The organism is Mycolicibacter icosiumassiliensis, assembly GCF_900078685.2.
GTDB classification, from domain to species: domain Bacteria; phylum Actinomycetota; class Actinomycetes; order Mycobacteriales; family Mycobacteriaceae; genus Mycobacterium; species Mycobacterium icosiumassiliensis.
Genome location: NZ_LT546166.1, coordinates 1190016 through 1247326 on the forward strand (window position 1 = coordinate 1190016; position 57311 = coordinate 1247326).

General features: G+C 67.1%; 51 protein-coding genes and 10 pseudogenes (2 of these 61 cut by a window edge). 36 read left to right on the forward strand and 25 right to left on the reverse strand.

All coding sequences use genetic code 11. The features are described 5' to 3' along the window. Window positions 1-2, forward strand: partial view of an aconitate hydratase AcnA gene (gene acnA / locus BN4346_RS29415; protein ID WP_067969621.1) — a 2-nt sliver only. It extends 2797 nt beyond the left edge of the window; a 2-nt sliver of its 2799-nt coding sequence is all that appears in the window; the start codon falls outside the window, past its left edge; only part of the stop codon is in view: it crosses the left edge, with 2 bases visible at window positions 1-2. Window positions 3-38: 36 nt separating this feature from the next. Next, window positions 39-1088 carry a tellurite resistance/C4-dicarboxylate transporter family protein gene (locus tag BN4346_RS29420; RefSeq protein ID WP_407695125.1) on the forward strand — a complete coding sequence of 350 codons (1050 nt, stop codon included), beginning with the start codon at window positions 39-41 and terminating at the stop codon, window positions 1086-1088. On the opposite strand, the gene BN4346_RS29425 is transcribed toward BN4346_RS29420, so the two are convergent. Further along, a complete protein-coding gene (locus BN4346_RS29425) occupies window positions 1085-1438 on the reverse strand; it encodes a hypothetical protein (RefSeq protein ID WP_407695061.1) in 354 nt (117 codons plus the stop codon). The two genes, BN4346_RS29420 and BN4346_RS29425, sit on opposite strands and share 4 nt — an antisense overlap. A 229-nt stretch (window positions 1439-1667) precedes the next feature. Between BN4346_RS29425 and BN4346_RS29430 the strand changes: the two genes are divergently transcribed. Continuing rightward, on the forward strand, window positions 1668-1895 hold the full coding sequence (locus BN4346_RS29430) for a hypothetical protein (protein WP_067969625.1): 228 nt from the start codon (window positions 1668-1670) through the stop codon (window positions 1893-1895). Window positions 1896-1989: 94 nt separating this feature from the next. On the opposite strand, the pseudogene BN4346_RS29435 reads toward BN4346_RS29430, so the two are convergent. Further along, window positions 1990-2127 (reverse strand): annotated as a pseudogene (locus tag BN4346_RS29435) (IS110 family transposase); the annotation flags it as partial. A gap of 92 nt (window positions 2128-2219) precedes the next feature. Further along, a pseudogene (locus BN4346_RS29440) lies at window positions 2220-2573 on the reverse strand (Dyp-type peroxidase domain-containing protein); the annotation flags it as partial. Here BN4346_RS29440 and BN4346_RS29445 point away from each other — a divergent pair. The 9 genes and pseudogenes from BN4346_RS29445 to purM all read left to right on the forward strand — a co-directional run bounded on the left by BN4346_RS29445 (window position 2572) and on the right by purM (window position 12564). Further along, on the forward strand, window positions 2572-3822 hold the full coding sequence (locus tag BN4346_RS29445; RefSeq protein ID WP_067969634.1) for a M18 family aminopeptidase: 1251 nt from the start codon (window positions 2572-2574) through the stop codon (window positions 3820-3822). The pseudogene BN4346_RS29440 and the gene BN4346_RS29445 overlap by 2 nt on opposite strands. Before the next feature lie 22 nt (window positions 3823-3844). Then, window positions 3845-6139 (forward strand): phosphoribosylformylglycinamidine synthase subunit PurL, encoded by a 2295-nt coding sequence (gene purL / locus BN4346_RS29450; RefSeq protein WP_067969636.1) that lies wholly within the window; start codon window positions 3845-3847, stop codon window positions 6137-6139. A 12-nt stretch (window positions 6140-6151) separates the two neighbouring features. Then, complete coding sequence (locus tag BN4346_RS29455) at window positions 6152-7852, forward strand: alpha/beta hydrolase (RefSeq protein WP_407695062.1); 1701 nt, start codon at window positions 6152-6154, stop codon at window positions 7850-7852. A 17-nt stretch (window positions 7853-7869) separates the two neighbouring features. Further along, window positions 7870-8736: an alpha/beta fold hydrolase gene (locus BN4346_RS29460; protein WP_067969639.1), complete on the forward strand. Its 867-nt coding sequence runs from the start codon at window positions 7870-7872 to the stop codon at window positions 8734-8736. A gap of 3 nt (window positions 8737-8739) precedes the next feature. Beyond that, window positions 8740-9144 (forward strand): sterol carrier family protein, encoded by a 405-nt coding sequence (locus tag BN4346_RS29465; RefSeq protein WP_067969642.1) that lies wholly within the window; start codon window positions 8740-8742, stop codon window positions 9142-9144. 51 nt (window positions 9145-9195) lie between these two features. Further along, window positions 9196-10713: an amidophosphoribosyltransferase gene (purF, locus tag BN4346_RS29470; RefSeq protein ID WP_067969645.1), complete on the forward strand. Its 1518-nt coding sequence runs from the start codon at window positions 9196-9198 to the stop codon at window positions 10711-10713. Between the two features lie 3 nt (window positions 10714-10716). Continuing rightward, the gene (locus BN4346_RS29475; protein ID WP_078058482.1) at window positions 10717-11223 is read left to right on the forward strand and encodes a MarR family winged helix-turn-helix transcriptional regulator; all 507 of its coding nucleotides are present in this window, start codon (window positions 10717-10719) and stop codon (window positions 11221-11223) included. 54 nt (window positions 11224-11277) lie between these two features. Further along, window positions 11278-11421, forward strand: a pseudogene (locus tag BN4346_RS29480) (acyl-CoA dehydrogenase family protein); the annotation flags it as partial. Between the two features lie 57 nt (window positions 11422-11478). Further along, window positions 11479-12564: a phosphoribosylformylglycinamidine cyclo-ligase gene (purM, locus tag BN4346_RS29485; RefSeq protein ID WP_067969648.1), complete on the forward strand. Its 1086-nt coding sequence runs from the start codon at window positions 11479-11481 to the stop codon at window positions 12562-12564. Window positions 12565-12624: 60 nt separating this feature from the next. Here the strand turns inward: purM and BN4346_RS29490 are convergent, their stop codons facing one another. Then, entirely contained in the window at window positions 12625-12792 is a 168-nt protein-coding gene (locus BN4346_RS29490) for a DUF3073 domain-containing protein (RefSeq protein WP_078058483.1), read from the reverse strand. Window positions 12793-12928: 136 nt separating this feature from the next. Further along, a complete protein-coding gene (ygfZ, locus tag BN4346_RS29495) occupies window positions 12929-14008 on the reverse strand; it encodes a CAF17-like 4Fe-4S cluster assembly/insertion protein YgfZ (protein WP_067969651.1) in 1080 nt (359 codons plus the stop codon). 35 nt (window positions 14009-14043) lie between these two features. Here ygfZ and BN4346_RS29500 point away from each other — a divergent pair. Continuing rightward, a pseudogene (locus BN4346_RS29500) lies at window positions 14044-14864 on the forward strand (aminodeoxychorismate lyase). A 12-nt stretch (window positions 14865-14876) separates the two neighbouring features. Here the strand turns inward: BN4346_RS29500 and BN4346_RS29505 are convergent. From BN4346_RS29505 to lmeA, 7 genes are all read right to left on the reverse strand, one after another. Then, window positions 14877-15554, reverse strand: coding sequence for an FABP family protein (locus BN4346_RS29505; protein ID WP_067969654.1), 678 nt, complete (start codon window positions 15552-15554; stop codon window positions 14877-14879). Between the two features lie 117 nt (window positions 15555-15671). Then, window positions 15672-15974 (reverse strand): DUF1416 domain-containing protein, encoded by a 303-nt coding sequence (locus BN4346_RS29515; RefSeq protein WP_067969657.1) that lies wholly within the window; start codon window positions 15972-15974, stop codon window positions 15672-15674. A 1-nt stretch (window position 15975) separates the two neighbouring features. Further along, window positions 15976-16809, reverse strand: a complete 834-nt coding sequence (locus tag BN4346_RS29520; RefSeq protein ID WP_067969660.1) for a sulfurtransferase — start codon at window positions 16807-16809, stop codon at window positions 15976-15978. A gap of 41 nt (window positions 16810-16850) precedes the next feature. Further along, window positions 16851-17300: a DUF4395 domain-containing protein gene (locus tag BN4346_RS29525; protein ID WP_208863217.1), complete on the reverse strand. Its 450-nt coding sequence runs from the start codon at window positions 17298-17300 to the stop codon at window positions 16851-16853. An 88-nt stretch (window positions 17301-17388) separates the two neighbouring features. Further along, on the reverse strand, window positions 17389-17478 hold the full coding sequence (locus BN4346_RS49845; RefSeq protein WP_407695063.1) for an Ms5788A family Cys-rich leader peptide: 90 nt from the start codon (window positions 17476-17478) through the stop codon (window positions 17389-17391). A gap of 29 nt (window positions 17479-17507) precedes the next feature. Beyond that, window positions 17508-17933 carry a thioredoxin family protein gene (locus tag BN4346_RS29530; protein WP_067969665.1) on the reverse strand — a complete coding sequence of 142 codons (426 nt, stop codon included), beginning with the start codon at window positions 17931-17933 and terminating at the stop codon, window positions 17508-17510. Further along, complete coding sequence (lmeA, locus tag BN4346_RS29535; RefSeq protein ID WP_208863218.1) at window positions 17930-18721, reverse strand: mannan chain length control protein LmeA; 792 nt, start codon at window positions 18719-18721, stop codon at window positions 17930-17932. The genes BN4346_RS29530 and lmeA overlap by 4 nt, the downstream gene beginning before the upstream one ends. A gap of 60 nt (window positions 18722-18781) precedes the next feature. Here lmeA and BN4346_RS29540 point away from each other — a divergent pair, with 60 nt between their 5' ends. The 10 genes and pseudogenes from BN4346_RS29540 to BN4346_RS29585 all read left to right on the forward strand — a co-directional run bounded on the left by BN4346_RS29540 (window position 18782) and on the right by BN4346_RS29585 (window position 28953). After that, window positions 18782-19552 (forward strand): winged helix-turn-helix transcriptional regulator, encoded by a 771-nt coding sequence (locus tag BN4346_RS29540; RefSeq protein ID WP_067969674.1) that lies wholly within the window; start codon window positions 18782-18784, stop codon window positions 19550-19552. Continuing rightward, window positions 19549-20457, forward strand: coding sequence for a mycothiol synthase (mshD, locus tag BN4346_RS29545; RefSeq protein ID WP_067969677.1), 909 nt, complete (start codon window positions 19549-19551; stop codon window positions 20455-20457). The genes BN4346_RS29540 and mshD overlap by 4 nt, the downstream gene beginning before the upstream one ends. Before the next feature lie 111 nt (window positions 20458-20568). After that, window positions 20569-21687 carry a phosphate ABC transporter substrate-binding protein PstS gene (gene pstS, locus BN4346_RS29550; protein ID WP_067969680.1) on the forward strand — a complete coding sequence of 373 codons (1119 nt, stop codon included), beginning with the start codon at window positions 20569-20571 and terminating at the stop codon, window positions 21685-21687. A 49-nt stretch (window positions 21688-21736) separates the two neighbouring features. Beyond that, window positions 21737-22717, forward strand: a complete 981-nt coding sequence (gene pstC, locus BN4346_RS29555; protein ID WP_407695064.1) for a phosphate ABC transporter permease subunit PstC — start codon at window positions 21737-21739, stop codon at window positions 22715-22717. Further along, entirely contained in the window at window positions 22714-23628 is a 915-nt protein-coding gene (gene pstA / locus BN4346_RS29560) for a phosphate ABC transporter permease PstA (protein ID WP_067969687.1), read from the forward strand. The genes pstC (BN4346_RS29555) and pstA overlap by 4 nt, the downstream gene beginning before the upstream one ends. Window positions 23629-23681: 53 nt before the next feature. Next, complete coding sequence (gene pstB / locus BN4346_RS29565; RefSeq protein WP_067969692.1) at window positions 23682-24458, forward strand: phosphate ABC transporter ATP-binding protein PstB; 777 nt, start codon at window positions 23682-23684, stop codon at window positions 24456-24458. 165 nt (window positions 24459-24623) lie between these two features. After that, window positions 24624-25397, forward strand: coding sequence for a phosphate ABC transporter ATP-binding protein PstB (gene pstB, locus BN4346_RS29570; protein WP_067969695.1), 774 nt, complete (start codon window positions 24624-24626; stop codon window positions 25395-25397). Next, a pseudogene (locus BN4346_RS29575) lies at window positions 25337-25660 on the forward strand (phosphate ABC transporter ATP-binding protein); the annotation flags it as partial. The gene pstB (BN4346_RS29570) and the pseudogene BN4346_RS29575, both read left to right, overlap by 61 nt. Window positions 25661-25718: 58 nt before the next feature. Next, complete coding sequence (pstS, locus tag BN4346_RS29580) at window positions 25719-26825, forward strand: phosphate ABC transporter substrate-binding protein PstS (protein WP_067969698.1); 1107 nt, start codon at window positions 25719-25721, stop codon at window positions 26823-26825. A gap of 109 nt (window positions 26826-26934) precedes the next feature. Beyond that, window positions 26935-28953, forward strand: a complete 2019-nt coding sequence (locus tag BN4346_RS29585; RefSeq protein ID WP_067969700.1) for a serine/threonine-protein kinase PknD — start codon at window positions 26935-26937, stop codon at window positions 28951-28953. Window positions 28954-29119: 166 nt separating this feature from the next. On the opposite strand, the gene BN4346_RS47570 is transcribed toward BN4346_RS29585, so the two are convergent. The 3 genes and pseudogenes from BN4346_RS47570 to pstS (BN4346_RS29600) all read right to left on the reverse strand — a co-directional run bounded on the left by BN4346_RS47570 (window position 29120) and on the right by pstS (BN4346_RS29600) (window position 31233). Next, on the reverse strand, window positions 29120-29281 hold the full coding sequence (locus BN4346_RS47570; RefSeq protein WP_154677553.1) for a hypothetical protein: 162 nt from the start codon (window positions 29279-29281) through the stop codon (window positions 29120-29122). Window positions 29282-29352: 71 nt separating this feature from the next. Continuing rightward, window positions 29353-30054, reverse strand: a pseudogene (gene pstC, locus BN4346_RS29595) (phosphate ABC transporter permease subunit PstC); the annotation flags it as partial. 26 nt (window positions 30055-30080) lie between these two features. Continuing rightward, a pseudogene (gene pstS / locus BN4346_RS29600) lies at window positions 30081-31233 on the reverse strand (phosphate ABC transporter substrate-binding protein PstS). Window positions 31234-31472: 239 nt separating this feature from the next. On the opposite strand from pstS (BN4346_RS29600), the pseudogene hrpA reads away from it, so the two are divergent. After that, window positions 31473-35367 (forward strand): annotated as a pseudogene (gene hrpA / locus BN4346_RS29605) (ATP-dependent RNA helicase HrpA). On the opposite strand, the gene phoU reads toward hrpA, so the two are convergent. The 5 genes from phoU to BN4346_RS29630 form a co-directional block, all read right to left on the reverse strand. Beyond that, on the reverse strand, window positions 35356-36024 hold the full coding sequence (phoU, locus tag BN4346_RS29610) for a phosphate signaling complex protein PhoU (protein WP_067969702.1): 669 nt from the start codon (window positions 36022-36024) through the stop codon (window positions 35356-35358). The pseudogene hrpA and the gene phoU sit on opposite strands and share 12 nt — an antisense overlap. Before the next feature lie 55 nt (window positions 36025-36079). Continuing rightward, the gene (locus BN4346_RS29615; protein ID WP_078058485.1) at window positions 36080-38392 is read right to left on the reverse strand and encodes an LCP family protein; all 2313 of its coding nucleotides are present in this window, start codon (window positions 38390-38392) and stop codon (window positions 36080-36082) included. A 183-nt stretch (window positions 38393-38575) separates the two neighbouring features. After that, on the reverse strand, window positions 38576-39745 hold the full coding sequence (gene dusB / locus BN4346_RS29620; protein WP_268811491.1) for a tRNA dihydrouridine synthase DusB: 1170 nt from the start codon (window positions 39743-39745) through the stop codon (window positions 38576-38578). Then, window positions 39733-40734, reverse strand: a complete 1002-nt coding sequence (locus BN4346_RS29625) for an acyl-ACP desaturase (RefSeq protein WP_067969705.1) — start codon at window positions 40732-40734, stop codon at window positions 39733-39735. The genes dusB and BN4346_RS29625 overlap by 13 nt, the downstream gene beginning before the upstream one ends. A 109-nt stretch (window positions 40735-40843) precedes the next feature. Continuing rightward, the gene (locus BN4346_RS29630; protein WP_067969708.1) at window positions 40844-41428 is read right to left on the reverse strand and encodes a TetR/AcrR family transcriptional regulator; all 585 of its coding nucleotides are present in this window, start codon (window positions 41426-41428) and stop codon (window positions 40844-40846) included. A 101-nt stretch (window positions 41429-41529) separates the two neighbouring features. On the opposite strand from BN4346_RS29630, the gene BN4346_RS29635 reads away from it, so the two are divergent. Then, window positions 41530-42900, forward strand: a complete 1371-nt coding sequence (locus BN4346_RS29635) for an aldehyde dehydrogenase family protein (protein WP_067969711.1) — start codon at window positions 41530-41532, stop codon at window positions 42898-42900. A 52-nt stretch (window positions 42901-42952) separates the two neighbouring features. Here the strand turns inward: BN4346_RS29635 and BN4346_RS29640 are convergent, their stop codons facing one another. Further along, on the reverse strand, window positions 42953-43708 hold the full coding sequence (locus tag BN4346_RS29640) for a TetR/AcrR family transcriptional regulator (protein WP_067969714.1): 756 nt from the start codon (window positions 43706-43708) through the stop codon (window positions 42953-42955). 210 nt (window positions 43709-43918) lie between these two features. On the opposite strand from BN4346_RS29640, the gene BN4346_RS29645 reads away from it, so the two are divergent. From BN4346_RS29645 to BN4346_RS29655, 3 genes and pseudogenes are all read left to right on the forward strand, one after another. Next, a complete protein-coding gene (locus tag BN4346_RS29645) occupies window positions 43919-44833 on the forward strand; it encodes an IclR family transcriptional regulator (protein WP_067969716.1) in 915 nt (304 codons plus the stop codon). Further along, the gene (locus BN4346_RS29650; protein ID WP_067969719.1) at window positions 44830-47049 is read left to right on the forward strand and encodes an acyl-CoA dehydrogenase; all 2220 of its coding nucleotides are present in this window, start codon (window positions 44830-44832) and stop codon (window positions 47047-47049) included. The genes BN4346_RS29645 and BN4346_RS29650 overlap by 4 nt, the downstream gene beginning before the upstream one ends. Before the next feature lie 16 nt (window positions 47050-47065). After that, window positions 47066-47233: pseudogene (locus BN4346_RS29655) on the forward strand (thiolase family protein); the annotation flags it as partial. On the opposite strand, the pseudogene BN4346_RS29660 reads toward BN4346_RS29655, so the two are convergent. The 3 genes and pseudogenes from BN4346_RS29660 to mftR all read right to left on the reverse strand — a co-directional run. Continuing rightward, window positions 47229-47534 (reverse strand): annotated as a pseudogene (locus tag BN4346_RS29660) (AMP-binding enzyme); the annotation flags it as partial. The pseudogenes BN4346_RS29655 and BN4346_RS29660 overlap by 5 nt on opposite strands. Before the next feature lie 17 nt (window positions 47535-47551). Then, the gene (locus tag BN4346_RS29665) at window positions 47552-48601 is read right to left on the reverse strand and encodes a DUF2332 domain-containing protein (protein WP_407695126.1); all 1050 of its coding nucleotides are present in this window, start codon (window positions 48599-48601) and stop codon (window positions 47552-47554) included. Between the two features lie 19 nt (window positions 48602-48620). Then, window positions 48621-49208: a mycofactocin system transcriptional regulator gene (gene mftR, locus BN4346_RS29670; RefSeq protein ID WP_208863277.1), complete on the reverse strand. Its 588-nt coding sequence runs from the start codon at window positions 49206-49208 to the stop codon at window positions 48621-48623. Between the two features lie 113 nt (window positions 49209-49321). On the opposite strand from mftR, the gene mftA reads away from it, so the two are divergent. From mftA to mftG, 7 genes are all read left to right on the forward strand, one after another. Then, window positions 49322-49447 carry a mycofactocin precursor MftA gene (mftA, locus tag BN4346_RS29675; protein ID WP_067969729.1) on the forward strand — a complete coding sequence of 42 codons (126 nt, stop codon included), beginning with the start codon at window positions 49322-49324 and terminating at the stop codon, window positions 49445-49447. A gap of 2 nt (window positions 49448-49449) precedes the next feature. Then, window positions 49450-49755 carry a mycofactocin biosynthesis chaperone MftB gene (gene mftB / locus BN4346_RS29680; RefSeq protein ID WP_067969733.1) on the forward strand — a complete coding sequence of 102 codons (306 nt, stop codon included), beginning with the start codon at window positions 49450-49452 and terminating at the stop codon, window positions 49753-49755. Further along, window positions 49752-50933, forward strand: coding sequence for a mycofactocin radical SAM maturase (gene mftC, locus BN4346_RS29685; RefSeq protein ID WP_067969736.1), 1182 nt, complete (start codon window positions 49752-49754; stop codon window positions 50931-50933). The genes mftB and mftC overlap by 4 nt, the downstream gene beginning before the upstream one ends. Window positions 50934-50935: 2 nt before the next feature. Continuing rightward, window positions 50936-52126, forward strand: coding sequence for a pre-mycofactocin synthase MftD (gene mftD, locus BN4346_RS29690; protein WP_067969740.1), 1191 nt, complete (start codon window positions 50936-50938; stop codon window positions 52124-52126). A gap of 195 nt (window positions 52127-52321) precedes the next feature. Continuing rightward, window positions 52322-53068 (forward strand): mycofactocin biosynthesis peptidyl-dipeptidase MftE, encoded by a 747-nt coding sequence (gene mftE, locus BN4346_RS29695; protein ID WP_067969743.1) that lies wholly within the window; start codon window positions 52322-52324, stop codon window positions 53066-53068. After that, the gene (gene mftF / locus BN4346_RS29700) at window positions 53065-54477 is read left to right on the forward strand and encodes a mycofactocin biosynthesis glycosyltransferase MftF (RefSeq protein ID WP_067969745.1); all 1413 of its coding nucleotides are present in this window, start codon (window positions 53065-53067) and stop codon (window positions 54475-54477) included. Before mftE ends, mftF begins: the two co-directional genes overlap by 4 nt. Window positions 54478-54483: 6 nt before the next feature. Further along, entirely contained in the window at window positions 54484-55932 is a 1449-nt protein-coding gene (gene mftG / locus BN4346_RS29705) for a mycofactocin dehydrogenase MftG (RefSeq protein WP_067969748.1), read from the forward strand. Here the strand turns inward: mftG and BN4346_RS29710 are convergent. Next, on the reverse strand, window positions 55914-57167 hold the full coding sequence (locus BN4346_RS29710) for a cytochrome P450 (RefSeq protein ID WP_067969751.1): 1254 nt from the start codon (window positions 57165-57167) through the stop codon (window positions 55914-55916). The two genes, mftG and BN4346_RS29710, sit on opposite strands and share 19 nt — an antisense overlap. A gap of 113 nt (window positions 57168-57280) precedes the next feature. Here BN4346_RS29710 and BN4346_RS29715 point away from each other — a divergent pair, with 113 nt between their 5' ends. Further along, on the forward strand, window positions 57281-57311 hold the beginning of the coding sequence (locus tag BN4346_RS29715; protein WP_067969754.1) for a carboxylesterase/lipase family protein. Its footprint extends 1622 nt past the window's final position; 31 of the gene's 1653 nt are visible here — the first part of the coding sequence; the start codon lies at window positions 57281-57283; the stop codon falls past the right edge of the window.

The window sequence follows — 57311 nt, forward strand, 5'->3', positions numbered from 1 at the left end:
AATCCGCCCGCGAAGGCCAAAGTGAACCGGTGGACTTAGTGACGGCGGTGCAGCCGACCGGGACTCGCGAGGCGGTGCGGACCCTCAACCCGGGCTACTTCGCTCTGGTCATGGCCAGCGGCATGGTGTCGACGGCGATGTATCACCAGAACGCCAACCGGCTGTCGGTGCTGCTGCTGTGGGTAACGGTGGTGTCCTACCTGGTGCTGATCGCCGTCTCCGCGGTGCGCGTCATCGCTTTTCGTCACGAGTTCCTGGCCGATCTCTACGATTCCGGCCGCGCGTTCGGGCTGTTCACGTTTGTGGCGGCGACCAACGTGCTGGGAACCCGGCTGGTCATCGACGGGCACACCAGTGTCGCAGCCGGGCTGCTGGCGGTCGGCACGCTGGCCTGGCTGGTGCTGGGCTATCTGATTCCGTGGACCGCGGTGCTGGGCACCGCAGAGCGGCCGGTGGTGCGCCGGGCCAACGGCACCTGGTTCATCTGGGTAGTGGCCAGCCAGTCCATCGCGGTGTTGGCCGCGGTGCTTGAGGTGGAGGTATCCCAGCCGTGGCGCCAAAGCCTGGCACTGCTCGCGGTGGTGTCCTGGTCGATCGGAGTGTTCCTCTACGGCGCCGCCGGAATCTTCGTCGCATTGCGGCTGCTGCTCTACCCGCTGCTCCCCGAAGATCTGGTTCCGCAGTACTGGGTGGCGATGGGCGCCACCGCGATCACTGTGCTGGCAGGTGCCCGCATCGTCGAGATGGCCGAGGCGCCGATGGTCAACGCCACCCGCGGCCTGATCGCCGGAACGTCGGTCATGTTCTGGGCGTTCGGCACCTGGCTGATCCCGCCGTTGATCGCTGCCGGAGTGTGGCGCCATGTCGTACATCGCATTTCACTGCGCTATGAAGCGCCCTGGTGGAGTGTGATCTTCCCGCTGGGCATGTACGGGGTGGGCAGTCACTACCTGGGGCAGGCCGACCATCTGCCGATCGTCTACTACATCGGATCGGTCGAGAGCTGGATCGCGTTGGCCGCCTGGACTATTACGTTCGTTCTCATGCTGCACCACCTGATCCATACTCTGGGTCCAGGGCCTCGCTAAAACGGGGGTGGGTCGTTGGCGGCGGTGATGCGTCTGGCGTGTTCGGCGGCGGCGGCCTCGATCGCCGCGGCGGCGATGCGTTCCTGGTTGTGGTTGCGTTCCAGCCAGATCCGGTAGGCCCGATCCTGAGCGCGGGTCCGCCGGCGGGTGGGCATCATTGCGCCGCGGTTGCCGGTCGGTGACCACGCAGGCAGATCTAGCTCACCGGTGGGGGTGGCTAACTGCGGGAAATACAGGGCACCGCCGGGTTTGGTGACATAAGTGTGCCCGGTGGGCGCGGTCCAGATCACCGTGCCGTCGGGTTCTTGACGGTCCCGCCACCCAGTGGGCCCGACCCAAAAAGTCTTCAAAAGATGATGCAAGCGGCACAGCAACTTCAGATTGCTCGCAAGTCCGTAATCTACCCCCACGCGGTCCGGGATAAACCGGGTGCATGATGGTGTGGCGACCAGCGGCTATAGCGTTGCAGCACAGGTGATTTCACGTATCGAACCTATAGAAGCAGGTGGGGATCGTCGCCCAAATTTTCTCTGGAATCTCGAACCGTATCCAGGCGCGATCTGATAGCGTCGGCGAACTATGATGGCCTTGGTTTACCGGCAGCTTGGAACGTTTTTCCAACAGATCGCCACTTGGGCTCGATCTTTGGCGCAACAGTTCCAGAAACTGAGTATCGACGATAGCGCTCAACTGGTCGACATCAACAGTCCCGGCTTCAGCACCGAAGTCCCGGATGGTGTGACCTATGTCCACGTCAAGATGTGCGGCGGCGGCACCGGTGGCGTATCTACGACGCCTGGAGTTTAGACATTTGCTTTAAGGACTCGGGTTTGAATCGGAGGTGGTGTTGCGGGCCGAGGTCGTCGAGCATCTACTCACCACCTCCTCGTGCCTGCCCCCAGTAGTAGCGGGTGGGTTGGTGGCGGCGCAGGCGAACGACCAGGATGACGTGCAGGGCTCGATTGCCGCCCCTGTTGAGTCGGTGTCGGACGGCTCTGCCGCTGACAGGCTTCCAGGGGGGGGGGCTGACTCCGCAGAGTTTCACTGACAAATTGGGGGCTTAGCATGCGGTCCGGGATAAACCCGGTGCCCGATGGTGTGGTGATCAGCGGTTATAGCACAATAGCCGACGATGTGGAACAGCACATCGCCCGGGGTGGCCGGGGCGGTGTGGTGGGGACCGGTCAACTCGACGAAGGGATGTAACTCGGCTGGGCGGGGCCCGGCGAACAGTCGGTCCCAGGCATCCGAGCCGATCGAGGTCACCAGCGAGAGCTGTTTGGTCGGATCGCGGAAGCTGATCGCCGACGCCATTCCGGGCAGGTCCGGCAAGGCGTCGTGCACCTGGGGCTCTGCGCCCTCATCAATGGTCACGACCAGAAAAATGGCTGCACAGGTCAGGGGAGTGGTGACGGGCTGAACGGACGGCACGGTATCGACCCTAACGCCCCCATCGGCGTCAGGATGCGAAAGACTTGAGCCCATGGCGGCCAACGCAACCGGACTATGCAAGTTCATCGACGCCTCACCCTCGCCGTTCCACGCCTGCGCAACCGTGGCGCAGCGGCTGCGAACCGCCGGCTACATCGAGCTGTCCGAGACCGATCGATGGCCAGCCACGCCCGGGCGGTACTTCACCGTCCGGGCCGGTTCACTGATTGCATGGAATAGTCCGGAGCACGGCGGCCACACCCCGTTCCGGATCATCGGCGCACACACCGACAGCCCGAACCTGCGGGTCAAACAACATCCGGCCCGTGAGGTCGCCGGTTGGCAGCTGGTGGCCCTGGCGCCCTACGGCGGCGCCTGGCTGAACTCCTGGCTGGACCGTGACCTGGGTATCAGCGGTCGGCTGTCGGTCCGTGACGGCTCCCACCACCTGGTCCGTATCGACGAGCCGATCCTGCGGGTGCCGCAGCTGGCCATCCACCTGGCCGAGGACCGCGCCGCGGTCAAGCTGGACCCGCAAAGCCACATCAACGCGGTCTGGGGAGACGGGCGGTCGCCGGACTTCCTCGGATACGTGGCGCAGCGCGCCGGCGTGGAACTGCGCGACGTGCTGGGGTTCGACCTGATGACCCACGACCTGGCGCCGTCGGCGGTGACCGGGCTGGGCAACGAGTTCGTCAGCGCGCCGCGGTTGGACAACCAGGCCAGCTGCTACGCCGGGCTGGAAGCTCTGATCGCGGCCAAGGCCGGCCGCCACCTGCCGGTGCTGGTGCTGTTCGACCACGAAGAGGTCGGGTCGACGTCGGATCACGGCGCCCAGTCCGATCTGTTGATCACCGTCCTGGAGCGGATCACGCTGGCCGCCGGTGGTGACCGTGAGGACTTCCTGCGCCGGCTGACCGCCTCCACGCTGGCCTCGGCGGACATGGCGCACGCCACCCACCCGAACTACCCGGACCGTCACGAACCGGGCCATCAGATCGCGGTCAACGCCGGCCCGGTGCTCAAGGTGCAGCCCAACCTGCGCTACGCCACCGACGGGCGCACCGCCGCCACCTTCGCGCTGGCCTGCGACCAGGCGGGGGTGGCATTGCAGCGCTACGAGCACCGGGCCGACCTGCCCTGCGGGTCGACCATCGGCCCGATGAGCGCCGCGCGCACCGGGATCCCCACCGTGGACGTGGGCGCCCCGCAGCTGGCCATGCATTCGGCGCGCGAACTCATGGGCGCGCGCGACGTGGCCTCCTACGCGGCAGCTCTGACGGCATTCCTGGCGCCGGACTGAGCCGAAATCGGTGCCATAGACTGTGCGCGTGACGCCCCCGACCACGCTGGACACCGTCGAACACGCCGCCGCAACGCCCGAGCATCCGCAACCGTTCGCCGAGTTGGGTCTCAAGGACGACGAGTACCAGCGCATCCGTGACATCCTGGGCCGCCGCCCCACCGACGCCGAGCTGGCCATGTACTCGGTGATGTGGAGCGAGCACTGCTCCTACAAGTCCTCCAAGGTGCACCTGCGCTATTTCGGTGAGACCACCACCGACGAGATGCGCAAGGCGATGCTGGCCGGCATCGGCGAGAACGCCGGCGTCGTCGACATCGGCGACGGCTGGGCGGTCACCTTCAAGGTGGAGTCGCACAACCACCCGTCTTACGTCGAGCCGTACCAGGGTGCGGCCACCGGAGTGGGCGGCATCGTGCGCGACATCATGGCGATGGGCGCCCGCCCAGTCGCGGTGATGGACCAGCTGCGTTTCGGCGCCGCCGACGCCCCGGACACCCGCCGGGTGCTCGACGGGGTGGTGCGCGGCATCGGCGGCTACGGCAACTCCCTCGGGCTGCCCAATATCGGCGGCGAAACCATCTTCGACCCGTGCTACGCGGGTAACCCTCTGGTCAACGCGCTGTGCGTCGGTGTGCTGAAGAAGGAAGATCTGCACCTGGCGTTCGCTTCCGGTGCCGGAAACAAGATCATCCTGTTCGGCGCGCGCACCGGGCTGGACGGCATCGGTGGGGTGTCGGTGCTGGCATCGGACACCTTCGGCGGGGACGAAACCGGCTCAGGCAGAAAGAAACTCCCGTCGGTTCAGGTCGGCGACCCGTTCACCGAGAAGGTGCTCATCGAGTGCTGTCTGGAGCTGTATGCCGCCAAGCTGGTGGTCGGCATCCAGGATCTCGGCGGTGCCGGATTGTCTTGTGCCACTTCTGAGTTGGCATCTGCCGGCGATGGCGGCATGGCGATTCAGCTGGACAAGGTGCCGCTGCGCGCAGCGAACATGAGCCCGGCCGAGGTGCTGTCCAGCGAGTCGCAGGAACGCATGTGCGCCGTGGTCGCTCCGGAGAACGTGGACGCCTTCATGGCCGTCTGCGCCAAGTGGGATGTGCTCGCCACCGTGATCGGCGAGGTGACCGACGGCGACCGGCTGCAGATCACCTGGCACGGCGAGACCGTCGTCGACGTGCCGCCGCGCACCGTGGCCCACGAGGGCCCGATCTATCACCGCCCGGTGCAGCGCCCGGACACCCAGGACGCGCTCAACGCCGACCGCTCCGACACCTTGCCGCGACCGGCCACCGGCGAGGAACTGCGCGCGACTCTGCTTGCGCTGCTGGGCAGTCCACATCTGTGCAGCCGGGCGTTCATCACCGAGCAGTACGATCGCTACGTGCGCGGCAACACCGTGCTGGCCGAGCACGCCGACGGCGGAATGCTGCGCATCGACGAGACCTCCGGGCGCGGCATCACCATCTCCACCGACGCGTCCGGCCGCTACACCAAGCTCGACCCCTACACCGGTGCGCAGCTGGCGCTGGCCGAGGCCTACCGCAACGTCGGGGTCACCGGCGCCACGCCGATCGCCGTCACCAACTGCTTGAACTTCGGTTCTCCGGAAGACCCCGCGGTGATGTGGCAGTTCGCTGAGGCCGTTCGCGGTCTGGCCGACGGCTGTGCGGCACTGGGGATTCCGGTGACCGGCGGCAATGTGAGCTTCTACAACCAGACCGGCGCCACCCCGATTCACCCCACCCCGGTCGTCGGGGTGCTCGGTGTCATCGACAATGTCGACCGCCGTATTCCGACGGCGTTCGGGGTCGAACCGGGCGAGACGCTGATCCTGCTCGGTGACACCCGCGACGAATTCGACGGGTCCATCTGGGCGCAGGTGACCGGCGATCATCTGGGCGGACTGCCGCCGAAGGTCGACCTGGCACGCGAGCAGCTGCTCGCCGAGGTGCTGTGCGCGGCGTCGCGCGACGGCCTGATCTCGGCTGCCCACGACTTGAGTGAGGGCGGGCTGATCCAGGCCGTGGTCGAGTCGTCGATCGCCGGTGAGACCGGTTGCCGCATCTTGCTTCCCGAAGAGGCCGATCCGTTCGTCTTCCTGTTCTCCGAATCGGCGGGCAGGGCGTTGGTGGCGGTGCCGCGCACCGAGGAGAGCCGGTTGCGCGCCATGTGCGAGGCGCGCGGCCTGCCGGCCACCCGGGTCGGCGTGGTGGACCAGGCCTCGCAAGAGGTAGAGGTCCAAGGCCAGTTCAGTGTGTCGCTGACCGAACTGCGCAGCACCTCCGAAGCGGTGCTGCCGGGGCTGTTCGGATAAAGCCCCAGCGGCATGGGAATGGTCGCGCCGCCGGCGAAACACCCGCTGCTGGTGTGGGCGTGGAGCCTGCTGCGGCTCACGTTCGTCGGGGTGGCGTTCGGTGCGCTGTTCTTCTGCCTGTCGCTGACCCCGTCACTTCTGCCGCGCGACTGGCTGTTCCAGGGGCTGATCGGCGGGATCAACGCGGCCTTCGGCTACGGGTTGGGCGTGCTGATCGGCGCAGCGGTGGAGCGGTTCGTACTGCGCGGCGCCGGCTGGTGGCCGCCGTCGCGCCCGGTTTTGTTCGCGCTCAAGGCAACTGTGGTGGTGGCGGCACCGGCTGCGTGCGTGGTGATGCTGATCCCGGCGGCCGGCTGGCAGCGCCAGGTCTCCGAACTGCTGGGCATCGAAGGCCCGGCGACCCTGGGCTATCTGCGCACCCTCGGCGTGGCGATCGGGGTCGCCGCCGCGCTGATCGCGACGGCGCGGGTGCTGATCGATGCCAGTCGGGCACTGGCGCGGGCGCTGATCCGGCGGTGGCACCTGCACAACGAAGTCGCCATGTTTATCGGCAGCGCGATCGTGGTCGTGCTGCTGACCACCTTGATCAACGGTGTGCTGATCCGCGGTTTCTTCGCCGGTGCCAGCGCGGTGTTCCAGCCCGAGGACAGCGCCACCGTGCCCGGGACGATCCAGCCGCTGCAGCCGGAGCGATCCGGAAGCCCGGAGTCGTTGGCGCCCTGGGCCACCCTGGGCAGTCAGGGCCGCAGCTTCGTCGCCGGGGGAGTGCACGCCGCCGAGCTCACCCGGATCACTGGACGGCCCGCCCGCGAGCCCATCCGGGTGTATGCCGGGCTGCACAGTGCGGGCGACGACGAGGGGCGAATGCAGCTGCTGCTCGACGAACTGGATCGCACCCACGCCTTCGATCGCCAGGTGCTGGTCGTGGTGCCCACCACGGGGACCGGGTGGGTCGACCCGGCCGCGGCTGACGCGCTGGAGATGCTCTACAACGGCGACACCGCCATCGTCGGTGTGCAGTACTCCTACCTGCCGAGTTGGATCTCCTTCCTGGCCGACCAACGCAAATCGATGGATTCCGGGCGGTTGCTGGTGCGCACCATTGCGCAGCGGTGGCGAGGCCTGCCCGTCGAGCACCGTCCCAAACTGGTGCTCTACGGCGAGAGCCTGGGATCGATGGCCGGCCAAGCCGCGTTCGATTGGCTGCCCGATATCGCCGACATGGGCTACCAGGCCGTGCTGTGGGTGGGGCCACCGCAGACCAGCCCGCTCTGGCACGCGCTACTGGTGCGGCGCGACCCCGGCAGTACCGCCGTGTTGCCGCGCTACGACAGGGGCCGCACGGTGCGGTTCGCCCAGGGCACGGTGCCGGCCGAGATCGCCCGGATCGCCGCGCCCCCATGGCACGGCACCCGAGTGCTGTTCTTGCAGCACGCCTCCGACCCGGTGGTGTGGTGGTCGCCGGATCTGCTGTTCGCGCGGCCGGACTGGCTGACCGAAGCACCCGGTCCGGACCGCACCGCATCCATGCGCTGGTACCCCGTGGTGACGTTCTGGCAGGTCAGCGCGGATCTGTTCCACGGTGAGCAGATGCCCGCCGGGCACGGCCACAACTACGCGGACACGATCCTGGACGGTTGGGTGGCGGTGCTGCCACCCGATGGCTGGACGGCGGCCAACACCGAGCGCATCAGGGGCGCGTTGCGGCACTGATACGGCATGCTTCACCTATGGAGCGCTACACCCGTGACGGCCTGGTCTTCGATGTCCGCGACGCCGGGCCGCCCGACGGTCCCGTCGTGGTATTGCTGCACGGCTTTCCGCAGCGAAACGACAGCTGGAATGCCGTCATCGACCGGCTCACCGCTGCGGGCTACCGGTGCCTGGCGCCCAACCAGCGCGGTTATTCACCCGGCGCCCGGCCGCCGCGGCGCCGCGACTATCGCATGTCCGAACTCGTCGCCGACGTCGGCGCGCTGATCGACGCCAGTGGCGCGCCGCGCGTGCACCTGGTCGGACACGACTGGGGCGCGGGCGTGGCGTGGGGCGTGGCGGCCGAACTGCCGGACCGGCTTGCCCCCGTGTCGCCGGGGGCGGTGCCGCACCCCGCCCCGGTGTCGGTGCCGCACCCCGCCGCTTTCCTGAAGTCGTTTGTCACCAGCCGTCAGGGCTTGGCGTCGTGGTACATGGGTTTCTTCCAGCTGCCGTGGCTGCCGGAGTGGTTGCTGACGCGCGGGAAAGGCGCCGTGGCCGCCAAGACGTTGCGGCGAAGCGGGCAGACCGCGGCCGCGGCCGAACGGGATGCGCAGGCCATGATCGAACCGGGCGCGTTGACCGGCGGGCTCAACTGGTACCGGGGTCTGCCGCTGTCCAATCTGCGTGACAGCAATCAGCGGATCTCGGTGCCGACGATGTATGTGTGGAGTGACGACGACATCGCGCTGAAGCCCAAGGCGGCGCGCAACACGGCCCGCTATGTCGACGGCGAGTACCGATTCGAGGTCATGCCCGGCGTCTCGCACTGGATCCCCGATACCGAGCCGGACCGGCTCGCCGACCTGCTGTTGGACTGGTTCGCCGCACACCCAATCGGCTGACCCATGGCAGCCGGCGTCGCACGTCCCAAGCCAGACCCGGCGCAGACCCGCGCAGCAGTGTTGGCACTCGAGGCGTGGCTGCGTGACGAGAGTCTGGCGGCTCCCGACCGTGCCGAGTTGGCAGCCGCGGTCCGTCTGACCGCCCGCACCCTGGCCGAGTTGGCGCCCGGCGCCAGCGTCGAGGTGCGGGTCCCGCCGTTCGTCGCGGTGCAGTGCATCGCCGGGCCGCGGCACACGCGCGGCACGCCGCCCAACGTCGTCGAGACCGATCCGCGCAGCTGGCTGCTGCTGGCCGCCGGCCTGCTTGAGACGGGCGAGGCGACCGCCGCCGGAAAGCTGCGACTGTCCGGTTCCCGAGCCGCCGAGATCGCCGAATGGTTGCCGTTGGTGAAACTTGAGGCTTGTTGACCGTAGACTGAATCCCGTCACTGTGGCCCGTCCCCCTGGAGCAGCTGAAACGTGCCGGACCAGCAGGTAGTAGACCTTGAGAATGCACCCCGTGAAGAGTGCGGCGTATTCGGAGTGTGGGCTCCCGGTGAAGAAGTAGCGAAGCTCACTTATTACGGCCTGTATGCACTGCAACACCGTGGCCAGGAGGCTGCCGGGATCGCGGTCGGCGACGGCTCGCAGGTGCTGGTCTTCAAGGACTTGGGTTTGGTCAGCCAGGTGTTCGAGGAGCAGACGCTGTTGGCGATGCCCGGGCACGTGGCGGTCGGGCACTGTCGCTACTCCACGACCGGAGACACCACCTGGGAGAACGCCCAGCCGGTGTTCCGCAACACGGCAGCCGGTACCGGCGTGGCCCTGGGCCACAACGGCAACCTGGTCAACACCGCCGAATTGGCCGGCCGCGCCCGTGAACTGGGCCTGATCGACACCCGCCGGCCCGGCGTGGCCACCACCGACTCCGACATCTTGGGAGCGCTGCTGGCGCACGGCGCCGCGGACACCTCCCTGGAGCAGGCGGCGCTGGAGCTGCTGCCGACGGCGCGCGGCGCCTTCTGTCTGACCTTCATGGACGAAAACACCCTGTATGCGGCCCGTGACCCGTGGGGCGTGCGGCCGTTGTCGCTGGGCCGGCTCGACCGTGGCTGGGTGGTGGCCTCCGAGACGGCGGCGCTGGACATCGTTGGTGCCTCGTTCGTCCGCGACATCGAGCCCGGTGAGCTGCTGGCGATCGACGCCGACGGCGTGCGCTCCACCCGGTTCGCCAACCCGACCCCGAAGGGGTGCGTCTTCGAGTACGTCTACCTGGCCCGGCCCGACAGTACGATCGGCGGCCGCTCGGTGCACGCCACCCGGGTGGAGATCGGACGCCGGCTGGCCCGTGAGCACGCGGTGGAGGCTGATCTGGTCATCGGTGTGCCGGAGTCCGGCATCCCCGCCGCGGTCGGCTACGCCCAGGAGTCCGGCATCGACTACGGGCAGGGCCTGACCAAGAACGCCTACGTCGGGCGGACCTTCATCCAGCCGTCGCAGACCATTCGCCAGCTCGGCATCCGGCTCAAGCTCAATCCGCTGCGGGAGATAATCCGCGGCAAGCGGCTGATCGTGGTCGATGACTCGATCGTGCGGGGTAACACCCAGCGCGCCCTGGTGCGGATGCTGCGCGAGGCCGGCGCCGTCGAGGTGCACGTGCGGATCGCCTCCCCGCCGGTGAAGTGGCCGTGCTTCTACGGCATCGACTTCGCTTCGCCGGCAGAGCTGATCGCCAACGCCGTTGAGGACGAGACCGAGATGGTCGAAGCGGTGCGGCGCGCCATCGGCGCCGACACCCTCGGCTACGTCGGGCAAGAGGACATGATCGCGGCCACCGAGCAGCCCAAATCGCGGCTGTGCTGCGCCTGTTTCGACGGCAGCTACCCGATCGAGCTGCCCGATGACAGTGCCCTGGGCAAGAACGTCGTCGAGCAGATGTTGACCAACACCGCACGTAAAGCCGAGAGTGACAACGACGCCGCGCTGAGTCAGACCTAGTCAATGTCGCTGCGTCGCGACTCCGGGTTCGGCGGTTCTCGATCTGCCACGACAGGCACGCAGGATACCGACCTGACCCACAACATCCTGTGGCTGCTCAAACAGGCGTTTTACTACTCGCTGACCACGGTGAACGAGGCGATCAGCGACCACGGTGTGAGCACGGCCCAGATCGGTGTATTGCGCCAACTCTCCGGCGAACCCGGCCTGTCCGGCGCCCAACTTGCCCGGCGGCTGCTCATCACCCCGCAGGGCGTGCAACTGGCGTTGAGTGCACTGGAGCGCCGCGGCTTGGTGGAGCGCAAGCAGGACCCCCACCACGGCCGCATCCTGCGGGCGTACCTGACCGACCAGGGACGCGCGGTGGCCTCGGTGGTGGTCGCGGACGCGCTCGCCGCCCACGACCAGGTGTTCGCCGTCCTGACGCCGGACGAGCAGGAGACGCTGTGCGGCTTGCTGGCCCGGATCGTCGAGGAGAGCCGACCGGACCGAGCGCCGATCGGCGGCTGACGGACCCCCGCCCGGCGACCAACGGCGCACCTGCTCAGGACGGGCCGGCGGTAGCTGTCGCGGCAGGCCGTGGGGCTGGGTGGTGGCAGCGACGAGATGGCCCGCAATGTGATGGCCGAACGGGTCCTGGGCCTGCCCCGCGGGTACGCCGCCGACCGCGGCGTGCCGTTCAATCAGGTGCGCCACAACCGGCTCTGAGGCCGCAAAGCCGAGCGCGATACCGTCCGTCGTCGGCGACCGGTAGCCTTTAGCGCGATGACCTCAGCAGAATCAAGCTCCCAGGGCGTTACCTACGCATCGGCAGGAGTGGACATCGACGCCGGTGACCGGGCCGTCGAATTGTTCAAACCCTTGGCCGCCAAGGCCACCAGGCCGGAGGTGCGGGGTGGCCTCGGCGGCTTCGCCGGCCTGTTCGCCCTGCGCAACGACTACCGTGAGCCGCTGTTGGCGTCCTCCACCGACGGCGTGGGCACCAAGCTGGCGATCGCCCAGGCACTGGACAAGCACGACACCGTCGGCATCGATCTGGTGGCCATGGTCGTCGACGACCTGGTGGTGTGCGGAGCCGAGCCGCTGTTCCTGCAGGACTACATCGCCGTCGGGCGCACCGTGCCCGAACGCGTCGCCGCGATCGTCTCCGGCATCGCCGAGGGGTGTGTGCAGGCCGGCTGCGCGCTGCTGGGCGGGGAGACCGCCGAGCACCCCGGCCTGATGGAACCCGATCACTACGACATCTCCGCCACCGGTGTCGGCGTGGTGGAGGCCGACGACGTGCTCGGCCCGGACCGGGTCCGTCCCGGCGACGTGCTGATCGCGATGGGCTCCTCTGGCCTGCACTCCAACGGCTACTCATTGGCGCGGGCGGTGCTGCTGGACATCGACCGGATGAACCTGGCCGGCCACGTCGAGGAATTCGGCCGCACCCTGGGTGAGGAACTGCTGGAGCCGACGCGCATCTACGCCAAGGACTGCCTGGCGCTGGCCGCCGAGACGCAGGTGCGCACCTTCTGCCACGTCACCGGCGGAGGCTTGGCCGGCAACCTGGCCCGTGTCATCCCGGATGGCCTGATCGCCGAGGTGGACCGCGGTACCTGGACTCCGGCTCCGGTGTTCGCGATGATCGCCCAGCGTGGCCGGGTGAGCCGCGCGGAGATGGAGAAGACGTTCAACCTGGGCGTCGGGATGGTTGCCGTCGTCGCGCCGGAGGACACCGACCGCGCGCTGGCAATCCTGACTGCCCGGCACGTCGACTGCTGGCCGCTCGGCACAGTTACTAAGCCGGGTAAGAATGCGGAACCGGGAGACGGGGCCAAGCTCGTCGGGGAACACCCGCGGTTCTAGGCCCTAGCGGGTCTGCCCAGATCTATCAGGTCCGGTCAGGACCGGCGATACGCCTGGCGCTCAGCGGCGCCAGTCGTCATCGCCGTTCCAGGAGTCGTCACCGTCGGAGTCGTTGATCTCAGACCCAGCCAGCTCACGTTGGAGCTGGGAGAAATCGGTCGACGGTGAGCTGTACTTCAGCTCTCGAGCAACCTTGGTCTGCTTCGCCTTAGCCCGGCCGCGGCCCATGGGGGGACCCCCTCGCGCAATAACGGAGCGGCCCAACGAGCAGGCGGCTCCGATCTGAATGTGTTTATTGTCCTGCCGACAGCTTACCGTGCCGATCGCAGAGGTGCCGACCTGCCCTGCGCCCGTGTGACCACTATCAAAGCCGGCCCCGCAGCCGGTCAACGGCGAGCCGCCCCGCGCCTCGCACATCCGGCGGCGGCATCGATTCGGGGTCGATCACCGCACTGACCTCGGAGTCAGCACCGGCCAGCAGCGGGGTGTCGGCCGGGAGTCCGCGTTTGAGCAGCGCCAGCGCGATCGGGCCCAGTTCGAAATGGTCCACCACCGTGCCCAGCCGACCCACCGAGCGCCCGCCGGAGGTGACCGGATCTCCGGTCGAGGGCCGGTCCACCGAGCCATCCAGGTGCAGCAGCACCAGCATCCGTGGGGGTTTGCCCAGGTTGTGTACCCGGGCGACGGTCTCCTGCCCGCTGTAGCACCCTTTGTCCAGGTGCACCGCGCCGATGCCGGGGCCGCCGATCCAGTTCAGCTCGTGTGGAATGGTGCGCTCGTCGGTGTCCACCCCCAGCCGTGGGCGCCGCGCGGCCACCCGGTCGGCTTCGTAGGCCCATATTCCGGCGGGGCGCACCCCGGCCCGGGTCAGCCTGCGCTGCCACTCGCTCTTGTCGGCGCGCCGCACCAGCAGTTCCAGCGCGTCGTGGCCGGGCGTCCGTCGGACGAAGCCCTCGGAATCTCCGAGCGGGGCCGCCGTCGCCCCGAGCGGTTCGGCGAGCCCCAACGCGTCGAGGACGGGCGGGGCATCGCGGCCGGGGCCCAGCAGCGACAGCACCGCAAGATCCGCCGGCTCGATGGCGACGTCGGCCCAGAACACCATCTTGCGCAGGTGGTCGCTCAGCGGCGCGCCCCGCCACGGCTCGGTATCGAGGTAGGTCCGCTCGCCGAGCTCGGTCTGGATCCAGTGATTCTGGATGTGGCCCTTGGCATCCAAGGTCAGATTCTCGGTGCTGGCACCGTCGGGAAGGTCGGCAACGTGCTGGGTGCACAGGTTGTGCAGCCAGCTCTTGCGGTCCGCGCCGCTCAGCGTGAGCACCGCCCGGTGGGACCGATCCACCAGCACGGCGGCGGTTTGGGCGGCGCGCTGTTCGCCGAACGGGTCGCCGTAATGCCAGACAGCGCCCGCGTCGGGGCCGGAATCAGGTGCGGGGACGGCGGACACGGGTCAACTCTACGGAGCCGCTACGCTCACGGTCCATGGCAGTCGAGGCCGATGTGGAAGACAGCGTCGTGACGATCGTCACCGTGGGCGGCGGGCTTGCGGCGGCGGGTTCTCCGCTGTTGCACGCCGACGATCTGGCGGCGCTGCGCGGCGACGGGGTCTTCGAGACGCTGCTGGTGCGCGACGGCGCCGCCTGCCTGCTCGATGCTCACCTGCGACGGCTGGCGCGATCGGCCGAGCTGATGGACCTGCCGGCCCCGGACCTCTCCCAGTGGCGCCGTGCCGTGGACGAGGCGGTGCGGCAGTGGGGCGGGACTCGGCCCCAACTGCATACGTGATGCTGACCCCGTTGCCGGAACGCATCGCGGCGGCCCGCCGTGCGGGCGTGGCGGCGGTGACCTTGGATCGTGGCCTGTCGGCGCAGGGCTTGGACCTGCCCTGGTTGCTGGCCGGTGCCAAGACGTTGTCCTATGCGGTGAACATGGCGGCGCTGCGATACGCCACGAAACAGGGCGCCGACGACGTCATCTTCATCAGCTCCGACGGCTACGTCTTGGAGGGCCCGCGCTCCACGGTGGTGCTGGTGGAGCCCGGACGGCTGATCACCCCGCCGCTGTCGCACCCGATCCTGCGCGGCACCACCCAGGAGGCGCTGTTCGACGTGGCCCGCGGCGCGGGCTACGAATGCGAATATGCCCCGCTGCGGCCAGCGGATCTCGCTGCGGCGCAAGATCTCTGGCTGGTTTCCAGCATCACCTTGGCCGCGCGGGTGCACACCTTGGACGGCCGGGCGTTGGACCCGCGGGTGCCCGAAGAGGAGTTTGCCGGACTGGTCGACACCGCAATTGGCCACTGATGCGATGAAGGATCAGCCGATGAAGCGCGCCAATCGCGCCGACAGGTGCGGAACCAGCTCGCCGTCGGCGTTCACCCGCTCCTCGACGTAGGCCAGGTCGCCGTCCTCGACGATCCCGTACAGCCGCTTGGCGCCACCGATCAGCGCCCCCGACTTACTGCGCGCCAGCGCATCGGTGACCAGCTCCCAGGACGCCGGGCCGTGCGGGCGCCCGTAGAACAGCTCCACGTAGCCGGTGGAGTGCGCCAGTAGTAGCTCGATGGCCTGCGACTCGTCCGGGTCGTCGGAGTCCTCGATGAACCGCCAGAAGCCGGTTTCGCGCAGGGCCGGTTGACTGGACTTGTCGTCGTCGGACAGCCGCCAGGACCGCGCTTCCCAGTTCAGGTAGTCGCCGCCGTCGTGGGAGACCACGATCTGCTGACCGAACCGGTAGTCACCGTGCGCGCCGTGGCCCACGCCTTCACCACGCCACACCCCGACCAACGGCAACAGCGCCAACAGGGCGTCGTGCAGGTTCGCACCTTCGCGCAGGTTGGCGGTATCGGTGAACGGCAGGTCGTCAAAGACCGGGATATTGCGCGCCGCGGTCTGCTTGGCACGCTCAGCGGCGGCCGCTACCGCGCGGTCGCCCGAACCGCGGTCGACTTGGCGCTCACCGCCATCCGGCGTGCCCTCGTCGGAGGTACTCACATCTCGTCGGTAATCAGCCGATACAGCGTGTACAGCGCGAACCAGGTGATCAGGCCAGTCGCCGCCACCAGCATCAACTCGAAGAACAACACCACGGAGGGAGTGTATCGCGAGTCGTCAGGCGACTTTGATGTCGACCTCGTGGAGGCCCGCCCCGGCGGGGGTCACCACCGCGTCACCGTTACCGGCTGCGGATAGGGCACGCACCCGCCAGGCCCCCGGAGCGGCGAAGAACCGGAAGTCACCGGTGGCCGAGGCGACGACCTCAGCGGTGAACTCGTCCGAGGAGTCCAGCAGCCGGACGAAGGCACCGCCGACGGACGCACCGGAGCTGTCCACCACCCGGCCGGTGATCACGGTCTCCTTCTCCAGGTCGACGCTGGCAGGCAGGGCGAGTCCTTGCTTGGGTCCAGAGCACATATCAGCTTCCCAATTCGATAGGGGCGCCCACCAGGGAGCCGTATTCCATCCAACTACCGTCGTAGTTCTTCACGTTGTGATGTCCGAGCAGTTCGCGTAGCACGAACCAGGTGTGCGACGAGCGTTCGCCGATCCGGCAGTAGGCGATGGTCTCTTTGTCGCCGTCCAGGCCGGCGTCGGCGTACAGCTTGGCCAGTTCCTCGTCGGACTTGAAGGTGCCGTCCTCGTTGGCGGCACGGCTCCACGGCACGTTGATCGCACTGGGGATGTGTCCGCGTTGCTGGCTCTGCTCCTGGGGCAGGTGCGCCGGAGCCAGGATCTTGCCGGAGAACTCCTCGGGGGACCGCACGTCGACGAGGTTCTTGGTGTCGATCGCGGCGACCACCTCGTCGCGGCGGGCCCGCAGCGACTCATCCAGCGGCTTAGCGGTGTACGACGTGGCGGGCCGGCTGACCGGTTCGCTGGACAATGGACGCCCGTCGAGTTCCCACTTCTTGCGGCCGCCGTCGAGCAGCTTGACGGACTCGTGTCCGTAGAGCTTGAAGTACCAGTAGGCGAAGGCGGCGAACCAGTTGTTGTTGCCGCCGTAGAGGATCACGGTGTCGTCGCCTGAGACGCCGCGCTCGGAGAGCAACTTGGAAAAAGCGGCCTCGTCGATGACGTCGCGGCGTACCGGGTCCTGCAGGTCCTTGCGCCAGTCCAGTCGGATCGCGCCCGGGATGTGGTTGATGTCGTAGACGCTGGTGTCTTCGTCGACTTCGATAAAGACGGTGTTGGGCGCGTCGAGATTGCTCTGGGCCCAGTCGGTGGAGACCAGGACGTCCGAGCGTGCCATGGTGGGAATCCTTCCAGTCGCTTCGGGGAAAATGCTGTGGGTTATGCCGTAGTTGGCCGTAAGCGCACGACGAGCGGGTAGAGCTGGCAGCCCAGACAGATACCGAAGGCGGCATTGAGGAAGGCCGCGGCCAGCGCGAAGGCGGTCGCAATCAGGCCGACGGTCGGAGCGCCAGCGAACCCGACGACCCCGATCACGGCAAACACCAGCCCGACCAGCTGGGCGAAGCGCAGCGGCGCCGCCGGCTCTCGCTCGGTGACCGGACCCAGCCGCGGCGCCACCAGCCGGCCGAACAGCAATCCATAGGGGTGGCGGCGGGGGCCCAGTCCCGCGCCGATCGCGAACACGACGGCCTGGGCGGCCAGCGCGGTGGCCGCACCCAGCGGGCTAAATTCGGAGATGAGTAGGACGGCCACCAGTACGGCGGTGGTGATCCAGGCGGTGAACCGGGGTCCCCGGACGTCTACCTGGGTGATGTCGGTGTTCGACATAAAATACTCCTGGCTGTCGTGGCGAGTGGCTGGTGGAGACATGCCACGGCTTCCCGGGCGGCTCCGATAGCGACGCGAAACGCGCGTCTCAGCGACAACGACAACAGCAGCAGCCCGCTACGCGGCACAGGTCGACTGTGCGGCGCTTGGTGAGCACGAGCTCAAGGCGGGCGAACACGGAGTAAAGCCTACCCAATGTCGCGGTGATCAAGCCAACAGCGGTTCCAGTGCGGAACGTAAATCCGTTGACGTCGGGACACCGGAGGCCCGGTAGCGCTGCCGGCCATCGGTGTCGAAAATCACTGTGGTGGGCAGGGACAGCACCGCGAACCTGCGGGCGGCCTCGGGGTTGGCGTCGATATCGATCTCGTGGTGGGCGACACCTCCGAGGTCATCGCAGACCTTTTCCACCACCCGGCGGACCCCGGCGCACGGTCCGCACCACGGCGCGGAGAAGTGCACCACCGCCGGGCCTCCGAGTGTCAAACCTAGGAAGGCAGCATCGGAAGCGGCGGCGGCCTCATCACCGGTCTCGGAGTCGGGAAGTTCCCGCAATACGCCGGCCCGTCGATTCAGCCACCATCCGATCGCGCCGGCGAACACCAGTGCGGCAACGATCGCAACGATGCTCATCTCGGGCGGAACCCGGGCAGGGTGACGGTCATGTCGTCGGCGATGCCCTCGATGATCACATCGGAGCCGCGGGCGCCCTGGCTGGTGGGGACCAACCCGAACGGCAGTCGCTGCTGAGGCAGGTTGCCGCGGAACGCGGTGAGCACCGCGGCGCGCTGTTCATCGGGCACATCCTGGTCGGCGGTGTCCGGGCCGGTGAGGATGCCGGTCGGAGTGATCACCAAGGTGCTGTGGTCAGCGCCGGCGATCGACAGATCCACGGCCACGCTCACCCGCTTGCCGAAACCTGCTGGCGTGCCGGTGAATACCAGCCCGTGGCTGCTGGAGATTCCGGACTCCGTGGTGCCGCCGGTGTTGTCGTTGGTCTCGGCGGGCGGGGCTTCCACCATCAGGTCGCGGATGCCCAGATAACGGCCCAAATGCACTGACCCGATGATAATCCGGCTCTCCAGCTTGGCCACCGGTATCGGGGCGTCCGGGCGGAACCGCCAGGTGGCGTCGGTCAGGTCGACCGAGTGCATGGTGGCCTCCAGCATCGACTTGCCGATCATCGGCTGCTCGACGGCAGGGGCCTTGATCTCCACTTCGTCGTAGTGATCGCGGCGCGCCTGCGGCAGGAATGGGAAGCCCAGGATCGCCACAAACGGGTCCGCGCGCAGGTCTGTGGCGCGGCGTACCGCCCGCGACAATTGGTACTCGGCGTAGACGCTTGCTCCGAAATCGACCCCGACCGCCACCAAGACCAGGGCCGCGATCGCGGCCGACATACCGATAAGCACCCTGCGCACTCGATCATTCTGGCAGGTCGCACGCTATCGTTAGATCACCTGGGACGCTGGAGGGCCTCATTGGAGCTACTGCTGTTGACCGCTGACCTGCACCCTGACGGGGTGTTGCCGTCGCTGTCCCTGCTGGCACATACCGTGCGGACAGCGGCGCCGGAGGTCTCTGCGCTGCTCGAGGCCAGTTCGGCCGAGGTGGTTCTGGTCGACGCGCGCACCGATTTGGCCGCGGCACGCGGCCTGTGCCGGCTGCTGAGCGCCACCGCGGGGTTGGTGCCGGTGGTGGCGATCGTGACCGAGGGCGGACTGGTGGCGGTCAACGCCGAGTGGGGTATCGACGAAATTCTGCTTCCGGGCACCGGACCCGCCGAAACCGACGCCCGGCTGCGGCTGCTGACCGGACGTCGCGGTGCGCCGGCCGCCGAGCAGGCCTCGGGTCAGACCAAGCTCGGCGAGCTGGTGATCGACGAGGGCACCTACACCGCGAGGCTGCGGGGCCGGCCGCTGGACTTGACGTATAAGGAGTTCGAGCTGCTGAAGTACCTCACCCAACACGTCGGCCGGGTCTTCACCCGGGCGCAGTTGTTGCAGGAGGTCTGGGGCTACGACTTCTTCGGCGGTACCCGCACGGTCGACGTGCATGTTCGGCGGCTGCGCGCCAAGCTTGGGCCCGAATACGAGTCGTTGATCGGCACGGTCCGCAACGTCGGCTACAAAGCGGTTCGGCCGGCGCGGGGTCACTCCCCGGTGGCCTCGGACGACGACGGGGACGACGACATGGTCGATGACCTTGACGGCGCCGACGGCGGTGCTCCCGAACCGCTGAACAGTCAGTGACCGCCCCGCAATGGCATGCCGCACTGACCGATGACGAGCAGCGGCAGATCCGCGAGCTGATCACCGTTGCCGGCCACCACGACGGCGTCGCCCCGGTGGGGGAGCAGGTCTTGCGGGAACTCGCCGCTTCGGGCACCGAGCATCTGGTCGCCGGTGACGGCGCAGCGGTGCTCGGCTACCTGAACCTGACCGCAGGAAGCCAGGACGCCGCGCCGATGGCGGAGCTGGTGGTGGCGCCGCACGCCCGGCGGCGCGGCATCGGCGCCGCGATGGTCCGCGCGGCACTGGCCAGAACCGACGGCGGCAGCCGGTTCTGGGCGCACGGCACACTGCCAGCCGCTCAAGCCACCGCGCAGGCACTGGGCCTGGCCACGGTGCGTGAGTTGCTGCAGATGCGCCGATCGCTGCGCGGGCTGCCGCGGCCCACTATCCCGCCGGGGGTGTCGATTCGCACCTACGCGGGCCCGGGCGACGACGCCGAACTGCTGCGGGTCAACAACGCCGCGTTCTCCTGGCATCCAGAGCAGGGTGGCTGGACGGCGGACGACCTGGCGCAGCGGCGCGCCGAGGCGTGGTTCGACCCGGCCGGACTGTTCCTGGCGTTCGACGGGCCCGTACTGCTGGGGTTCCACTGGACCAAGATCCACTCCGGCAAACCGGGCGCCGAACGTGCCGGGGAGGTCTACGTCGTGGGAGTCGATCCGGCCGCCCAGGGCCGCGGTCTGGGCCGGGTGCTCACCGAAGTGGGCCTGGCCTATCTGGCGGATCGGCTTGCCGATGTCGACCCGGCGATTGTGCTGCTGTACGTCGAGGCGGACAACACCGCGGCGTTGCGCACCTACCAGCAGTTGGGCTTTGTCGTGCACAGCGTCGACACCGCTTACGCTGCAGTGGATCAGCCCTGATGCGGCACCGGAATCTATTCACCGCCCGTTCATCTGCCATGTGGTTGCCATCCATAAGTGCCGCATACGTTCCCGGAGAGATTTGAACCGGAAGCGAGAAAGCGAGAACTGATGAAACGCACAAAGGCGGGTCTTGCGCTGGCAGCGGCCGCGATGACCGGTCTGGCGCTCAGTGGCTGCGGCACCGATGACAACAATGCCAGCCCGGCCGGGACCGGCACCGCCGCGGGCAAAGCCGACTCCGCCGAGTGCGCCGGCAAGAACACGCTGACCGCCGAGGGATCAACTGCCCAGCAGAACGCGATCGCCGTGTTCAACCAGGTGTGGGGCAAACAGTGCTCGGGCAAGAACCTGTCCTACAACCCGACCGGGTCGGGCGCGGGCCGTGAACAGTTCATCGCCGGACACGTCGACTTCGCCGGTTCGGACTCGCCGCTGAGCGAAGCGCAGGTCGCCGAGGCGGCCGACCGGTGCGGCCAGAACCCGGCATGGCATCTGCCGCTGGTGTTCGGGCCGGTCAGCATCGCCTACCACCTCGACGGGGTGGAGAACCTGGTTCTCAACGGTGACGTGCTGGCCCGGATCTTCAGCGGCGCCATCACCAGCTGGAACGACCCCGCGCTGGTGGCCCTGAACCCGGGAGTGGAACTGCCGGCGATCGCCATCACGCCGATCTACCGCTCGGACTCCTCTGGCACTACCGACAACTTCCAGAAGTACCTCAGCGCCGCAGCGCCCCAGACCTGGACCAAGGGTGAAGGCAGCGAATTCCAGGGCGGCGTCGGCGAGGGCGCGCAGAAGTCGGCCGGTGTCGTACAGGCGGTGCAGAGCACTCCTGGTGCCGTCGGTTACGTCGAGAAGGGCTTCGCCGACCAGGCCAACCTTCGGTCGGCGATGCTCGACTCGGGCTCCGGTGTGGTCGCCGCAACCGACGAATCGGCCGGTATCGCGATCCAGTCGGCCGGATTCGTCTCCGGGGACAGCAACGACATGCGGCTGGACCTGAGGTCGCTTTACGGCACCAAGCAGGCCGCCGCCTACCCGCTAGTCTTGGTGACCTATGAGATCGTCTGCTCCAAGGGCTACGACCCCGACACGTCGGCGGCCGTGAAGTCCTTCCTCAAGACGGCTTCCACCAGCGGCCAGGACGAATTGTCTTCCGCCGGTTACGTCCGGCTGCCGGACCAGTTGAAACGGCGCTTGAGTGCCGCCATCGACGCGATCCAGTAGCCGCCGTGCCGCAAGCGATGAGGGGGTGTCAAGCATCGCCGACTCGTCTGTGTCCGTGCCTGAATCGACCCCGTCGGTGACCCCGACGGCGGTGCGTTCCACCGGAAGCCGCCTGCAAGATCGGCTGTTCCGTCTGGTCGCGGAAGGCTCCGGGGTGCTGATCATCGTCTTGATCAGTGCCGTCGGAGGCTTCCTACTGCTGCGGGCGATACCGGCGTTGCAGCGCAACCAGGAGAACTTCTTCACCTACGGCGGCAGTTGGGTCACCACCAACACCTCCGCCATGCACTTCGGCATCGCCGAAATGTTGCAGGTGACGGTGTTCGTCTCGGTGTTCGCGCTGTTGCTGGCCATGCCGGTTGCGCTGGGCGTCGCGATTTATCTCGCCGAATACGCGCCCCGGCGGCTCGTGGGGCTCTTGGGCTACCTGGTCGAACTGTTGGCCGCTGTGCCCTCGATCATCTATGGAGCGTGGGGCTTGTATGTGCTGGCCCCGCAGTTGCGCGGCACCGCGCTATGGCTCAACGAACATCTCGGTGGCTTCTTCCTGTTCGCCGACGGCAACGCGTCGGTGGCCGGCGGCGGCACCATCTTCACCGGCGGAATCGTGCTGGCGGTGATGATTCTGCCGATCATCACCGCGGTCACCCGCGAGGTGCTGGCGCAGACGCCCCGTGGCCAGGTCGAGGCCGCCCTGGCGCTGGGTGCGACCCGCTGGGAGGTGGTCAAGATGGTGATGCTGCCGTTCGGTCGCTCCGGCTACATCAGCGCCGCGATGCTGGGCTTAGGCCGCGCGCTCGGTGAGACGGTTGCGTTGCTGATCATCCTGCGCTCCACCCAGAAGGCGTTCAACTGGTCGCTGTTCGACGGCGGCTCCACCTTCGCCACCAAGATCGCCGCCACCGCATCGGAATTCAACGATCAGTACAAGGCGGGCGCCTACATCGCAGCCGGTCTGGTGCTGTTCGTCCTGACGCTTATCGTCAACGCGCTGGCGCGCATGGCGATCACCCAGAAGGTGCAGTCATGACCGCGTTGCTGGAGCGGCCCGTCAAGCTGCGCACGTTTGCCGGTGTCGGCCTGCGCCGCCGGGTGGCCAATTCGATTGCGACGGTGCTGGTCACCTCCGCGATGGCCTTGGCGTTGGTGCCCCTGGTATGGGTGATGTACTCGGTATTCGACTTCGGTTTCGGCGCCGTCAGTACCAGTGCCTGGTGGACCCACTCGCAGGCCGGCATGACGGCGTTCGTGGCCGGCGGCGGTGCCTACCATGCGATTATCGGCACCTTGCTGCAAGGACTGCTGTGTGCGGCCATCTCGATCCCGATCGGGATCTTCGTCGCGATCTATCTCGTCGAATACGGTGCCGGTACCCGACTGGGCAAGCTCGCAACCTTCATGGTCGACATCCTCACCGGAGTGCCGTCGATCGTCGCAGCACTGTTCGTCTACGCGCTGTGGGTGGCCACCTTGGGATTTCACCGCTCCGGCTTCGCGGTGTCGCTGTCGTTGGTGTTGCTGATGGTGCCGGTGATCGTGCGAGCCACCGAGGAGATGCTGCGGATCATTCCGATGGACCTGCGCGAAGCCAGCTACGCGCTGGGCGCGCCGAAGTGGAAGACCATCACCAGCATCGTGATTCCGACCGCGTTGTCCGGCATCGTCACCGGCATTCTGTTGGCGCTGGCCCGGGTGATGGGCGAGACTGCGCCGCTGTTGATCCTGGTCGGCTATTCGCAGGCGATCAATTTCGATATGTTCCACGGCTTCATGGGGTCGCTGCCGGGAATGATGTATGACCAGACGTCGGCCGGGGCGGGTACCAGCGCAGTTCCCACGGATCGGCTCTGGGGCGCTGCGCTGACGCTCATCCTGCTGATCGCGATACTCAATGTCGCGGCCAGGTTCGGGGCGCGCATCTTCGCTCCCAAGAAGTTCTAGATCAGTCTCGACAACCAACCGCGTGGCGGTGGGCGAACAAGGAGAGCTGCACGGTGGCTAAAAGGTTGGATCTCACCGACCTCAACATCTATTACGGGTCGTTTCACGCGGTGGCCGACGTGTCGCTGTCGGTCGCGCCGCGAAGTGTCACCGCGTTCATCGGACCGTCCGGTTGCGGCAAATCGACCGTGCTGCGCACGCTCAACCGGATGCACGAGACCACTCCTGGGGCTCGAATCGAGGGCTCGGTGCTGCTCGACGGCGAGAACATCTACCGTCCCGGCATCGACCCGGTGGGCGTTCGCCAAGCTGTCGGCATGGTATTTCAGCGCCCGAATCCCTTCCCCACCATGTCCATTCGCGACAATGTGGTGGCAGGTCTCAAGCTGCAAGGAATCCGCAACCGTCGAACGCTCGACGAAACCGCGGAGTTCTCTCTGCGCGGGGCGAACTTGTGGAACGAGGTCAAGGACCGGTTGGACAAGCCTGGCGGCGGGCTCTCCGGGGGTCAGCAGCAGCGGTTGTGCATCGCGCGAGCCATTGCGGTGCAGCCCGACGTTTTGTTGATGGATGAGCCCTGCTCGGCGTTGGATCCGATCTCGACGATGGCCATCGAGGAGCTGATCTCGCAGCTCAAGCAGGACTACACCATCGTCATCGTCACGCACAATATGCAGCAGGCGGCGCGGGTGAGCGATCAGACGGCGTTCTTCAACCTGGCCGATGTCGGAAAACCCGGCCGGCTGATCGAGATCGACGGCACCGAAAAGATCTTCTCCAACCCCAGTTTCAAGGAAACCGAAGACTACATCTCCGGCCGCTTCGGCTAGCGGCGATCGCTAGCGCGGTGTACATCGGCGGAGCCGGTGCTTTCCTCCAAATTGCAGGACTCAAGAACGTGGCTAGGCTGGCGCGCAGATCGTTGCTCCAAGAAGGTCTAGGCCGGCGAACATTCAGGCCGGGACAGGTTGAGTTGAGTGAGGAGAAGGCTGCCAGTGGCCAAAAGGTTGGACCTGAGCGACGTCAACATCTATTACGGGTCGTTTCACGCGGTTGCCGAGGTGACGTTGTCGGTACCGCCGCGCAGCGTCACCGCGTTCATCGGGCCATCGGGCTGCGGCAAGTCGACCGTGCTGCGCACCCTCAATCGGATGCACGAGGTCATCCAGGGGGCGCGGGTCGAGGGTTCGGTACTGCTGGACGGCGAGGACATCTACCACCCTGGCATCGACCCCGTGGGGGTACGTAAGGCGATCGGGATGGTGTTTCAGCGTCCAAACCCGTTTCCCACCATGTCGATCCGTGACAACGTCGTCGCCGGGCTGACGCTGCAAGGGGTACGCAATCGCAAGTTGCTCGACGAGACCGTCGAGCAGTCGTTGCGCGGGGCGAACTTGTGGAACGAGGTCAAGGACCGGTTGGACAAGCCTGGCGGCGGGCTCTCCGGGGGTCAGCAGCAGCGGTTGTGCATCGCGCGAGCCATTGCGGTGCAGCCCGACGTTTTGTTGATGGATGAGCCCTGCTCGGCGTTGGATCCGATCTCGACGATGGCTATCGAGGAGCTGATCTCGCAGCTCAAGCAGGACTACACCATCGTCATCGTCACGCACAATATGCAGCAGGCGGCGCGGGTGAGCGATCAGACGGCGTTCTTCAACCTGGAGGCCGTCGGTAAACCCGGCCGGTTGGTCGAGATCGACGACACCGNGGTCAGCAGCAGCGGTTGTGCATCGCGCGAGCCATTGCGGTGCAGCCCGACGTTTTGTTGATGGATGAGCCCTGCTCGGCGTTGGATCCGATCTCGACGATGGCTATCGAGGAGCTGATCTCGCAGCTCAAGCAGGACTACACCATCGTCATCGTCACGCACAATATGCAGCAGGCGGCGCGGGTGAGCGATCAGACGGCGTTCTTCAACCTGGAGGCCGTCGGTAAACCCGGCCGGTTGGTCGAGATCGACGACACCGAGAAAATTTTCTCTAATCCGCGACTTAAGGAAACCGAGGACTACATCTCGGGCCGCTTTGGCTGACTTATTACCGGGTTCGGCTACCGTGTGGTTTCCACGCTGACCCGCCGAAGGAGCGCCGTTGAGGATCAACCGATTCGGTATCGCCTCGAGTCTGCTGGCGGTCGTACTGCTGATGGTAGTGGCCTGCGGCGGGGGCGAATCGTCGTCGGCCTCGCGTTCGGGCTCCTCAGCGGTGCAGTGCGGCGGCAAGCAGAAACTGACCGCGAGCGGTTCGACGGCCCAGGCGCACGCGATCGAACAGTTCGTCTATGCCTACATCCGGGCCTGCCCGGACTACACGCTGGACTATCGGGCTAACGGATCTGGTAACGGCATCGCCGAATTCGCTAGTGGGCAAACAGAATTGGCCGGGTCTGACTCGCCGCTGGATCCGTCGAACGGTGAGCCGCAGCGGGTGGCGGCGCGGTGCGGCTCGACACCCTGGCACCTGCCGACGGTCTTCGGTCCGATTGCCGTGACCTACAACATCGGCGGCGTCAACGAACTCGATCTGGACGGGCCCACGGTGGCCAAGATCTTCAACGGCACCATCACCAAATGGGATGACCCTGCGCTGAAAGCTCTCAACAAGGACGCGGCGTTGCCTGCCGAGCCCATTCACGTGGTGTTCCGCAGCGATGACTCCGGCACTACGGACAATTTTCAGAAGTACCTCGACGTCGCCTCCGACGGCGCCTGGGGCCGCGGTGTGGGCAAGGCCTTCAACGGTGGTACCGGCATCGGCGCGGCCGGCAACGACGGCACCTCGGCGATGTTGCGAAGCACCGAGGGGTCGATCACCTACAACGAGTGGTCCTATGCGGTGGGGCGCGAGCTCAACATGGCCCAGATCGTCACGTCGGCGGGCCCGCAACCGGTGACCATCTCTGTCGACTCGGTGGATAAGACTATCGCCGGAGCCAAGTTCAGCGGTACCGGAAACGATCTGGTGGTGGATACCTCGTCGTTCTACAAACCGACCGTGGCGGGCGCCTACCCGATCGTGCTGGTGACCTACGAAATCGTCTGCTCCAAATACCCCGACCCGGCGACCGCGCAAGCGGTCAAGGCGTTTATGCAAGCGGCGATCGGGGACGGGCAGCAGGATCTGGACCAGTACGGCTATATTCCGTTGCCGCCGGAATTCACCTCAAAATTGAAGACGGCAGTCGACGCTATTTCCTGATCGTCGAGATCTGCGGCGATCCATTTTCACTGGTAACCTTTGATTAATCTTCTGTTCACCGCAACAGTTGATCGCTTGATGCCAATCGTGACCGGGTGAATGGAGCGTCGTGAACAATAGCGGACCGGTTTCGCAGGTGGGTTCCCAATTCGGTCCCTACCGGTTGCTTCGGCTGCTGGGGCAGGGTGGCATGGGTGAGGTCTATGAGGCCGAGGACACCCGCAAGCACCGATCGGTAGCACTGAAACTGATCGCCCCCGTGCTGTCGGGCAATCCGGCATTCCGAACCCGGATGCAGCGCGAGGCCGACGCGGCGGGCCGACTGACCGAGCCGCATGTGGTGCCCATCCACGACTACGGCGAGATCGACGGTCAGATGTTCGTCGAGATGCGGCTGATCGACGGCCATGACCTCGGCATGGAGTTGCAGCGCTCCGGCCCGCTGGCCCCGGCGCGAGCGGTGGCGGTGATCGAACAGGTGGCCGCAGCCCTGGACGCCGCACACGCCGGCGGAATCACCCATCGCGACATCAAGCCGGCGAACATCCTGCTCACCCGGGATGATTTCGCCTATCTGGTCGACTTCGGTATTGCCCGCGCCGCGGCAGATCCCGGCCTGACCCAGACCGGGATGGCGCTGGGCACCTACAACTACATGGCACCGGAGCGGTTCAGTGGCGCCGAGGTCGACTACCGTGCCGACATTTACTCGCTGGCCTGTGTGCTGAGCGAGTGTCTGAGCGGTCAGCCGCCGTACCGGACCGAGACCATTGAACGACTGATCGCCTCACATCTGATGGAACCCGCCCCGCGGCCCAGTCAGCTGCGGCCGGGCCGGGTGCCGATCGGATTGGACCAGGTGATCGCCAGGGGAATGGCGAAGAACCCGCGGGAGCGATACAGCAGCGCCGGCGACCTGGCACGTGCCGCACACGATGCGCTGACCACCGCACAGCAGCATCAGGCCGCGATGATCGTGCAGCAGGGTGGTGTGGCTACCCGAATGGCCAGCGCCGTCGGCGCCTCCACCAACGGCGAAGCGAGCTCGCCGGCCTTCGGGTACCGGCAACAGTCGGTCGGCTACGAACACCGCGCCTACGAACCGAACTCTTACGACCAGCCGCACGACCAGACTCAGGTGCGGCCCGCCCTCACCGGTTGGCGGGACCGACCGGCGCAGCAGTCCGCGGCTGCCGCACCGGCATTTGCCGCCGAGACAACGAACCGCGGCGACCGCCGATGGCTGGTGCCGGCCGCGGCAGCCGCGGCGCTGTTGCTGGCAGTCGGTGTGGGCGGCTACGTGGTGACCCACCGCTCGGAGACATCTCCCGGGGCAACGGCGTCGGCGAGCGGGCAGAGCGTGCTGCCCATGGACGGCCTGAGCTTCCGGCTCTCCCCGGGCGGGTTGGCGCTGGACAGTAGCGGAAACGTCTACGTCACCAACCAGAGCATGTACGGCCGGGTGGTGAAGCTGGAACCGGGATCGCACACCCCGGTGATGCTGCCGTTCACCGGGCTCTACGAACCGCAAGGTGTAGCCGTCGACCGGGCCGGAGCGGTGTACGTCACCGACTTCAACAATCGGGTGGTGAAGCTGGACCCGGATTCCCACGTCCAGTCCGAGCTGCCGTTCACCGGGCTGAACTACCCGGAAGGTTTGGTGGTGGACAAGGACGGCAGCGTCTACGTCGCCGACCGGGGTAACAACCGGGTGGTCAAGCTGCCGGCCGGGGCCGACACCCAGGTGGTGCTGCCGTTCGCCGGGCTGCACAACCCCGACGACGTGGCTGTCGACTCCGCCGGCAACGTTTACGTCGCCGACACCGACAACGATCGGGTGGTGCGGCTCGCCGCCGGATCCAATACCCAGAGCGTGCTCCCGTTCACCGGTCTCGACGCCCCCTGGGGCGTCACCGTCGACGGGGCCGGCAACGTCTTCGTCACCAACCACGACAGCCACACCGTGGTGAAGCTGGCCGCCGGGGCCAATACCCAGACGAAGCTACCGTTCACCGGCCTGAACACCCCGCTGCAGGTCGTGGTTGGTCCGGACGGCACCCTTTACGTCGCCGACCGGGGCAACAACCGGGTGGTGAAACTGGTCGGCAACACCGAACCGCGGGGCTGAACCGCCGGTCCCAGCTTCGGCTCTCCTTCGTCGAGCCTCGCTGAACCGCGGAATTGATGCGGCGGTTCCAGCTTCGGCTCTCCTTCGTCGAGCCTCGCTGAACCGCGGAATTGATGCGGCGGTCCCAGCTTCGGCTCTCCTTCGTCGAGCCTCGCTGAACCGCCGGTCAGCGGTCGTGGACCGAGGTGAGCCGAGTCGCCACGGCTGCCACGATCGCGCTGATGCCGACCAGGATGATCAGCGTCAGCGCCGCACCCCAGACTCGGGCAGCCCCGGCCGCCTCCGGGTTCCCCAGCTCGGAGTAGATCAGCAGCGGCAGCGAGGACATGNAAACCACCGCCTGACAACCCAATCCAGCACCAGGCCTGTTGAGCATCAAGCACTATGAAAAATCGAGGCTAGCGCGCGCCCCAGGCCCAGCATCGCCGCGGCGATCACGCCGCTGCGGCCGTAGGGCAGCACCGCCATGCGGACCACCTCCCAACGAGTGGCTCCCAGGGCCTGGGCGGCTTCGATATGAGCGAAGGGGGTCTGCCGGAACACCTCCCGCGAGACCGAGGTGATGATCGGCAGGATCATGACCGCCAGCACGATTCCCGCGGTGAAGATGGTGCCGCCGCCGGCCAGCGACACGTTGCCCTTGTGGAATAGGAACAGCCAGCCCAAGTGACTTCGCAGGAATCGCATGATCGGCACCAGCATCGGCGCCAGCACGAAGATCCCCCAGAGGCCGAAGATGATGGACGGCACCGCTGCCAACAGGTCGATCACCACGGCAAACGGCCGGGTCAGCCGTCGGGGCGCGTACTGGGTGAGGAAGACCGCAATACCGATCGAGATCGGCACCGCCAGTGTCAACGCGAAGACCGAGCTCAACACCGTGACCATCAGCAGATCCCGGATGCCGAACGACAGGTGGTCTGGATCGTTGGTGCGGAACTCCGGACTGGTGAAGAAGTTCGCGTTGTTCGCGAGCAACGACGGGAAAGCGCGCACCAGCAGGAAGATCGCAATCAGCGCGATCGCCACCACCACTGTCGATCCGGCCGAGACGGCGGCCGCCCGGAACAACCGCTCGCCTCTCGGCGAACGGTTGTTCATCAGCGGCGCCGATGGATTCCCGGGTGTCACGAGATGGCGTCGACCGCGGACGCCAGGCGAGCCTTGAAAGCCTCGGGGATCGGCACGTAGCCGTTGTCGGCCAGACCGCTCTGGCCCGCGCCGATGGTGGACTTCAGGAACAACCGCACCGCCGTGCCGACCTCAGCATCCGGGTACTTCGAGCACACCACCTCGTAGGTGGCGAGCACGATCGGGTAGGAGCCCGTCTGAGTCGGCTGGTAGAACGACGCGGTGTCGAGCACCAGGTCGTTGCCTTGGCCCTTGATGGTGGCACCGGCGATGGTCTTGCCGACCGACTCGGTGCTGATCGCGACCGGGTCGGGGCCGGCGGAAGTGACGATCTGAGCGGTCGGCAGATTCTTGGCCTGGGCGAAGGACCATTCGTTGTAGGTGATCGCTCCCTCGGTGGCCGCGATGGCTCCGGCCGTGCCGTCGTTGCCCTTGGCTCCTTCGCCGACGCCGCCGTTGAACGTCTTTCCGGCGCCCTTGCCCCAGGCCCCACCGGAGGCGGCATCCAGGTACTGCTGGAAGTTGTCGGTGGTCCCGGACTCGTCACTACGGAACACCACGTGGATCGGCTCGGCGGGCAGCTTGGCCGTCGGGTTGAGCGCCTTGATCGCCGGGTCATCCCAGCTGGTGATGGTTCCGTTGAAGATCTTCGCGGCGGTCGGCCCGTCCAGGATCAGATTGTCGACCCCGTCGAGGTTGTAGGTGATCGCGATCGGGCCGAACACCACCGGCAGGTTCCATGCCGGGGATGCGCAGCGCTGCTGCGCCTGGGCGTAATCGTCGGCGTCCAGCGGGACGTCGGAGCCGGCGAAGTCAGTCTGGCCGCCGACGAACTCCCGGATGCCGGCGCCCGATCCGTTGGCGGTGTAGTTGACGGTGTGGTTCGAACACTCGTCGATGAACGCCTTGACGAACCGGGCCATCGCATTCCCGGTTCGTCAAGGCGTTCATCGACGAGTGTTCGAACCACACCGTCAACTATCCGCTGGCCTTCAGCGTTTCCGCGCCGCCGCAGTTTCCGCCGGCGCCCGCCGAGCTCGAGGTGGTCTTCTCGGCGGTGTCGGAGTTCTTGTCGCTGCCGCACCCGGATAACACCAACGCGCCGGTCGCCATAATGCCCAGTGTCGCGCCAATTCTGTTCAGTTTCACATTGCCCTTTCGCAGACAAATTAGGGTGATGACCGCGGGTGGCGATATCACCGAATCAACCCGGCCGATAATTCGGCAGCGATCACGTGCGATCCGGGTCACTTCTCTATTTAATGCGGTGAACTGAGGTTGCGGTAGGGTGAACGGCCATGATCTAACGGTGGAATTCTGGTGGAATTCTGATGATGCCGATATGGACCGGCTAAATGCCAGATGACAGGTCGGTCGGCCCGGCCCGTATGCTTCGCGAAGTGGTCGAACCGTCCGTCGCGCAGCTGCGCACGCTCCTTGACGAGCTGACCGTTCGGGACGCGGCCTACTTCGGGCGGCGGCTGAAGGACCTGCGCGGCGGAAAGCCCGAGCAGCTGCGAAAGCTGGCCGAGCGGATGGGCGAGGCGCAAGCACTGGTTGCCGCACGGCGCGCCGCGGTGCCGGACGTTCGCTATCCCGACCTGCCGGTCAGCGGCCGCCGCGACGAGATCGCCGCGGCGATCAGGGACCACCAGGTCGTGGTGGTGGCCGGCGAGACCGGTTCCGGTAAGACCACCCAGCTGCCCAAGATCTGCCTGGAGCTCGGCCGCGGCATCCGCGGCACCATCGGTCATACCCAGCCGCGGCGGCTAGCTGCCCGCACCGTTGCTCAACGCATCGCCGACGAATTGGCCAGCCCGCTAGGCGATGTCGTCGGGTATGCGGTCCGGTTCACCGATCGGGTGTCCGATCGGACCCTGATCAAACTGATGACCGACGGCATCCTGCTCGCCGAGCTCGAACGGGACCGTCGGCTGCTGCGCTACGACACGCTGATCATCGACGAGGCCCACGAACGCAGCCTCAACATCGACTTCCTGCTCGGCTACCTGCGGGAGTTGTTGCCGCGCCGCCCTGACCTGAAGGTGATCATCACCTCGGCCACCATCGAACCCCAGCGCTTTGCAGCCCACTTCGGCGGCGGAGTCGGCGCGCCGATCATCGAGGTGTCCGGCCGCAGCTACCCGGTGGAAATCCGGTATCGCCCGCTGGAGTTGCCGGTCGGCTCGGATGCGAGAGATGACCCGGATGACCCGGATCGCGAGATCATCCGGACCGAGACCCGCGATGAGATCGAGGCGATCGTCGACGCGGTGCACGAGCTGTCCGCAGAACCGCCCGGCGATATCTTGGTGTTCCTGTCCGGCGAGCGCGAGATTCGCGACACCGCAGAAGCTCTCGGCGGGCTGCTCAATACCGAGATTCTGCCGCTGTATGCGCGGCTGTCCACTGCCGAACAGCAGAAGGTGTTCACCCGGGCGCGCGCCGGTCGGCGGATTGTGCTGGCCACCAACGTGGCTGAGACATCGCTGACGGTTCCGGGCATCCGCTATGTGATCGACCCGGGCAACGCGCGTATCTCCCGCTACAGTCGCCGGCTCAAGGTTCAGCGGCTGCCGATCGAACCCATCTCGCAGGCCTCCGCCGCGCAGCGCAGCGGCAGGTGCGGCCGCACCGCGCCCGGGGTATGCATCCGGCTCTACAGCGAAGTCGACTTCGACACCCGACCGCGCTACACCGACCCCGAGGTGCTGCGCACCAACTTGGCCGCAGTGCTGCTGCGGATGGCGTCGCTGCGGCTGGGTGCGGTGGAAGACTTCGGCTTCCTCGACCCGCCCGATTCGCGCAGTATCCGCGACGGGGTCGCGCTGCTGGTCGAGCTGGGCGCGTTCACCGCGCAGGGCACCATCACCGATGTCGGCCGCCGGCTGGCCCGGCTGCCGGTGGACCCGCGGATGGGCCGGATGATCCTGGCTGCCGAGACCGAGGGCTGTGTGCGCGAGATGCTGGTGCTCGCCGCCGCCCTGACCATTCCCGACCCCAGGGAGCGGCCGGTCGATCGGGAGGAGGCGGCCCGGGCCAAGCATGCCCGGTTCGTCGACGACGATTCCGACTTCACCGCCTACCTCAACCTGTGGTCGTATCTGTCAGAGCAGCGGAAATCTCTGAGTGGCAGTGCGTTTCGCCGAATGTGTCGTAACGAGTTCCTGCACTATCTGCGGATCCGGGAATGGCAGGACCTGGTGGGGCAGCTGCGCAGCATCGCAGCCGATATCGGCATCCGGGAATCCGGCGAGCCGGCCCAACCGGCAGCCATCCACGCTGCGCTGCTGGCCGGGTTGTTGTCGCACGTCGGGATGCGACGCGAAGACAGCCGGGAGTTCGCCGGCGCACGCAACTCGAAATTCGTGCTGGCACCCGGTTCGGCGTTGGCCAAACGGCCGCCACGCTGGGCGATGGTGGCCGAGCTGGTGGAGACCAGCCGGCTGTTCGGGCGTACCGCTGCGCGCATCCAACCGGAAGCCGTCGAGCGGGTCGCGGCAGATTTGGTGCAGCGCAGCTACAGCGAACCGCACTGGGACGCCAAGCGCGGCGAGGTGATGGCCTTCGAAAAGGTAACGCTCTACGGACTTCCACTGGTGGCGCGCCGCAGGGTCGGCTACGCCCGGGTGGAGCCGGCCGTGGCCCGCGACCTGGTCCGACTGGGTGAGTCGGCACCGGTTTTTGGCCGACAACGCGGCGCTGCGCAGGCAACTGCAGGAGCTGGAGGACAGAGTCCGGCGTCGCGATCTGATCGTCGACGACGACACCGTCTACGACCTATACGACACAAGGATTCCCGCCGAGGTGGTCTCGGCGCGGCACTTCGACGGCTGGTGGAAGAAGCAACAGAAGGCCACGCCCGACCTGCTGACCTTCACCCGCGACGAGCTGCTGCGGACCGCGGAGACACTCGGTGCCGACCGGCCGGACAGTTGGGCGACCGCGGATCTCGCCTTGCCGCTGACCTACCGCTTCGAGCCGGGAGCCGCCGACGACGGGGTCACCGTCCACGTGCCGATCGATGTGCTGGCGCGCCTGGGCGGCGACGAGTTCACCTGGCAAGTGCCGGCGCTGCGTGAAGAACTGATCACTGCGCTGATCCGTTCTCTGCCAAAAGATCTGCGACGCAACTTCGTCCCGGCCCCCGACACTGCTCGCGCGGTGCTGTCGGCAATCGGGCCGGAAGGGGAGCCGTTGCTGGAGACGCTGGTTCGCGAACTGCGCCGCCGCACCGGCGTGCTGGTTCCGATCGATGCCTTCGACCTGAGCAAGCTACCGGCGCACCTGCGGGTCACCTTCGCGGTGGAGGCCGCCGACGGCACCGAGGTGGCACGCGGCAAAGACCTGGGCGTCTTGCAGGAACGACTGGCGGCGTCGGCCCGCGAGGCCGTCGCCGATGTGGTCGGCGCGGAACTGGAGCGCAGCGGGCTGCGCAGCTGGCCGGAAGACCTGGACACGCTGCCGCGGGCCGTGCAGCGGATGGTGGCCGGACGCGCCGTTCGTGGCTTCCCGGCTTTCGTCGATGCCGGCGCCACCGCGCAGCTGCGGGTGTTCTCCACCGAGGCGCAGCAGCGGTCCGCGCTCGGCCCTGGGATCCGCCGACTGCTGCGCTGCGACATTCCTTCGCCGGTCAAAGCGGTGGAGCGTCAGCTGGATTCGCAGACGCGGCTGATGCTCAAGGCGAACCCGAACGGGACGTTGGCGGCGCTCATCGACGACTGCGCCGACGCCGCGACCGATGCGTTGGCGCCGGCACCGGTGTGGACCCGCGACGAGTACGTCGCGCTGCGCAGCCGGGTAGCCGCCGCGCTGGTGCCCACCACCGCTGAGGTGGTGACGCGAGTTGCCCAGGTACTGGCCGCGGCCCGGGACACTCAACTGGCGCTGCCGGCGCAGCCGCCGGCCGGCCAGGCCGAAGCGATCGCCGATATCGTCGGCCAGCTGGACGCGCTGCTGGCACCCGGATTCGTCACCGCCACCGGGCGGGCCCATCTGGCCGACCTCACCCGCTACCTCACTGCCGCTCGTCGCCGGGTGGAGCAGCTGCCCCGTGCGCTGCAGGCCGACCGGGAACGGATGACCCGAGTTCGGGCGGTGCAGGACGCCTACCAGGACCTTTTGGCGGCCCTGCCGACGGCGCGCCATCGCGACAACGACGTGCGTGACATCGCCCGCCAGATCCAAGAGCTACGGGTGAGTCTGTGGGCTCAGCAGCTGGGCACCCCGCGCCCAGTCAGCGAACAGCGCATCTACCGGGCGATCGACGCACTACTCGCCTGACGGCAGGGTGTGCTCGTCGGGGAACTTGCCGGTGGCCTGGAAGATCACCCGACGAGCGACCTCGACCGCGTGGTCGGCGAACCGCTCGTAGAACCGGCCCAGCAGCGTCACGTCCACGGCGGCGGCCACTCCGTGCCGCCACTCCTTGTCCATCAGCACCGAGAACAGATGCCGGTGCAAGTCGTCCATCGCGTCGTCTTCTTCGCGGATCCGGGCGGCCTTCTCCGGGTCGCGCGACAACAGCACTTCTTGCGCACTGTTGCCCAACTCGACTGCAAGCCTGCCCATTTCAGCGAAGTACCCGTTGACCTCTTCGGGCAGTGCGTGTTGCGGATGGCGACGACGGGTGATCTTGGCGACGTGCAGTGCCAACGCGCCCATCCGGTCGATGTCTGCCACCATCTGAATGGAGCTGACGATGGCGCGCAGATCCCCGGCGACCGGGGCCTGCAACGCCAGCAGCACGAAGGAGCTTTCCTCGGCGCGGGTACTCATCGCGGCGATCTTCTCGTGATCGGTGATCACCTGCTCGGCCAGCATCAAGTCGGCTTGCAGCAGGGCCTGAGTGGCGCGTTCCATTGCTGCCCCGGCCAAGCCGCACATCGTGCCGAGCTGTTCGGCCAGATCCGAGAGTTGCTCGTGGTACGCGGTTCGCATGCCCTCAAGACTAACCGTGGACCGCGATTCTCGCGGGTTGGGCAGGGAGCGGGTGCTACTCGCAGGTGGTGTCGGCGGCGTTGGTGACGGTCAGATCGTCGGGCAGTTCGGTCGGCTCGACGCTGGTGCCGCGGGTGAGTTGCACGCTGACCTGCGAGCCGCTGGCCGCGGGTTTGGTCACGGCACGGAAGTCCGACCCCAGGACAACGCGCACGATGCTGCCCAGTCCGCTGACCCGCTCGATAGGTGCGCCCGACAGCGCCGAGGACACCGTGGCGGCGGCCTGCTCGTTTCCGGGGGAGTACAACACTTTGGTGGACTTGACGGTGCCGGGGTAGTCGTCGGCGTTGTCGACGTTGAAGCCCCACTGCTGCAGGCCTGCGGAGGTGGCGCCGGCCAGGCCGGACTGCTCGGTGGCGTTGGACACCCGCACCGTGACATCGGCGGGGGAGGTCGTCACCGCGTGCACTTGCTCGCTGAGCGGCTTGGCCGCCGGGCTGGCCGGTGATCCGGGCAGGGCAGTGGACGGGGTTGTGGGGCTGGCTGCCGCCGTGGTCGGGACCGAGGTCGCGTTGTGGTCGTTCTCGCCGGGCAGGGGGTCGTCGTTGATGATGGCGTCGAACAGTGCCCGCACGTCGTCCATCCGGGGGACCTCGTCACCGTTCTCATCGGTCTCACTGGTCGGCACCGTGACGAAGGTGATGTGCCCGGCGGCGACCTTCTGCAACGACTGGCCGAGGTTCACCAGGTCTTTGGTAGTGACGTTGTCCACCGAGCTGTCGCCGATGAACATGTTGACCACGTTGTTGAGCTTGGTCGGTGAGAAGAAGGTGTTGGTGGAGATCAACGAACGCAGCAGCGACGACAAGAACAGCTGCTGGCGTTTGATGCGGCCGTAGTCGCCGTTGTCCTCGGTGGTGACGTGACGGGCCCGCACGTAGTTCAGCGCAGTCCCGCCGTTGACTCGCTGGCGCCCGGTGTCCTCCAGGACGCTGCCCAGCACAAGGTCGTACAACGGGCTGGGGGTGCACACCTCGACGCCGCCCAGCGCGTCGACCATCTTGCCGAATCCGACGAAGTCGACGGCCATGAACCGGTTGATCGCCAGGCCGGACAGTTTCTGGATCTCCTTGACCAGACACTTCGGCCCGCCAAAGGCGTAGGTCGAGTTCAGCTTCGTCTCGGTGTAGACGACGTCGTCGCTGTAGGTTCCGGTTTCCTCGTCGTAGATCGGGCCGTAGGCGCCGGTCACGGAGTTCCACACCTCGCACTGGATCGGAGTGATCGCCAGGTCGCGCGGGAACGACACCACCACTACGCGTTTACGATTCGCCGGGATGTTGACCAGCATGATGGTGTCGGAGCGGGCGCCGTCGGCGTCATCGGTGCTGCCGGCACCGATCTCGCTGTTGGCACCGGCTCGGGTGTCCGCACCGACGATCAGGAAGTTCTCGTCACCGTACTGGCCGGCCGCATCGAGAATGTCGTGCGAGTTGGGGTCCAGCGCACTGACGTGGTTGAGGCTGCGGTTTTTCGACGCACTCCACTGCCAGGCCGACCCGGTCAGCACCAGCGCCAGAATCGCCATCATGGCGGCGACCGCCCGGCCCGCGAGCTTCGCCCGGTGGTGGGGTGCGTGCGGGACCGGTTCGGGGTCCGTTGGGCCGGTATGGCGAGGCGGGTCGATCCGCGCCGGCGGCATGTCCGGTGGTTCAGCGAGGCTCGACGGAGGAGAGGCGAAGCTGGGGCCGCCGTACAGACCCGGTGGTTCAGCGAGGCTCGACGGAGGAGAGGCGAAGCTGGGGCCGCCGTACAGACCCGGTGGTTCAGCGAGGCTCGACGGAGGAGAGGCGAAGCTGGGGCCGCCGTACAGACCCGGTGGTTCAGCGAGGCTCGACGGAGGAGAGGCGAAGCTGGGGCCGCCGTAGAGACCCGGCAGCTCGGTAGTGGGTGCCCACTCGTCTTGGTCTGGGGCGTCTTGGTCTGGGGCGACGGCCGGAAGGAGTGACGTGCCGTGAATACGGTCGAGGTCGGGCACTTCCGACGGGTAGGCCACTTCGGCGATGTCGGGTATCTCGGATGCTTCTGAAGGTACGGGGGAGTCCGGGACGGTGCGGTGCTGGTTGCGCCCGCTGGACGGCGGGGCGTCGGCGTTGACCCTGGCGATTAGTTCAGCAACGCTCACCGAGCCGTTGCCACCGTGGCGCCGCGACCCGCGCCGGCGGGGGATGGGGTCCTCCGAGGACGGGTTCTTCCAGCGTTCCCAGGGTGCGGGGCCGGACGGCGTCATCGTCATCAGCTGATGGTCGCCGTCGTCCTGGCCCTCCGGTGCCCAACGGCCAGGAGTGGCGTAATCGCCGTCACTCATGTCCTCAGGGGCCTCCGAGTCCTTGGTACGGGCGCGCGTCCATCGCACGTCGGCGCGGTGTGGATGATCGGCATTGGTCTCCGCGCCTGCGTCTGCCCTCGCAGGGGCAATCCCTGCCTGGGGTAATAAGGTACTTAGTCTACTGAGAACTTTCCAGACACGCGATGTCGACAAAGTCTCATTTCAGCCACCTGAGTGCATAATGTCCGCCCCGGTTGGCACCGCACAGTCGTCGGGGTCGTCCAACCACCCTTCGGGCAGGGTGACCTTGGCCGGAGATCCCTGGCGTCCGCGAGGGCCGGTGGCAGCCGCGGGGAAGGGGATCGATCCGTCCAGCTGCGTCAGCAATTCGTCGAGCTCGGCCAGCGTGTTCACCATCGCCAGCTCGCGCCGCAGGTCGGAACCGGCGGGGAACCCGTGCAGGTACCAGGCCACGTGCTTGCGGATCTCGCGCATGCCCTTGTCCTCGCCGAAATGCTGGGCCAGCAGCTCGCCGTGGCGGCGGATGATGTCGGCGACTTCGCCCAGCGTGGGAGGCGTGGGGGCGGGCCGGCCCGCGAAAGCCGTCGAGAGCTCGCCAAACAACCACGGGCGCCCCAGGCAGCCGCGGCCGATCACCACACCGTCGCATCCGGTGGCTGCCATCATGGCCAAGGCATCGCCGGCCTCGAAGATGTCGCCGTTGCCCAGAACCGGAATCGAACGGACCTGCGCCTTGAGCGCCGCGATCTGCTCCCAGTCGGCGGTGCCGGAGTAGCGCTGCGATGCGGTCCGGGCGTGCAGGGCCACCGCCGCGGCACCTTCGGCCTCGGCGATGCGCCCGGCGTCCAGATGGGTGTGGGTGGCGTCGTCGATGCCGATCCGGAATTTCACGGTCACGGGAATGTCGGTGCCGGCCGTGCCGCGCACTGCTGCGGCGACGATGTTGCCGAACAGCCGGCGCTTGTAGGGCAGTGCCGACCCGCCGCCGAGGCGGGTCACCTTGGGCACCGGACAGCCGAAATTCATGTCGATGTGGTCGGCGAGACCTTCATCGGCGATCATCTTCGCCGCGGCGTAGGTGGTGTCTGGGTCGACGGTGTAGAGCTGAAGCGAGCGCGGTGACTCGTCCGGCGCGAACGTCGTCATGTGCAGGGTGGCGGGGTGCCGTTCGACGAGCGCGCGTGCGGTCACCATCTCGCAGACGTAGAGCCCGCTGACCGTTCCGGCCCGGGATTGTTCCAGCTCGCGGCAGAGCGTGCGGAATGCGACGTTGGTGACGCCGGCCATCGGGGCCAGCACCACGGGGCTGGCGAGCTGAAGCGAACCGATCCGCAGCGCGGGCCGCGCCGCCGCCAGACCTACGACGCTGATGGCTCCAGCACCTTCTTGGCGGCGCGCTTCTCGGCCATCTTGGCCTCCCGCTCGAGCCGGCGTTGCTTGGCCAGCTCGAATTTCGCGCAGGTGTCGTCCAACTCGGCGACGATCTTGCCGATCTCCTCCTGGTAGCGAGCCGCTTCGCCGGTGAAGGAGCGTTCGAGGATGCCCCACTTCTTCAGCACCGGCATCACCACGTCGTCGCGGTGGATCATCGGGTCGTAGACACCGCCGACCGCGATGATCACGGCCTTGCGGCGGAATTCCGGGACGACGAATCCGGGCATCTGGAAGTTGGCCAGCACCCGGTGCAGCGAGCGCATCGCCTGTTCGGGCGCGAGGTCGAAGCCGACGGCGCTGATGTCGCGGTAGAAGATCATGTGCAGGTTCTCGTCGTGCGAGATCCGCGCCAGCAGCTGGTCGGCGATGGGGTCGTTGCAGGCCTGGCCGGTGTTGCGGTGCGAGATCCGGGTGGCCAGCTCCTGGAAGCTGACATAGATGACCGAGTCGAACAGGCTCTCGGCGAACAGGTCGTCTTGGACCTGGTGGTTCTGGCCCGGGCTGAAACCGCGGTTGACGGTCTCCATCCGCAGCGTCTCCAGTTCGATGGGGTCGCAGTTGCGGGTGACCACCAGGTAGTCGCGCAGGGCGATACCGTGGCGGTTCTCCTCTGCGGTCCAGCGGTTGACCCAGGTGCCCCAGGGGGCGTCCATGGTGAAGTTCATCGCGATCTCGCGGTGATATGAGGGCAGGTTGTCCTCGGTCAGCAGGTTCTGCACCATCGCGGTACGGGCGACCTCGGACAGTTTCGACTGCTCAGGATGCCAATCCTGCCCGCCGAGCGCGTAGTAGTTCTTGCCGTCCGACCAAGGGATGTAGTCGTGGGGGTTCCAGTCCTTGGCCATGGAGAAGTGTCGGTTGATGAGTTTCTCCACGACAGGCTCGAGCTCGTGCAGCAACTCCACGTCGGACCATTCCCGCGTCATGCCAGCTCCCCAGATATCTGTGTCGACTAGTTGCAGGCAATATATCTGTGTCGGTCGGTAGCATCAAGTTTTTCACGGTGCGTGTTCGGGTGGTTGTCCCCGTCCGGTCCTACCGTTGGGCCCGTGCGCTGAGCAGCATGTCGACGCAGAAATCAATGAATTGGGCGCGGCTGGCCGTGAGCTGGCCGTTCAGATAGGCGGCGAACAGGGTGGTCAGGGCGCCGATCAGCCCGGTCGCCACCATCTGCTGGACAGCCGGTTCGCCGATTCGGGTGAGGGTGTTCTGCAGCATCACGATGAAGTCCGGCATCCATCTCGCTCCGGCGCGATACAGGATCGGTTCACTCTCCGGGGCGAGTAACAGAACCCGGCCGCGGGCCGGGTCGTCGACCATCATCGTGACGAAGCATTCCACCGCATCGCGAGGGTCGTGGGCCGACAGCAATGTCGCCAACGCGCGCGTGCATACGTCGTCGTATATCTCGCGCACGAATTCGTCGCGGTCGGTGAAGCTCTCGTAGAAGTAGCGTTCGGTCAGCCCAGTCGCGCGGCAGACCGACCGGATGGTCAGCGTGGGACCGTTTGCGTCGCCAAGAAGCTGTACGCCGGCGGTGATGAATTCGTCGCGGCGCAGGGCCTGACGCTCGGCCAGTGGGACCCCCGACCAGCGGCCCCGGCGTTGACCGGACGGCACACCATCCTCTAAGGCTTTTCTTGGCAACATAAGCAGTCAATATGCCCGCCGTCGATGTGAATGTCCATCAAGGCGCGGCTCGTAGTCGAAGGAGTGTTGTGATGCGCGAATACACCCAGTTCTACATCGACGGCCGGTGGGTGAACCCGGCCGAAGCGAAGATGCTCGACGTCGACAACCCGGCCACCGAAAAGGTCTGCGGGAAGATCGCGCTCGGTACCGCGGCAGACGTCGACCTCGCGGTGGCCGCAGCCCGGCGCGCCTTTGGCCGCTGGTCGCAGAGCAGCCGCGCGGAGCGGCTGGATCTGCTGCAGGCGATCCTCGCCGAGTACCAACGGCGCAGCGGCGACCTGGCCGACGCGGTGAGCGAGGAGATGGGGGCGCCGCCCAGCCTGGCCGCCGGAGTCCAGGTCAACCTCGGGGCCGGTCATCTCGTCACCGCGATCGATGCGCTGAAGAACTTCTCGTTCAGCGAGCAGCGTGGAGACACCCTGGTCGAACGCGACCCGATCGGGGTATGCGGGCTCATCACACCGTGGAACTGGCCGCTGAACCAGATCGCGGTGAAGGTCTACCCGGCGTTGTCCACCGGCTGCACCATGGTGCTGAAGCCCTCTGAGGTCGCGCCGTTCTCGGCCTACATCTTTACCGAGATCATGGCCGCCGCGGGCGTCCCGGCCGGCGTGTACAACATGGTCAACGGCGACGGACCAGGGGTGGGCGTGGCGCTGTCGCGGCACCCGGACGTCGACATGGTGTCGTTCACCGGCTCCACCCGCGCCGGCGTCGCGGTGGCAGAGAACGCAGCGCCGACCGTGAAGCGGGTGACCCAGGAGCTGGGTGGCAAGAGCGCCAACATCGTGCTCGACGACGACGCATTCGTCGACAGCGTCACCGCCGGGGTGTCGACCATGATGGTCAACTCCGGGCAGAGCTGTAACGCGCCGTCCCGGATGCTGGTGCCGAACTCGCGGATGGACGAGGCCATCGCGATCGCTCATGCGGTCGCCGAACAGGTGAAGGTCGGCGACCCCGCCGATCCGAAGGCGATCGGCCCGGTGGCGTCAGCGGCGCAGTTCGCCAAGGTGCAGGGCCTGATCGAGCAGGGCATCGCCGAGGGTGCCACGGTGGCTGCCGGCGGCGCCGGCCGGCCGGCCGGGCTCGACACCGGCTACTTCGGTCCGGTGCTGTGCATCCTCGGCTACGACGATCTCGACGAGGCCGTCGAGATCGCCAACGACACGGAGTACGGTCTGGCCGGCTATGTCTCGGGCGCCGACATCGACGCTGCGCGGGCAATTGCCCGCCGGATCCGGGCCGGCTGGGTCGCGATCAACCACGCCTTCGACCTGAACGCACCGTTCGGCGGCTACAAGCGCAGCGGCAACGGCCGCGAATGGAGCGACGCCGGATTCCACGAATACCTGGAGACCAAGAGCACTTTGGGCTACGGGGTCGGCGTCGCCGGCTGAGAGCCGCTGGCCGGTGCTTATTCGTAGGGCACGGCGTTGTCGTGATGGAGGCCTAACGAGCCCTTGCGGACGAAGCCGGCGCGGCGCCACGCCGTGCCGGCTTGGTGTTCTTCTCGATCAGCCGCTCGGCTTGATCGAGGATGCAGTTGAGACCGTATTCGAAGTTGGCATCGTCGGCTGCGCCGACTCGACGACCCTGCTTGGTGATCGCCGCCAGCAGCGGGGTCGCTACTGGGTCGATAACGGGAGCCTCGTCGAAATCGGACGTCCCCCGGGCATCCGATAGCCGGGTCTTCTCGTAGAGGCGCTGCAGGACCACCGACCCACGGGTGTGCACCGAGACCGTCGAATAGGTGTCGAAGGCGTCCTGAGGCGAAAGGCCGGCCTCCACCAGGCTGGCGATCGCGCGCTCCACTTCCTGGGCGCTGCGGCGTGCGGTCCGCGGACTCAATGCGGCCCGAATCAGGATGAGGTCGCACAGGATCGGGTTCTCCAGAAACGTCGCTCGCATGCTGTGTGCGTGATTGCTGAGCGTGCGGCGCCAGTCTGTGGCCTCCACGTACGGGGTGGCGAAGGTGTACTGGCTCAGGGCCCGGGTGGCCATCGCATTGAGAAGGTCATCCTTCTTGCGGAAGTACCAGTAGATGCTCGTCACGCCGACGCCGAGCTGCTTGCCGAGCAATGGCATGCTCAGGTTGTCGACCCCGATCTGTTGGGCGAGTTCGAACGCGCCCTCGATGATGTCATCGGGGTTGATCGATCCACGTTCGCGCCGCTGCCGTTTCTGGGCGACTGGCTGCTTTGCCACTGCGGGAAGTTCCTTTCTGGCCTGACGACCGGCTCATCGCCGTCGAAGCTACCTGCATCTTTTGGCGTCGGTTCGTTGACGTCTCACTGCCGTAAAGATCACGGTAAGGCGCCCCTAAGTATGTGCGCGACCGGTGCTGCGCGGTTGGGCGCCGGCTAACGCGACTGCTAGGTTTGCCAGCGTCGACTATTCGACGTAAGTTTCGAAAATATGACGGCAGCGGCAGGTGGGGGTGGCGCGGTTCGTGCGGTCTCTTCGCCGCCGACCGAGCGCGTGATCCGGATCCTGGAGCTGCTGGCCGCCGACCCGGAACGGCATTTCTCCCTCTCGGAGATCTCGCACACCTTGGGCATCAGCCACGGCACTTGCCACGCAATCCTCGCGACCTTGGCCAACCGGCAATGGCTGGTGCGGGACCGGCATTCGGGCGGCTATTGCTGGGGGCCGGCTCTAGCCGCGTTGGCCCGCCCGGTCAACCGGAAGGCATTCCGGCCGGAGTTGCAGCGGCTCTTCGACACGGTCGGCCGACAGGTGATCCTCGGTGTTCGCCAGGGCACGACGGTGGTGGTGACCGATTCGGTCGGTGAGTCGATCGTCGGGCTGCGGCTGGGCGCCGGATTCCGGATCCCGCTGGTGGCGCCGTTTGGCCGTGAGTTCCTCGCCGGGGCCGGCGAGCAGGTCAAGAAGGAATGGCTCTCCGGGCTGGGCGCGCCGTCTCCGCGGCTGCGGTGCCGGCTGGCTGCCGTACTCGACGAGGTCGGTCGGCGCGGCTACGCGATCGACCGGATGAGCCGCGAATATGTCCGGGTGTACTCGGCGTTGCAGGCGCTGGCCGCCGACGGCGAGCCCGATGAGATCACCGCCCGGGTGGCCACGGCCTTCGCCGATCTCACCGAGGTCGATTACCTGCCCGACGAGCTCGGTGGTACCGAGCGGCATCCGATCGCCAGTGTCTCGGCACCGGTCCGCGACATCGACGGGGCGGTCGCGATGTCGGTGGGAGTTGCCCCGTTCACCGCCCTGACCGCCACGGAGGTCGCCGATCTCGGTGCGGCCGTGCGAGAGACCGCCGCGCGTATCCAATCCCAGTGGACCGCGCGTGGAGAACATGAGGAGAGCTCGTGAGCGTGACGCTCAGCGCCGAACAACGTCAGCTCGGTGAGTCGTTGCGACAGTTCGCCGGCCGGCACGCACCCATGGCCGACACCCGCAAGGCCTTCGACGCGCTGGCGGCCGGGGAACTGCCGGCATGGTGGGACGACCTGGTAGTCAACGGATTTCACGCGATTCACCTGCCCGAACAGTACGGCGGACAGGGCGGAGGGTTGCTCGACGTCGCCGCGGTCTTGGAGGCCGCGGGAACGGTGTCCCTGCCGGGGCCGCTGCTGCCGACGGTGACCGCCGGCGCGGTCGGTCTGCTCGCCGAGGCCATGCCGGCGCGGGAGGAATATCTGCGTGCCCTTGCCGGCGGTGCACCGGCGGCCGTCGTGCTTGCCGGGCAGTCGGATTTCGTCGCGCAACGAGCAGGCGACGGCTGGCTGATCAGCGGCGCCTCGGAGGTTGTCGCGGGGGCCTGTTCGGCCCGGCTCGCGCTGATCTGTGCCCGCTGCGACGACGGGACCGATCTCTGGACCGTGGTCGACACAGCCCGAGCGGTGATCCAGCCGGTGGCCGGCACCGACCTGCTCACCGACCTAGCCACGATCACCCTGGCGAACCACCGGGCGAGCCCCCGCGACGTCCTGGCCGGGATCGACCCCGAGCGTGCGGAGTACCTCGCCGTGGGTCTGGCCGCAGCGGTATGCGCCGGCATCGCCGGGTGGTGCGTCGAGGCGGCCACCGCCCACCTGCACACCCGGGAACAGTTCGGCGTCCGGATCGGCACCTTTCAGGCATTGCAGCACCAAGCGGCCATGTTGCTGGTCAACGCCGAATTAGCCTGCGCCGCAGCCTGGGACGCACTGCGAGCCGTCACGGACTCCGTGGAGCAGCATCGCATCGCCGCCGCCACCGCGGCGCTGACGGCGGTCACACCGTGTCCGGACACCGTGTTCGACACCTTGACGATGTTCGGCGCCATCGGGTTCACCTGGGAGCACGATCTGCACCTGTATTGGCGCCGCGCCACCAGCATCGCCGCGTCGATCGGCGCGGCCACCGACTGGGCTCGTCGACTCGGTGAGCTGACCGTCGCGCGGTCGCGGGACTTCGCCGTCGATCTCGGCGGCGCGGAAGCCGAGTTCCGGGCAGGTGTCGCCGCGACTCTCGACGCCGCCCAACAGTTGGTCAACGACGGCCCGGGACGCCAAGGCGACTACCCGCACTTCGAAACGGGCCCGCAACGGACGCTGATCGCCGACGCTGGACTGATCGCCCCGCAGTGGCCCCCGCCGTGGGGACTGGATGCCTCCCCATTGCAGCAGCTGATCATCATCGAGGAGTTCGCCAAACGACCCGGGCTGGTTCGGCCGTCACTGGGCATCGCCGAATGGATCCTGCCGTCGCTGGTACGCGCCGCACCGGATGCGCTGCAGCGGCGGCTGATTCCGCCGACACAGCGCGGCGAACTCGCCTGGTGCCAACTGTTTTCCGAGCCGGGGGCCGGCTCCGACCTGGCGTCGTTGGCCACCCGCGCCGTCAAGGTCGATGGCGGATGGCGCATCAACGGTCACAAGATCTGGACCTCGGCGGCGCAGCGCGCCGACTACGGCGCACTGCTGGCCCGTACCGACCCCGCGGTGGCCAAACATCGCGGGATCGGCTACTTCATCGTGGACATGCGCTCGCCGGGCATCGAAGTCCAGCCGATCGTGATGGCCACCGGGGCAGCCGAATTCAACGAAGTGTTCCTCACCGACGTCTTCGTGCCCGACGAGATGCTGCTGGGGGAGCCCACCGAAGGCTGGCAGTTGGCGATCGCCACCATGGCCGAGGAGCGCACCGCCATCAGTGGATACGTCGAGAACGACCGGGCTGTGGCGCTGCGGGCCATCGCCGCGGTCCCGGGCGGATCGCGCGATGACGCACTGCGGGCGCTGGGAGAACTCGACGCGTACGCCAACGCAATCAGGGCGCTCGGTGTACGCGAGACCATCCGGCTGCTCGATGGCGAGGGCCTCGGAGCGTCATCGAGCATCGCGAAAGTGGCGATGAACGTGCTGCTGCGCCGCACCTTCCACGCGACATTGGCGACCGTCGGGCGACTGGCGATGGTCGCCGACTCCGATCCGGCCGTCGTCGAGCCGTATCTGCTGTCTCCGGCCGAGCTGATTGGCGGCGGTACCAAGGAAATTCAGCTGAACATCATCGCCCAGATGATTCTTGGCCTGCCCCGCAAATAGGATGAAGGACATCCACATGGGGCTACGCGGAGACGCCGCGATCGGAGGCTACGTCGAGCTGCCACCGGAACGGCTGAACAAGGCCACCCCGGCCCCGTTCACCCTGGGGCAGTGGGCGGAGTTGAGTGCGGCGGCACTGGCCGACACGGGCCTGCCGGGCGAACTCGTCAACGGCACCGTCAGCCCTGCTCGGCCTGCTCGCGCGCCCACCGGTAGTCGGCCTTGCCGGCCGGGCTGCGCACGATCGTCGACCGGAAGACGACGGCCTTGGGCAGCTTGTAGCGGGCCAGCGACCCACCCGCATGCTCGATGAGCTCGGCGGCCGTGATGGCGGCGTCCTCGGCGAGCGCCACCACGGCCACCACCTCCTGGCCCCAGCGTTCACTGGGCCGGCCCGCGACCACCACGTCGACCACACCCGGATGCGACGCAAGCGCTGTCTCGACCTCTTCGGCGAAGATCTTCTCCCCACCGGAGTTGATCGTAAAGATATGGGTGTCATCTACTCCCAGATGACCGGCGGGCCATGCGGTGTGCTGACTCCGAGGATCTGGTCGGTGCCTCCGGGCCAGCAACGGGCCCGCACCAAGAACTCGTGTGGTGAATCCGGGCTGCGTCGTTGGGGTTCAAGTGTCAGCCATACGAATGGGGCTGCGGTGTCGGCCTGCTCGGCAAGGCTGGCAACCCGGGCGTTGACCTGACGCTGCTCGAGCGCGCTCAGGTACTGCCAGGTCACCGAGTGCCACAAGACCGTGAGGGAGCCCCGAGCGATGCCCACTCTCTGGACAGCCTCGGCTGCCGGCGCCCGGTCCAGGCTCGCGGGGACGCGGCGGGCGATGCGGATCGCCGCCTCCAATCGGCGCAGCCGCACCGGCATATCCGGCCAGATATAGCTGAGCAGCGTGAGCCGGCCGTCGTCGTCGATGATGTCAACGGGCTCGATATCGAAGCCGTGACGCTCGACGATCCGCAGCTCGCTGTCCGGCGGCCTCCTGGCGAGCCACGCGTCGTCGATCACGACGGGCGAATTGGCCGGTCCCCACTGGCCTCCGGCGAACAGGTACCGGTAACAGTCGGCTCGCAGATTCAGTCCCGCGCTCGCACCGATCTCGAAAAGCCTTATTGGCAAAGGGAACTGGCGTAATAGGAACAGCAGTGCCCCGATCAGAGCTGCCGAGCGGCCGACCTCGTTGGTTTGCGGCGGATGTCCCAATGCCGACCGCAGCTCGCCGATCTGGCTTTGCGCGACGCCAACGACATCGGGCCAGGCGGACGCGGCGTCCCAGGCGCCGCCGACGCTGGGATACCAGCGGCGCAACCTCGGTGCGCGACCGTCGAGAACCAGCCGGTGTAGGCCACCGAGCAGCCGCAACGCCAACGCCGACGGCCCGGGATCGTCCTCATGACCGGCGAGCACCTCGGTGAACACCCCGTTGGCCGCGATGTCGTCGACAATCTGCGTCAGCAATTCCCCGTACATCGGCGAACCCAGCGCGCGGCAGGCGCCTGCCTGCTGGGCGAAGACCGCGGACAGGTGCTCATGTTTCACCAGGTGCCTCCATGTCGCCGCGTCAGTCCAGGCCACCGCGGATGGCGTCGAACGCCTGGCCGAGAACCTGTGGCAAGGCCAGTGACTCATCGCCCAGCCAGCGTTCGTAGGCGCTGAGCGCCACCCCCAGCATCATCCACGCCACCGTCTGCGGCCGCAGGTCATCGGAGCCAAGGCCCGCCCGGCGTGCCACGAACTCCGCGATGACATTGCGCCAGCCGGCGTACATCGTCATCGAATAGGCTTGCAGCTCATCGGTCTGCAGGATCACCCGCATCCGCCGCCGATGGCGCGCCGTCTCGCTTTCGTCGAAGGTGTTGAACGCCAACAGTGCCGCACGCAGTGCGTCACCGAGCGGCGCCGCGGGCGCGATACCGTCCAGCAGTTCCCGCAGCTGGTGCAGGTGCGCGTCGAAGTCGCCCCACGGGATGGCGTTCTTCGAGGCGTAGTACCGGAACACCGTGCGACGGCCGATGCCGGCGGCCTGCGCTACGTCGTCGACGCTGACCTCACCGAATCCTCGGGCGGCGAACAGGTCGATGGCCACGTCGGTGATGTGCGCAGGGGTGGTGGAGCGACGCCGCCCAGCGCGGGGGTGCGGATCCGGCATAGCGCCCATCTGGCAGCCCTACTTCCTTTACGGCACTCGATGCCATATTCTGTCCGAGATTGTGACCGACACGACAGTCCGTTGTCGAACCCCATGTGAGAAAGGCCTGCGTCATGGACCAGAACCAAAAGATCGATAGCTCCGCCGGAGCCGCTTCGTCGGCGACATCGAACTCAGAGATCGTCACCGAGACCCTGGTCGAAGAGGTGTCCATCGACGGCATGTGCGGCGTCTACTGACCATGCCGGAGGTCGCCGTGGCCTCGGAGGCAACAGCGTTCGACCCCGACCGCGGCTGGGGGCTGCACCCGCAGGTGGCGCTCCGTCCGGAGCCGTTTGGTGCGCTGCTGTACCACTTCGGTACCCGTAAATTGTCGTTCTTGAAGAACCGCACCATCGTTGAGGTGGTGCGGTCTCTTGCAGACCACGACGATGTCCGATCCGCCTGCCGCGCAGCCGGAGTCGACGATGCCGACCAGGGTCCTTACCTGCACGCCCTTGGCGTGTTGGCGGATTCAAAGATGCTGATGCCCAGGGAGGGCCAATGACATCCGTGGCACCGGTGCCCCGGCTTATCGAACAATTCGAGCACGGCCTTGACGCTCCGATCTGCTTGACGTGGGAGCTGACCTACGCCTGCAACCTGGCGTGCGTGCACTGCCTGTCGTCCTCGGGCAAGCGCGATCCGCGCGAGCTGTCGACGCAGCAATGCAAGGACATCATCGACGAGCTGGAACGCATGCAGGTGTTCTACGTCAATATCGGTGGCGGGGAACCCACTGTGCGCTCGGACTTTTGGGAGCTGGTGGACTACGCCACCGAGCACCACGTCGGCGTGAAGTTCTCCACCAACGGTCTGCGGATCACCCCCGAGGTGGCGACCAAGCTGGCGGCCAGCGACTACGTCGATGTCCAGATCTCCCTCGATGGTGCCACCGCTGAGGTCAACGATCCGATCCGCGGCTCCGGCTCGTTCGACATGGCGATCCGGGCGCTGGAGAACCTGGCCGCGGCCGGATTCTCCGACGCCAAGATCTCGGTCGTGGCAACCCGCCACAACATCGATCAGCTTGACGACTTTGCCGCGTTGGCCAGCCGCTACGGAGCCACGCTGCGCATCACCCGGCTGCGCCCATCGGGGCGAGGTGCCGACGTGTGGGACGACCTGCATCCGACCGCCGACCAGCAGGTCCAGCTCTACGACTGGCTGGTGGCCAACGGGGAGCGGGTGCTTACCGGTGACTCTTTCTTTCACCTGTCCGGACTGGGCGCGCCCGGCGCGCTGGCCGGGCTGAACATGTGTGGCGCCGGGCGGGTGGTGTGCCTCATCGACCCCGTGGGCGATGTCTACGCCTGCCCATTCGCCATCCACGACCGCTTCCTTGCCGGAAACGTGTTGTCCGACAGCGGTTTCGACAACGTCTGGAAGAATGCCCCGCTCTTTCGTGAACTGCGGGAACCGCAGTCCGCTGGAGCTTGCGGAAGCTGCGACCACTACGACAGCTGCCGGGGCGGCTGCATGGCCGCCAAATTCTTCACCGGCCTGCCGCTGGATGGCCCCGATCCAGAATGCGTCCAGGGCTACGGCGCACCCGCGCTGGCCGCCGACCGCAGCAAGCCGCGCCCGGCCGCGGACCATTCCCGCGGCAAGCCGATCACCACTGTGGTGCCGTTGACGCTGAACATGCGTCCGCCGGCCCGCCTCTGCAATGAAAGTCCAATCTGATCATGGCTCGTGATGTCTGGTTCGAAACCGTTGCTATTGCCCAGGAGCGAGCAAAAAAGCGGCTTCCGAAGTCTGCGTACTCTTCGCTGATCTCGGCCAGCGAAAAGGGCCTGACGGTCAGCGACAACGTGGCGGCGTTCAGCGAACTGGGATTCGCCCCGCACGTGGTAGGTGCGCCGGCCAGCCGTGAACTATCGACAACGGTTATGGGGCAAGAGATCTCGATGCCGGTGATGATCTCGCCGACCGGCGTGCAAGCGGTCGACCCGGATGGCGAGGTGGCCGTCGCGCGAGCGGCAGCGGCGCGCGGCACCGCGATGGGTCTCTCGTCGTTTGCCAGCAAGCCGATGGAAGAGGTCATCGCGGCCAACCCCAAGACCTTCTTTCAGATCTACTGGCTGGGCGGACGCGACGCCATCGCCGAGCGGGTGGAGCGCGCCCGGGCAGCGGGGGCCGTCGGAATGATCGCCACCACCGACTGGAGCTTCTCGCACGGGCGGGACTGGGGCAGCCCCACCATCCCGGAGAAGATGGACCTCAAGACGATGGTCAAGATGATGCCGGAGGCTCTCACCAGGCCGGGATGGTTCCTTCGGTGGGCCAAGACCATGCGTCCGCCGAGCCTGCGGGTGCCCAACCAAGCCGGTCGAGGCGAGGCCGGACCGCCGTTCTTCCAAGCCTATGGGGAATGGATGGGCACCCCGCCGCCGACCTGGGAAGACATCGCCTGGCTGCGTGAGCTGTGGGGCGGCCCGTTCATGCTCAAAGGCGTGATGCGGGTGGATGACGCGAAACGTGCTGTGGATGCCGGTGTTTCGGCGATCTCAGTCTCCAACCACGGCGGCAACAACCTGGACGGCACCCCGGCGGCGATCCGGGCTCTCCCGGCCATCGCCGAGGCGGTGGGCGACCAGATCGAGGTGTTGCTGGACGGTGGCATCCGACGGGGCAGCGACGTCGTCAAGGCGGTGGCGCTGGGTGCGCGTGCCGTGATGATCGGACGCGCCTACCTATGGGGGCTGGGCGCCGCCGGCCAACCCGGGGTGGAGAACGTCTTGGACATCCTTCGGGGCGGTATCGACTCGGCCCTGATGGGCCTCGGCCGGGCCTCGGTGCACGATCTGTCGACGGACGACATCCTGATTCCGGCCGGATTCGCCCGGGCGCTCGGCGTGCCCGCCGCCGAGGTTTAGTCGGGCGGCCCCGGTCCGCCGCTCGTCGGACGAGCGCGCCCACCTGCCAAATCAGGGTCAGTCCTGATACGCCCGTGGCGGACGGGACGGACGTGATCACGCGCGAGCATTCCGTGGCCCCGGGGCGAAAAATTTTCACCTGTCGTACTTGTCAACAACTGGTGTACGACAGGTGAATTCGCTTACCATCGTCCGATGGCGGTTGGCGGCGGGCTTGGTAGTTCGACCTGGAGCGAGCTGCAGAACCAGCTAGAGAGCCAACTGTCGGGGCTGGGAATGACGCTTCTGGTCCCGGTGGGGTCGACTGAGCAGCACGGCCCGCACCTACCGCTGGACACCGATACCCGGATCGCACAGGCGCTCGCCCAGGAGCTGGCCGAGCGGTCGGCCGGCGCCGGCACGGGGTACGGCTGGGCAGTCGCGCCGGCCATCGCCTACGGAGCCAGCGGCGAGCATCAGAGCTTTGCTGGAACCATCTCGATCGGCACCGGGGCGCTGATCCAGCTTCTCCTGGAGTACGGCCGCTCCGCCTGCTGCTGGGCGCAGCGGGTGGTCTTCGTAAACGGCCACGGCGGCAATGTGCCCGCATTGGGCGAGGCGGTACGCCGGCTGCGGTTTGAAGGCCGTGAGGTGGCCTGGCTTCCGTGTGCCGCCGCGGGCGCCGATGCCCATGCCGGTCACGCTGAAACATCTCTGCTGCTACATCTTTCGCCGGACAGTGTGAGGTTCGACCGGGTGCTGCCGGGCAACAGCGCCCCGTTGGCGCAGCTGCTGCCGGCGATGCGCGATGGCGGTGTCGCCGCAGTGAGCGCAGTCGGGGTGCTGGGTGATCCGACCACCGCCACCGCCGGCGAAGGGCAGCGACTCTTCGGCGAGATGGCCGATGCCGGCCTGGCGGCCATCGGCGCCTGGGCGCCCAGGCCGGACGGGATGCTGCGATGACCGCGGCTCGGCTGCCTGACGGGTTCGCCGTGCAGGTCGACCGGAAGGTGCGGGTCCTGGGGCGTGGATCGACGCTGTTGGGCGGTTCGCCGACCCGACTGCTCCGGTTGGCGCCGGCCGCCCAGGGGATGCTGTCCGACGGCCGTTTGGAAGTACACGACGCCGTCAGCGCACAACTGGCCCGTACCCTGCTCGACGCCACCGTTGCCCACCCGCGGCCGGCAGGCGGGCCATCGTATCGAGACGTGACAGTCGTTATCCCAGTGCGGGACAACATCGTTGGGCTGCAACGACTGCTGGAGACACTACGCGGTCTGCGTGTCGTGGTGGTGGATGACGGGTCGCAGGTCCCGATCCGCCAAGAAGACCTGACCGCAGCACACTGCTGCGAGGTTCAGGTCCTGCGCCACCCGGAGAGCCGGGGGCCGGCGGCCGCACGTAACACCGGGTTGATGGCCTGCACGACGGATTTCGTGGCGTTCCTGGATTCCGATGTGGTGCCGCGCCGGGGCTGGCTGGAGGCGCTGTTGGGGCACTTCTGCGACCCGGCCGTGGCACTGGTCGCTCCCCGCATCGTCGGTATGGCCGACAGCGGACACCTGATCGCGCGGTACGAGGCCATCCGTTCGTCGCTGGACCTGGGCTGCTGCGAGGCGCCGGTGGTGCCCTACGGCAAGGTCGCCTACGTCCCCAGTGCGGCGATCATCTGCCGCTCCGCGACGCTACGGGAGTTGGGCGGCTTCGACGAGGCACTGCATTCCGGCGAAGACGTCGACCTGTGCTGGCGCTTGGTGGACGCGGGCAGCAGGCTGCGTTACGAGCCGATTGCGCAGGTCGCCCACGATCATCGGGTAGAGCTACGGGACTGGGTGGCGCGCAAGGCTTTTTACGGGGGATCGGCAGCTCCGCTGTCGGCCCGTCCCCCGGACAAAGCCGCACCCATGGTGATCTCCGGGTGGGCGCTGGCGGGTTGGGCGCTGATGGCGCTCGGCTCGGCGTTGGGCTACCTGGTCTCGTTGGCGATCGCCGCGCTGACCGGACATCGGGTTGCCCGATCCATGCGAGGCCCAGACACCGCGCCGGCAGATGTACTGTTGGTGACGTTGCGTGGACTGGCGAGCGCCGGACTGCAGCTCGCCTCGGCCCTGTGTCGGCATTACTGGCCCGCCGCATTGCTGGCCGCGTGTCTGTCACAGCGATGCCGCAGGGCGCTCCTGCTGGCGGCGGTCGCCGACGGGGTGGTGGATTGGCTGCGGCACGCCCGTAGTGAAGACGATTCCCGTCCCCTGGGACTGCCTGCCTATCTGCTGCTCAAGCGGGTGGACGATCTGGCCTACGGCGCCGGCCTGTGGACCGGTGTGGTGCGCGAACGTAACCTTTCTGCACTCAAGCCGCAGATTGGCAGCTAGGTCGCCTTGACCGTTCGGGTGGTGCACAGCGATGCACTGGTGGTGGGGGCTGGAAGTGCGGGATCGATTGTCGCGGCGATGCTCTCGGCAGATCCTGCGTACCAGGTCACGGTACTGGAATCAGGTCCTGGCCCTGAGGATCCGGTTGTGGCTGCGCAGACCGCGGACGCTCTGACTTTACCGATCGGCCCTACCAGCACGCTGGTGCGTCGATACCGCTCCGAGTTGATCAGCAAGGCCGACAACGCGGTGACCATCGTGCGGGGTGCGACCTTCGGCGGCTCCGGCGCGGTCAACGGGGGGTATTTCTGCCGGGGGCTCCCGTCGGACTTCGCTGGATACCCCGCGGGTTGGACGTGGCCGCAGGTGCTGGAGTCATTTCGGGCCGTTGAGACTGACCTTGACTTCCAGGGCCCCCAACACGGCGACAGCGGCCCGATACCCGTTCGTCGCGTCCGGGAAATGTGTGATAGCGCAAAGCGATTCAATGATGCCGTGCAGCGATCAGGGTTCGGCTGGATCGATGACCTCAACGATGCGACGCTGGCGGGACAATCCGGCGCGGGCGCGGTGCCGCTCAACGTCACGGCCGACGGCGTGCGTACCGGACCGGGTATGGCGTTCCTGCGGCCCGCGCTGGCGCGGGACAATCTCACGGTGCTCACCCAGACCCGAGCGATACGGGTCGCCATCGAGGCAGATCGAGCCGTAGCAGTGCACGCGATCGGTGAGCAGGGCCCCGTCACGCTGACAGCAGACCGAATCATATTGTGCGCCGGGGCAATCGGATCAGCACATCTGTTGATGCTGTCCGGTGTAGGTGAAGAGGCGATGCTGCGCGATGCCGGCGTCGCGGTAAGGGCAGCGCTTCCGGTCGGCGCTCACTGCGCAGATCACCCGGAATGGCTGGTGGCAGCCCAATGGCCGGGTGCGCCGGGCCGGCCCGTGCTGGAGACGGTGCTGCACCATGACAACGTGGAGATCCGGCCCTACACCAGTGGTTTCGCCGCGATGGTCGGCGAGACCGACACACCCGATCAGCCGCAGATCGGGGTGGCGCTGATGACTCCGCAAGCTCGAGGTCGGATAAGCCTGGTCTCGGCGGACCCGCAGGTACTGCCTCGCATCGAACACCGCTATGACTCCGAGCCGGAAGATCTGGCGGCGTTGCAACGTGGAGTGGAGCTGGTCGAAGAGATAGTCGGAGTGAAAGACGTTGCTGCAGAGCCGCGCTGGTCGACATCACAACACCTGTGCGGTAGCGCGCCGATCGGCGGTGACGGCGATCAGGCAGCGGTGCTCGACGGGCAGTGCCGGGTGCGTGGCATCGACGGGCTGTGGGTGATCGACGGCTCGGCGCTGCCCCGGATCACCAGTCGCGGGCCGCACGCGACTATCGCGATGCTCGCGCACCGGGCTGTGACACTGCTGTCAGGTCAGGACCGCAGTCGGTAGCGGATCGGCAGGTGCTTGAGGCCGCCGACGAACGTCGTCGAAACCAGCAGTGGCTCGCCGGCCAGTTCGATGGCTTCCAGCCGCGGCAACAAGGCACTGAAGAAGCTGCTGATCTCCATGCGCGCCAAGGCGGATCCCACGCAGAAGTGCACGCCATGGCCGAAAGCCAGATGCTTATTGGGATCGCGCCCGACGTCGAAGGCGAACGGGTCATCGAACACGTCCTCGTCGCGGTTGGCCGAAACGTAGGACAGATAGACCGATTCGCCCTCGGCGATCGGCACGCCGCGTACCTCGGTGTCGGCGGTGGCGGTGCGCATGAATTCCTTGACCGGCGTCACCCAGCGGATGATCTCCTCGACCGCAGTCGGCATCAGGCGCAGGTCGGCGCGGAGCCGCTCGCGCTGCTGCGGATGTTCGATGAGTGCGCGCAGGCCGCCGCCGATCGCTGCGCTGGTGGTGTCGTGGCCGGCGGTGGCGATGATGACGTAGTAGGAGGCGGTGTCCACGTCCGACAGCGGCGCGCCGTCGATGGTTGCGTTGGCGATCGTGGAGGCCAGGTCCTCGGTGGGTTGTGCTCGCCGCGCCGCGGTGAGCGCCCCGAAGTAGGAGAAGAAGTCGAGCAGCACCGGCAGCTGCTCCTCGGGAGTCAAGCCGCGGCGGTACTCCTCGTCGTCGCCGCCGAACAGTTCCTGGGTCAGCCGCAGCATGCGGGGAAAGTCCGTTTCCGGCAGGCCCAGCAGTGACATGATGACGAACAGCGGGTAGTTGACCGCGACCTCCTGGACGAAGTCGCATTCCGGTCCGAGCTGCACCATTTTCTCGACGTATCGCTGGGCGAGCTCGTCAATGCGGGTCTTGAGCGTTCGCATCGCCTTGGGGCGGAACCAATCTGCGACGATTACGCGCATCTTGTGGTGTTGCGGATCGTCCATGTGGATCAGGGTCCGCAGGCCCATCCCCGACTCCAGCAAGGAGCGCTGCAGGTCGTCGGCGTCGGCGGGTGCCAGCAGTGGACGCGGTGCGTTGATCCACTGCTGGTTGTCGCGTTCGATCTCCATGATGTCGGCGTGCCGGGTGATGGCCCAGAACGGACGGTAGGGCCGACGATCGACCAGGGACACCGGTGCGTGGGCGCGCAGATGGGTCAGGGCCGCGTGCAGGCGGGGTTCGTCGGCGTAGGCGCGGGGGTCGACGAACACCTGCGCGGCCTGGTCGGTGATCGGTGCGCTCACACCCTGCTCCTAGTCCACATTTTGACACGTGTCAGGTTTGAGCTCAGTGTTGCGGATAGTCACCCGTCGTGGCGACGCTTTGGGCTGATCCGTCCCGATTAGGCTCTTCGGTCATGTCGATCGGATCGTGCCGCTGGGGTCGCA

Coding starts and splice junctions, on each gene's coding strand:
- BN4346_RS29460 (WP_067969639.1), top strand. CDS start 7,870: ATGGAGCGCTACACCCGTGACGGCCTGGTCTTCGATGTCCGCGACGCC.
- BN4346_RS29465 (WP_067969642.1), top strand. CDS start 8,740: ATGGCAGCCGGCGTCGCACGTCCCAAGCCAGACCCGGCGCAGACCCGC.
- BN4346_RS29625 (WP_067969705.1), bottom strand. CDS start 40,734: ATGACGCGGGAATGGTCCGACGTGGAGTTGCTGCACGAGCTCGAGCCT.
- BN4346_RS29430 (WP_067969625.1), top strand. CDS start 1,668: ATGATGGCCTTGGTTTACCGGCAGCTTGGAACGTTTTTCCAACAGATC.
- purM (WP_067969648.1), top strand. CDS start 11,479: ATGACCTCAGCAGAATCAAGCTCCCAGGGCGTTACCTACGCATCGGCA.
- BN4346_RS47570 (WP_154677553.1), bottom strand. CDS start 29,281: ATGTCCTCGCTGCCGCTGCTGATCTACTCCGAGCTGGGGAACCCGGAG.
- BN4346_RS29645 (WP_067969716.1), top strand. CDS start 43,919: ATGACGGCAGCGGCAGGTGGGGGTGGCGCGGTTCGTGCGGTCTCTTCG.
- BN4346_RS29615 (WP_078058485.1), bottom strand. CDS start 38,392: ATGAGTGACGGCGATTACGCCACTCCTGGCCGTTGGGCACCGGAGGGC.
- mftB (WP_067969733.1), top strand. CDS start 49,450: ATGCCGGAGGTCGCCGTGGCCTCGGAGGCAACAGCGTTCGACCCCGAC.
- mftR (WP_208863277.1), bottom strand. CDS start 49,208: ATGCCGGATCCGCACCCCCGCGCTGGGCGGCGTCGCTCCACCACCCCT.
- mftC (WP_067969736.1), top strand. CDS start 49,752: ATGACATCCGTGGCACCGGTGCCCCGGCTTATCGAACAATTCGAGCAC.
- BN4346_RS29530 (WP_067969665.1), bottom strand. CDS start 17,933: ATGAGCATCGTTGCGATCGTTGCCGCACTGGTGTTCGCCGGCGCGATC.
- mftD (WP_067969740.1), top strand. CDS start 50,936: ATGGCTCGTGATGTCTGGTTCGAAACCGTTGCTATTGCCCAGGAGCGA.
- mftA (WP_067969729.1), top strand. CDS start 49,322: ATGGACCAGAACCAAAAGATCGATAGCTCCGCCGGAGCCGCTTCGTCG.
- pstS (WP_067969680.1), top strand. CDS start 20,569: ATGAAACGCACAAAGGCGGGTCTTGCGCTGGCAGCGGCCGCGATGACC.
- pstA (WP_067969687.1), top strand. CDS start 22,714: ATGACCGCGTTGCTGGAGCGGCCCGTCAAGCTGCGCACGTTTGCCGGT.
- BN4346_RS29525 (WP_208863217.1), bottom strand. CDS start 17,300: ATGTCGAACACCGACATCACCCAGGTAGACGTCCGGGGACCCCGGTTC.
- BN4346_RS29490 (WP_078058483.1), bottom strand. CDS start 12,792: ATGGGCCGCGGCCGGGCTAAGGCGAAGCAGACCAAGGTTGCTCGAGAG.
- BN4346_RS29520 (WP_067969660.1), bottom strand. CDS start 16,809: ATGGCACGCTCGGACGTCCTGGTCTCCACCGACTGGGCCCAGAGCAAT.
- BN4346_RS29475 (WP_078058482.1), top strand. CDS start 10,717: ATGTCGCTGCGTCGCGACTCCGGGTTCGGCGGTTCTCGATCTGCCACG.
- BN4346_RS29635 (WP_067969711.1), top strand. CDS start 41,530: ATGCGCGAATACACCCAGTTCTACATCGACGGCCGGTGGGTGAACCCG.
- BN4346_RS29455 (WP_407695062.1), top strand. CDS start 6,152: ATGGGAATGGTCGCGCCGCCGGCGAAACACCCGCTGCTGGTGTGGGCG.
- mftF (WP_067969745.1), top strand. CDS start 53,065: ATGACCGCGGCTCGGCTGCCTGACGGGTTCGCCGTGCAGGTCGACCGG.
- mftE (WP_067969743.1), top strand. CDS start 52,322: ATGGCGGTTGGCGGCGGGCTTGGTAGTTCGACCTGGAGCGAGCTGCAG.
- BN4346_RS29515 (WP_067969657.1), bottom strand. CDS start 15,974: ATGTGCTCTGGACCCAAGCAAGGACTCGCCCTGCCTGCCAGCGTCGAC.
- BN4346_RS29445 (WP_067969634.1), top strand. CDS start 2,572: ATGGCGGCCAACGCAACCGGACTATGCAAGTTCATCGACGCCTCACCC.
- phoU (WP_067969702.1), bottom strand. CDS start 36,024: ATGCGAACCGCGTACCACGAGCAACTCTCGGATCTGGCCGAACAGCTC.